The following is a 57,170-nucleotide window of genomic DNA, read 5'->3' on the forward strand; positions in this document are numbered from 1 at the left end:
CTCTTTGGATACTAACCTTAGACCATCATAAACTTCTTTCAATTCATCCGAAGAGATATCGGCAACCCAACACCCTTTTTGTGGTTCTAGATTAACGTAGTTAATCCAAGAAAGCTTTACCAGTGCTTCTCGGATTGGAGATGCGCCGACTTGATATTTTGTTTTTAAGTCCGCGACGACGAGTTTGCTTCCTGGTTCTAACTTTCCAGTAAGGATGTCTTTTTCAATAAGTTGTGAGACTTTGTCTGTTAAGGTTGGCGTTGACACTATACGTTCCTCTGCGTGTTCGGAAGGAAAGACTGAAACCGCACAATAAGTCCTTCAGCATAAGTGACTTTATAATATGGCGTACCAAAAGTTTGGGCAAGAAGAAAAATATGAAAATGGAGGCATATCGCCTCCATTTGCTATTAAGTGATGTTAATTGAGAATGATGTCTTACAAAACATGAACTGATGCAGTGTTTGTAGTACCAGAAGCGACCAAGGCACCAGAAACCATGATAACAATATCACCATGTTGACCTAAACCAGATTGGAGCGCTAATTCTTTACCAGCGACAAAAAAGGCATCGGTATTGTCCATAGTATTGACAAGCATAGGTGTGACGCCTTTAGTCAGAACAAGCTGGGCTGCCGTCTTCTCATTTGTTGTAAGCGCGAGAATGTTCGCTGTTGGGAAGTATTTGCGCACTGAACGCGCTGACTTACCACCTTCAGTGGCGACAACAATAAGAGGTGCTGCGAGTTTTTCAGCAGTATCCACAGCGCCCTTACATACGGCTTCTGTGATGCGTAAGCGAGGGCTATCAAGGCGTGACCCAAGCTCTGCTTTGAGTGCGGCATCGGTACGATTCGCAATTTGTGCCATTATAGTAACAGCTTCTACAGGATATTTGCCTTTTGCTGTTTCACCAGAAAGCATAACTGCATCCGTGCCATCCATGACGGCATTAGCAACATCACCAGCTTCTGCTCTTGTTGGTCTGGGGTTATGAATCATTGAATCGAGCATCTGAGTTGCAGTGATGACCATCTTACGAGCACGATTACACTTTTCAATCATCATTTTTTGCGCAAAAATAACTTCTTCAGCAGGAATTTCTACGCCTAAGTCACCTCGAGCAACCATGATTCCATCGGACAGTTCGAGAATGTCATCAAAGTTGTCAACCCCTTCTTGGTTTTCAATTTTTGATATGATGTGAATGTTTTCACCACCAAAAGCGGTCAGAACTTCACGTATCTCTTGTACATCGGATGCTTTGCGAATGAAAGAAGCCGCAACAAAGTCAACGCCTTGCTCACAGCCAAATTTAAGGTCATTTTTGTCTTTTTCTGACAGGGCTGGCAGATTAACAGAGACTCCGGGTAAGTTGACGCCTTTATTCTCACCAAGAGCACCGTTATTTAGAACTCGACATTTGACTTCTGTTGCTGACGTCTCGGTCACTTCCATTTCAATCAAGCCATCGTCGACTAAGATGGTGTTTCCTGGTTGTAGATCTGAAGCAAAGCCGGGGTAGGTAACAGCAACTTTTTGTGCATTACCGATGACGTCAGTATTCGTCGTGAAGGTAAAGTCTTGGCCAGCAACTAAATCTACATCTTGACCACCGTCAAGCTTAATGGTTCGAATTTCTGGCCCTTTAGTATCAAGCAGTATAGCAAGTTGTTTACCTGACTCTTGCATGACCTTGCGGAAGTTATTGATGCGTGTTCCATGTTCGACGTAGTCACCGTGAGAAAAATTTAGGCGCATAACATTCATGCCTGCAGCGACTAGCTCTGTCAGTTTTTCAATAGACTCAGTTTTAGGGCCAATCGTACATACGATTTTGGTCTTTTTCATGGAAAGTACTCTCCGGTCAATCTAGTTACAATGTGAAAGTCGTTTATCAAGCGAAAATTGAGTCGGCTTTACGTCAATCATCAGCTCAGTATTTGTCATTATACCGAGCGTTATTGGTTCATCTGATCTGAAAGTCTTTCACACTTTTTAGTTATAAAATAACTAATTTAGCGGCGACTTAGTGCAGAAATGTCCCATACTGCATGGAGAAAATGACGAATTCGTAAAGAAGTTACACTATTTTCTGTAATTTTTTTTCTTTTCGGTTGTAAATTCTATCACTGAATCCAACCAATATCACGGTCTAAAAGTGGTAGAAATGGTCGGTTTTACCTTTCTTATTTATTTTTTATATCAAAATAAATAGTGTTTAATCTTTCGTTTTGGTTATAATTGGTTTCATTGCGAAACTTTATTTATTTGGTTATATGTCAAAAAGGAACACACAGCTTAGACGTCATGCTATTTCGACCATGGTCAATGAGCAGGGTGAAGTGAGTGTTGAAGCGCTTTCTGCACAGTTTGAAACATCAGAAGTCACTATTCGCAAAGACTTAGCTTCATTAGAAGAAAATGGTCAGTTACTGAGACGCTATGGTGGTGCAATTGCTTTACCTAAAGAAGTCGTCAATGATGCAATGAACACAAAGGTTTCACTTCGAAAGAACCAACTTGCAAAAGAAGCCGCCAAGCTAATCCGTGATCATAACCGAATAGTGATCGATAGTGGCGGCACGACAGGTGCGCTTATCGAACAACTTAATATGCTACGGGGCTTGGTTGTCATGACCAATTCTTTGAGTGTGGCAAATAAGCTCAGTGAACTAGAAAATGAACCGACGATATTGATGACGGGGGGAACTTGGGATGCCCGCTCGGAATCTTTTCAAGGACAAGTGGCTGAGTCAGCCCTGCGCTCCTACGATTTTGACCAACTATTTATTGGCGCTGATGGCGTTGATTTAGATCGAGGAACAACAACGTTCAACGAATTGATCGGTCTAAGTAAGGTGATGGCTGAGGTGTCTCGTGAGGTCATTGTTATGGTTGAATCAGAAAAGATTGGTCGAAAAATCCCTAACTTAGAGCTAGCTTGGCAAGCCATTGATGTGCTAGTGACCAATAAAGATGTAGAGCCTGAGCTTAAAAACTGCATTGAGGCTCGGGGTGTAAAAGTGCTCTGTGCTTAAGTCTATTCTGTATTTCGAGATAGCTGGGTTGTACGCAGAGATTTCCTTAATTCAATGAGTATGCAGTGGCATACTTTTTTAAAGTTTAATTTGGAGTTAAAACATGTGTGGAATTGTTGGAGCCGTAGCTCAGCGTGATGTTGCTGAAATTTTGGTTGAGGGGCTGCGTCGTTTAGAGTACCGAGGCTATGATTCTGCGGGACTGGCGATTGTGGATGAAAATGAGAATTTCAACTGTCTACGTCGCTTAGGTAAGGTTCAACAATTGGCTGATGCGCTAGAAGAGCACGAGGCCAAAGGAGGGACTGGGATTGCCCACACTCGTTGGGCGACTCATGGTGAACCTTCCGAAATCAATGCCCACCCACATATGTCTGGTGATATTGCTGTGGTCCACAATGGTATTATTGAGAACCACGAGGTTTTACGAGAGTTATTGGTATCACGAGGTTATGTATTTGAATCTCAGACTGATACTGAGGTGATCGCCCACTTAGTAGATTGGGAAAGCCGCCAATGTGATTCACTTCGTGAAGCACTACAAAATACGGTGAAGCAACTTGATGGTGCCTATGGAACGGTTCTTTTTGATCGTAAAGACCCAACGAGAATTGTTGTTGCCCGTTCAGGAAGTCCAATAGTAATCGGGCTTGGTATTGGTGAAAACTTTTTGGCATCTGACCAACTAGCTTTACTTAATGTCACGCGTCGTTTTATGTTTTTAGAAGAAGGCGATGTCGCTGAAATTACCCGACGTGAAGTATCTGTTTTTGATGTAAATGGTCATTCGGTAGAACGCGAAGTTAAAGAGAGTAATGTTTCTCATGATGCTGGTGATAAAGGCGAATACCGCCACTATATGATGAAGGAAATTCATGAACAGCCTCTGGCATTACAACGCTCACTGGAAGGACGCCTTATTAACGGGCAGGTAAATGCAGCCGCATTTGGTGAAAATGCTGCGGAATTACTCAGCCAAGTCAAACATGTGCAGATTATTGCCTGCGGGACAAGTTATCACGCAGGTTTAGTGGCTCGTTATTGGCTAGAGGAATGGGCAGGTGTTTCTTGTAATGTAGAAATAGCCTCGGAGTTTCGTTACAGGAAGTCTCATGTATTTGAAAATTCTCTCTTGGTAACTATCTCGCAATCAGGGGAAACCGCTGATACTCTGGCAGCATTGCGTTTGGCTAAAGAAATGGGCTATATGGCGAGTCTGACGATTTGTAACGTACCGGGTTCATCTTTGGTCCGTGAGTCGGATATGGCATATATGATGAAAGCTGGAGCAGAGATCGGTGTTGCTTCGACCAAGGCATTTACAGTGCAGCTTGCTGGATTGTTAATGCTGGCTGGCGCTATCGGTCATTATAATGCATTGACCGAGGAGCAAGAAGCTCAATTAGTGACGGCTCTACAATCTTTACCGACCAAGATTGAACAGACGCTGTCTATGGCGGATGCTATCGAAGCATTGGCAGAAGACTTTGCTGATAAGCATCACTCACTCTTTCTCGGTAGGGGAGAGCAGTCTGCTATTGCGATGGAAGGTGCATTAAAACTTAAAGAAATTTCCTATATTCATGCCGAAGCATACGCTGCGGGTGAACTTAAGCATGGTCCATTAGCCCTAATTGATGCTGAGATGCCCGTGATAGTGGTAGCTCCAAACAATGAATTGCTTGAGAAGCTTAAGTCTAATGTTGAAGAAGTGCGAGCTCGTGGTGGACTTATGTATGTCTTTGCTGATGTGAACGCGGCATTTGCGAGTGACGAAACTATGAAGGTGCTTAGTGTTCCTCATTGTGATGATTTCATTGCACCGATTATATACACAGTACCATTGCAATTGCTGTCTTACTATGTCGCACTTATCAAAGGCACGGACGTTGACCAGCCGCGTAACCTTGCTAAATCAGTGACGGTGGAGTAACTAGGGCTTTTTGACCCTTCGAGACTGTGAAAGACAATAGAGGTTAGACCAAACAATAACCTTTAAATATTCTGAGCCCGGTTAAGCGAGCAAACGTTAACCGGGTTTTTATTGCGGTAAAGTTAAAGTAGGTTTGATCTGAAAAGCAATTAATGAAGGGGGAGGTGAAGGAAGGCTTTTTTTGCCAATATACCCTGTTTTTACGCATCCAGATGAGGCTAAGAGCTAACCTCTACTGGAAAATGTTCTGAACCATACGGGCGCCCAAACTTGCAGAAAGTGCGAATATTGCCGCCTTTATAGAATCTTTGATACTCATCCATGAGTGAATTGTACAAAGGTGGCCTATTTGGGGCTCTCGGGCTATTACAGGTACCCGAAAACTTGTTGTTGGTTTACAGAGTAAAAGCTAGCAAATGCAGTGTTATCTTTTGATTGATCTTACCAGAACAACAGCTAGCAAGGATGACACTGCATAGATAACAATCTCAGGATCATTAACCCATAATAATCTGATTATTTTTCGGTGATGAGTAAGCGTTCTGCTCGTAGAACTGTAAAGTTGATGTGTAGGCTTTTTCTATTGAATCAGCGACACCTGCTTTATTATCTTGCTCGGCAAGGGCAATAATATCCTCATAATTAATATGATAATTATTGAGTGCTTTTACTCTCTCATCACCCTCAGCTTGAAGCGCGGTATAAACAGACATGCTTTCATTAAGAGAATGACCACCATCAAAAGTCAGGAAAGCCAGCGTATTTAATTGACTCTGCTTTGTTGAAAAATTGTCATTTTCTTTGGCTAAATATTTTGCCATATGGGTCATGATATTGGTTGAGCCAGATGCACCAGTAACAACTGCAGCACTATTCTCAAAAGCATTTTTATCGTGTTGGCTTAATTCTTGCCCAAGTATTTTTGTGTCAGGAACACTTCTACCACTGATAAAGTCATCGTATACAGCTCCTTTAGGTTGATAAGCTAAACCTGTTCCATAATGATTGGTTTGTGGTGTTTGAGCTGGTTTGATGGTTTGATCTGAAGGTGAACGAGCTTTAGTTATTGCTTGGCCGTAAAATTTATCCCCATCCATCTTGTAAGACTTTGTATCGAACCCCATAGTGCCATCGGTGTGTAATTTAACCGCGAGAAACGGAATTTTAATCATACCAAAGCCGTCATCGACTTGGCGCATCATCTTATCAAAGTTTTCCATTGTGGGTGAGGCAATGAATGTGGTGACTTCGGGTACTCTGCTAAACCATGGACGAACATCCGTACTTATCATGTTTGCAAAAGAGTTTAATTTCTGATCTATTGATGACTTTTCTCTATCTACCATTCTTCTCGAGAAATCATTAGCCAAATATTCTCCAATTTGCTTAGCATTATCTAGTGCATTTTTTGATGGATTTTTGACCATGTTGTGAGCAATTTCTGAATCAAAACGGCGGTTAAAAAGAGCATCCATATATTGGTTATTATGCTTTTCTTTTTTTACATCTGAAATTTGCTTGCTCACAACACTCTGTAATGGGTCATCATTTGCAAGCTTATCTTTTGCTTTTTCTAATAGGTTCGTTAATGAGTCTTTATTCACTCCTCCTGACATCCATAATGACTTAGCCTCATTCGCCAGCTCTTGTACTTCTGGATCGCTACTTTGAGAAAATTTAAAAGCAAATTCTATGATGCTTTCACTCTCTGTTTTAGGTGCAGTTCTTTCTGCCATTGAGTTCAATTCAGTCAATGGTGTTGTGGTACTGTTCTTAAGGATATCAATTTTGGCCTGAGATATTTGACCTAGCCCTTGAACTCTACCAAATTGGTCTAAAGTCACTGACGAGCTATGAAACAAGTCCGCTTTTTGGGGATCAATAGAAAGCTTCAACACTCCAGCATCTTCAGCTCTGTTGGCTTGAATTTTGCTCGTTAAGCCTTTAATTTCTGATTGTAATTCGCGGACTCTCTCCCCCCTATTCTCAGCTTCTTTAGGTTTTTTTTCTTGCCATACTGTCAGTGCATTCTCTAACTTGGAAAGATTATTTTCAGATGGCGTATTTTGAACGGTTTTGAGCAGGGTAACGACATTTTTTAATTCTTTGCTCTGGTAATGTGTTATGCCTCTTGTCACTGATGTCTCAAACCTATTATCTCCTCCCTTCAACAATTGAAAAGAAAACCCTCTCGTATCTTTTTCTTTGTTAAATTGAGACTCATTAAAGAGTACTTTTAAATCTTTCTTTGGGGTATTAGAGATAGGGTCATGGGTTCGTGCCAAATTACTTGCTTCAACAGAAGTTGCTGTCGCTGAGATGCTTTTTTCCCCTAACTTTCCTGAGATTTGCTGGCTGCCTTGATTATGCTGAATGTTAATCTCTGGGGACTGAGTTGATACAGTTGATATTGCCATTATAAGATCCTTTAAATTTTATACTATTAGATATTTATCTGAGTCTGATATCTGTATGCCATCAAATGTCGTGGACTCTTTCAGCCATATTTGATCAAGAGTTTCAATGATAGATGTCAACTGTTCTTCTAATGAAATAGCATCTGCGTGATTGATATCTGATCTGCTCCATAACACCCAGCTTTGTGTTTTTTCGTCTTTGCCTAACACAGGTTTCGTGGCACTTTGGCTAAACATATTTTGTTGGCTAAAAACTTCTGCAGTCGGAGAAAATTCTTTCGGCAAATTAGCAAACATTAATAGTTTGCCTACAGGGTACTCAGTAATATTGATTTCTTGCCCATCAAGTAAAAAGCTAACAACTTCGTCGACTTTTAATGGTTGATTGATAGATAAGAGAAGGTGTAAGTTTTCGATAGCACTTACAAATTCTTTATTTGGTTGCATAATTTATCTTAAGAACAGTTATTTGGTTTAATGATGATAGTACCAATTAAGGGGCTGAAATTTTGTATCAATTGGACGTATTTTTTTATATCGGTGAATTTTTATTTCCCTGACTGGCGTAGCGATAATCATTGATCTGAAAATTTCTAAGTAAAGCCACTAAGAGGGTCATGTGTGCAGAGTCCTTCCATCATAAATCTCCCATGGCATAACGCCTGTGCGGTTAAGAAATGTCAGTTTGAAAATATCAGCCCCCATTTTGCTGTTCTATATCTACTTATCCTAATCAGGTCATCTGTTTTTTGGTTGAGGCAAGGAAAAGGCTAGTTACTTATTCTATAAACCGTGACGTAACTGTATGAAGACCCAAGCAGTGAATAAGGACCGATATCGAGAAGCGTTTGTTCGATGACTGCCAAAGTTTGGAGCCGCTCATCATGGTACCGATGTTATCAACGGCCTTTTAATGCCTGTTTTTTAACAATACTGCTAGGTTATTTAGATTGGCGATTAGTGCTTATTGCACTATTGCCGCTGCCTGTAGCACTCGTTGTTCAGATCACCATGATGCGTGGATTCCGACATCGTCAAGAAAAATACATGCAGATTGTCGCTAACATGCATCAAGCTCAGATGGAGTTTTGCGCAGTATTGGTGTGATGAAATTGTTCTCAGTTGACGCAGACTCCTAATGTCAAAGCAACTACCCATGGACGATTATCCGCTCATGGCTCAAGACCATGACGGTTTAAACATTATTTTTGAGTCGTTTTAAAACTTTAATATCGATATTTAACTTAGATTATTTGATTTTGAACTTTGGCTTTATCTGCAAGATATTGTTTTCTAGAAGCGAAAAAGTTTAGGTTCAAAACACACGATTAAAAACCAATTAACCTTAGTACTGTCACAATGAGGTACAATGGGAAGTTAATAGATAATTGGCTGAGACGGGTTGGTGAAGGTCACTTTCTCCTCTGAATAAAGGATAAAAAACGACAATGAGCTTTTCATTAAAAGAAAAATTGGCGGACGCAATCATGGATACTCGCGGACTGATGAAAATAGCCATAGGTTTGGTGGTGGTAACCCTCTTTTGGTTAGGTAGTGTCTATATAGTGCAAGAGCCAGACAAGCTGGATGTTGGCATTATACAAAAAGAGAGTAATGGTTTACTGGGTTATACCACGACTCGAACAATGGAAGAGATCATTGATACTTTACTCGAACAGCCTTTAGGTTATGTAAGCAATGATATTGCTCCTCCTTTTATCTTTTTAGATAATCGTCCCTCATGGGAGTTGGGTGTAGTAAAACAGTTACAGTTTATGGCTCTCGCTATGCAGGATGAATTTTCTCGGTCCAATGCTCAGAGCACCGAAGACCCCAACCTTCAGGCTGCTCAGAGTTTGCTACGTAATGACCATGAAAAGTGGATAATGGTGGATTATCAGGATCGTTTGAAGAATGCTAAACAAGAATTAGAAACGTATCGTCGTCGACTGATGAATGATAACCCACGTGATGGCCAATTCGTTAGTCACTCAACAGCGCTCTCTTACTGGTTGAAAATGGTGAATAAAAGCATGGGCTCTTTGTCTCAGAAACTGTCGGCCAGTCGAGGAGAGTTACAGGTAAATACTGATCTCGTCGGAGAGGCTGGTGGCAAAGTGGCCTGGGCAGACAGCTACTTAATTGAGTCTCATACACCTTGGTTAGAAGTGGATAATGTCTTTTATGAAGCACGAGGTCAGGCTTGGGCAATGTTATCATTTTTTAAAGCGATTCGTGTTGATTTCGATACAACATTATCCGATAAACAAGCGACTGCCATCGTTGATCAAATCATCAAAGAGTTAGAATACGCACTGCAGCCCATTTATAGCCCCTACGTCTTTAATGGTAGTCGGTATGGTTATGGTTTTACCCCTAACTATTCATTGCGCTTAAGTAGTGATATTACCCGTGCTACCAATGGTATTCGGGACCTTATTAACCTGCTGAGTAATGGTTAAAAAGCGTACCAACAGGCTTCCTAATCATTGTGCTGTTAGGATGTAATAAAGTTCGTTGACATAGAACTAAGCCCGGTTTATGTAATTTAACATCGCCGGGTTTTTTATTGTTGTGGAACTCGACAAACAATGTTTTGAAGACTGAATCTTGAACTAATATAGATATATTTTTCTATGACGCCGTGGACCAATGGTAACTTCAACTAATTGTATTTATTAAATATATCCTCTATTTCTATTATATTGCACTTGAGTGCATATTAATTGTTCTGTAATCTGAATTATTGTTTTAAAACAGTGAGTAAAGTGATTATGGATATAAATATACGCGCTGCTATTGTTGAAGATGCGAAGGCACTGACGGAGCTTTATTGTGAGACAAAAGTTCAAAGAGAAACTCTGCATCTCCCCAACATGCAGCCGTCGATTTGGCTTGAAAGATTGTCAAACGTATCAGCTGGAACTTATCACTTTGTTGCTGAAGTGGAGAGTCATGTAGCAGGGCACCTTTTTTTTCATCATAACCAACGTCCTAGGGTCTCTCATACCGCGACGTTTGGTGTTGGAGTTTCAGAGCGTTTTCATGGTTTAGGTATTGGTAGTCAGCTACTGGCCAACGCCATCGATCTTAGTGATAATTGGCTAAATGTGCATCGGATCTATATAGGTGTACATGTGGACAACCAACCAGCAATCGGCCTTTATAAAAAGTTTGGCTTTCACGTTGAGGGAGAATCTATTGACGGTTCATTTAGAGACGGGCAGTACGTAAATATTTATAACATGGCGCGTATTCGACCACTAGAAACTTGATTGGAATGCTCCCAGAGTTTTGGGAGCGTTTTTACAGTCGATACGATTATGTGTCTTGTAAAGTCGATATACTGTGAATCTGATGGTACTTTTCAGCTTGACGGACGCCCATATATCGAGCCAATGTCTTTATTGAAATATCCCTCAGATCAACAATGATCAACCCATCCAGTGCATTATGAAAGCTAGGATCAATATTAAAACTGACCAGCTTTCCGTTTAACGCTAGATATTGACGAAGCAATACTGGCACACTTTTACCTTCATCAATGCGAGCAATAACTTTAGAAAGTAATTGTGGATCGGATAATGTCGTCAACATACTAGTATCCCAGCCATGACAGTCTCTTTTAAGCGGATAAGATGGTGACACATACTCAGCTTTGTCAGCATCATAGTGATGAAGAGTCATTGTCTCAGCAAGAAGTTGTCGACTTTGCGAGTTGTATTCGTTGCTGATACTCACAGGACCGAACAAGTGCGTATACTGCGGGTGTTTAGCAACGAAGCTACCAATGCCTTTCCACAGCAACATCAGTGGTAGCATCGATTTTTGATAGCTTAGATTAATAAAAGATCGTCCCATCTCTATCGACTTACCCATTCTATCAATGAAGGGAACATCAAAATTGAACAAGGTACGACAATACAACCCTGTTATTCCGTGTTTCTGAATTATCTCATCGACTAGGCCGAGCCTATAAGCTCCAACCAAACAACGTGCTTTTCTATCCCAAATAAATAAGTGAAGGTAATCACGATCAAATTCATCAAGATCGGTCATTAGGCCAGTACCTTCACCCACTTTTCTGAAGCAGACCTCTCTTAGTCGTCCAATCTCCTGCATGATGAAAGGTATTTGATCGTACTTCGTACAGTAGACATCAAAATCTTGATGAGTCAGCATCAAATGTTCAGTAGATAGGTTATTGAGATCTTGTTCAATGTGCTCGACGGGAATTGGCGGGGTAATTGGAATAGAGGGTTGTAAGGATATCTGATTGTTTGCCTCTAAAGGCTCCCTATTTTGTAGAAGATAAGTATTTAGGCGTAAGTAGTTCACGATTTGTCGGTCGGTTAACCCAGTTATTTCCTTGTAATGAATCGCACTACCTATGGATATTGAAATACTCTGCGATGATTTATTGAGCAGTTCTCTGCCTAACATTAGCGTTCGCAACAGCGGATGTATTTTACCAGCGAAATAAAAACGCCTAGAGTTTTGACCTGCGATAAAGCAAGGAATCGTTACTGGGTTAGCTTTTCTAATCAAACTAGCGACGGAGCGGCTCCATTCCTTGTCGGCTAATTCTTGTGTTTTACTGTCTAACTGGGAAACTTCACCGGCAGGGAACAAAAGTAAGAGTCCGCCTTTACTTAAGTGGTTATGGGCGAGCCTAAGCGCTTTCAGGTTTGATTTTTGTGCATTTTGGCCATCAAAAACATCAACACCAATAAATAATTCATCTAGTTCTCTAACTGTTTTTAGATATTGATTTGCCAAGATTTGTACGTCGCTGCGTATTTGCAGAAGCAGCTCCGCAAGTATTATTCCTTCAACACCACCAAGCGGATGATTCGCGACGATAACCGTAGCACCTTGCTCTGGTACATAAGCTAATGAGCCTTTTGTTATCTGATAATCAATCCCTAACACTTCTAAAGTAAAACGTAGGAAACTTCGGGTATCACAATTTAATGGGCGTTGTGAATAGAATTTATCCAGTTTATCTAAGCCGGTGGCCCATTCAGTCAATTTTTCAACCAGGCGAAAGGGCGTCTTGTGAGGTAAACGAAAAGGGCTAATAGTATCCATAACTTTTCACTGTGCGAAATTTGAACACGATCAAATTAGTGAAAAGTTATGACAAAGAGACTGCAAAACAATGAGACATCCATGAACAAAAGGTAACAGTTTTGTTAAGGATGCATTTATTGTTATATTTTGGCTTCTACGCTTTACGATTTACCGACATATGTGCAAGGGTAATTAGCGCTTGCTTATAATCTGATTCAGGTATGCAATTGAGCTCTGAGATTGCTTTGTCAGCTTCCTGATATGCTTTCTGTCTTGCATAATCCAAAGATCCGGTTTGCTTCATTATGTCGAGTATTTCTTGCAAATGATCCATTCCATTGGCATTTTCTATCGCTTGCTTGATAAGTTGGGATTGTTCAGGAGAGCTGGTTTGCATCGCGTGTATCAAAGGGAGGGTGGGCTTGCCTTCAGCGAGGTCATCACCAACATTCTTTCCCATCTCTTTCCCGGTCGAAGTGTAATCCATGACATCATCAATAAGCTGAAATGCTGTACCTAGGTAGCGCCCATAGTTTTTCAATGCGATCTCTATTTCAGAAGGTGCTTCACTAAGAACTGCACCAACTTGGGTGGCCACTTCGAACAAACGAGCGGTTTTTGAATAGATGACCTGCATGTAACTTTCCTCACTAACATTTGGATCGTTACAGTTCATGAGCTGTTGTACTTCTCCTTCAGCGATGACATTCACAGCGTCACTCATTAATTTCAGTATTTTCATTGAACCGAGTTCGGTCATCATTTGAAATGAACGAGTGTAAATATAATCACCAACCAACACACTGGCTGCATTACCAAAAGCAGAATTTGCCGTGGCTTTTCCTCGACGCATATCAGATTCATCTACAACATCATCATGTAGCAGCGTTGCTGTATGTATAAATTCGATAAAAGCTGCGGATAAAGTATGTCCTTGCCCCTTATACCCAAGTGCTTTGGCAGAAATTATTGCAAGTAATGGCCTTACACGTTTACCGCCACCGCTTACGATATAAAACCCCAATTGATTGATCAAAGTAACATCGGAGTTTAATTGTGCATGAATAGTTTCGTTTACTTTTGCCATGTCATCGGCAGTAAGAGCTTGGATAGTTGTAAAATCCATTATAAATCCGGCTGAAGTTAGAACCAGTAAGGTATTTAGATCTGTTCAATAACGCCATAATACACCAAAAAACGTTGATAAATACACGCTTAAAAGGCATGATCGATGGACTTTTCTTTGGCGATTAGCTTTTCGCCAATTTTTTAAAAATATGGCTTGTCATAGAGGCGACCTTTCTGTAGAATCTGCGCCCTATTGATGATTAGTTTAGCGCACACCCTATATGCTAGAAATGCATACGGCTGTGCGGAAAAAGCGGAGTAAGATATGTACGCTGTTTTCCAATCTGGTGGTAAACAACACCGTGTAAGCGAAGGTCAAACTCTTCGTTTAGAGAAATTAGACGTTGAAACTGGTGCAAAAGTTGAATTTGATAAAGTTCTACTTGTAGCTAACGGTGAAGACATTAAAGTTGGTGCTCCTCTTGTAGAGGGCGGAAAAGTAGTTGCTGAAGTTGTACAACACGGTCGTGGCGATAAAGTTAAAATCGTTAAGTTCCGTCGTCGTAAGCACTCTCGTAAGCAACAAGGTCACCGTCAGTGGTTCACGGAAGTGAAAATCACTGGTATCAATGCTTAATCGATTAGGAGAGTTTAACAATGGCACACAAAAAAGCTGGTGGTTCTACTCGTAACGGCCGCGATTCAGAAAGCAAACGTCTAGGTGTTAAGCGTTTTGGTGGTGAGTCTGTTCTAGCAGGTAACATCATCGTACGTCAACGTGGTACTAAGTTCCACGCAGGCAACAACGTTGGTATCGGTAAAGACCACACTCTTTTCGCTCTTACTGAAGGTAAAGTGAAATTCGAAGTTAAAGGTCCTAAAAACCGTAAATTCGTTAGCATCGAAGCTGAATAATTGGTTCATTCCAATTATCTTTCAGCCTAGAAACTGAATTCAAAAGCCCTGCCGAACTGGCGGGGTTTTTTATTTATGCGAGCATGTATAACTAAGTGACTTCAAAGCTTTTTAGCTGAAGTGCATGCCTTGAGGTTACTTTGTTATATATGCAGACACTCGAGCCAGTGTCGTACAATATATTCCTGATGACAGAGATACCCCAGACCGAGGGTGTTTCATACATGAAGTCTGCTAAAATTGATATCAATACCCCTGATTAAAGGGTAAAAATGATATTTGCAACGCAGCTATGATAAGTAGCATGAGAGCGGAGTAAAAAATGAAGTTCGTTGATGAAGCGGTAGTAAAAGTTCAAGCTGGTGATGGTGGCAATGGAGTTGTAAGCTTCTGGCGCGAAAAGTTTGTGGCCAAAGGTGGTCCTGATGGTGGTGATGGTGGTGATGGTGGTGATATATATATTCAGGCCGATGAAAACCTAAATACATTAATTGACTACCGATTTCAGCGTTTCTATGAAGCTGAGCGTGGTGAAAATGGGCGCGGTGGTAATTGTACGGGCAAGAGAGGAAAAGACAAAGTACTGAGGGTCCCTGTAGGCACTCGCGCTGTCGATATTCACACCAACGAAATTGTCGCAGAAGTTGCTGAGCACAATAAAAAAGTCATGATTGCGAAAGGTGGATGGCATGGACTTGGTAATACTCGCTTTAAGTCTTCTGTCAATCGAGCTCCTCGTCAGAAGACATTAGGAACAAAAGGTGAAGTTCGAGAAATTAGGTTAGAGCTACTTTTACTTGCAGATGTAGGGATGCTTGGTTTGCCTAATGCTGGTAAATCGACATTTATTCGCGCAGTCTCTGCTGCCAAACCTAAAGTTGCAGACTACCCATTTACAACCCTTATTCCTAGTTTGGGCGTAGTGAGTGTTGTTCCCGAAAAAAGTTTTGTCGTTGCTGATATTCCTGGTTTGATAGAGGGGGCAGCAGACGGTGCCGGGTTGGGCATTCGCTTTTTGAAACACCTAGAGCGTTGTCGAGTATTGCTGCATATGATCGATATCATGCCTATTGATCAAAGCGACCCCATCAGTAATGCATTGACCATTATTGATGAACTTGAGCAATACAGTGAGAAACTTGCTTCTAAGCCTCGTTGGTTGATCTTTAATAAGGCAGATCTAATGCCAGAGGAAGAAGCGAATGAGATTATTCAAAATATCCTTGATGCACTTGGCTGGGAAGATCAATATTTCAAAATATCGGCAGTCAATCGTGATGGCACTAAAGAGCTTTGCTATAAGCTTGCTGACTTTATGGAAAGTTTACCAAAAGAAGAGCAACAAGTGGCCGAAGGTGAGAAAGTCGACTTTATGTGGGATGATTACCACAAAGATGCGATGTCAGGTAAAGATGTTATTACAGAAGATGATGACGATTGGGACGATTGGGATGATGATGAAGATGATGGTCATGTCATTTACGTTCGCGATTAATTAGTCCTTTGAATTGAAAGCCACGATATTTAATCGTGGCTTTTTTATTTATTCGAGAATTTGAGATAGTACAGTTTTACATGCTCGTGTAAAGTATCTGCACCTAAGTCTCTTGAGGTCGCTTGGGGGTAAATTGATAATAATATAAGGTTTTAGATCAATTATGATTATAAGTATGATCGCAGCTATGGCACATGATCGTGTCATTGGAAAGGACAACACAATGCCTTGGCATCTTCCTGCTGATTTTGTTTGGTTTAAGCAATCAACGATGGGAAAGCCCGTTATAATGGGCAGGAAAACTTACGATTCAATCGGGCGCTTATTACCAGGAAGATCTAATATTATTATCAGCCGGAATGTCAACATGAAGGTTGAGGGAGCGATCGTAGTTGCGTCTATTGATGAAGCATTGAAAGCGGCTGCTTCTGCTGAGGAAGTGATGGTGATTGGGGGAGGATCTATTTACCAAAATCTCTTAGCACGTTCCAACAAGCTGTATCTTACTTATATCGATGCTGTGTTAGATGGGGACACCCAATTTCCCGAGTGGGGCGATGATTTTGTTGAGACATATTCACAAAGTTATCTAGCAGACGATAAGAATGCCTATAATATGCGTTTTGTTATTTTGGAAAAGTCATGATCCTGTGAATGAGTGAATCGCTCATTCTTTGTATGCGTTTTGGGTAAAGTACTGTTGATCTTCCCAGCGAAGCATAGTGAGTTGTCCACCCCATACACATCCTGTGTCTAAGCCAATGACGTCTTTATTCTGATAGCCGTTGAGTGCTGCCCAGTGGCCGAATAGGATGGTTTTTTCTATAGCGTGTCTCTCGTTTACTTTAAACCATGGAGTGAGGTTTACGTGCTTTGCCTCTTTAGGAGGGAGTTTGCAATGCATATCCAGTCGACCATCGAAGTGACAAAAGCGCATGCGGGTAAATGCATTAATAATGTAGCGGTAGCGTTCAATACCATGCAAGTTCTCATCCCATTGCTCAGGTGCGTCACTGTACATATTTTCTATAAGCCATGTCCACTTGTCGCTTTGAAGTACAGCTTCTACCTCTTTAGATGCTTGAAGAGCCTGATCTAATGTCCATTGTGGTGATAGGCCTGCGTGACACATAACAAAGTCATCGTGCTCTAAAATAAGAGGCTGATGTCTCAGCCAATTGAGTAGGATCTCTTTGTCGTGTGCTTCAAAAATAGGTGCTGTTCTGTCTTTATTTTTGACTTTGAACAATCCCAATGAAACCGCGAGCAAGTGTAAATCATGGTTACCGAGTACTATTTTTGCACTGTCACCGAGAGAATGTGCAAAGCGGAGAACTTCTAAGGATTTAGGACCACGAGCGACCAGATCGCCAGCAAACCATAATGAATCAGAATCTGGGTTAAATTTTACTTGAGCCAGAAGAGCATGTAATTCATCAAAACAGCCTTGTATGTCACCAACAATATACGTTGCCACGCTTTGTTCCTAATTCAAAATATTTGGGATTGCGAGTCGAAAAGGCTCTATCTCAGTAATGAATTCAACGCCTTTGTCATCCTGCATAATGTATTGCCCCTGCATAACACCAACTGGGGTTTCAATGACTGTACCACTGTTGTAAGTATACTCATCGCTCGCGCATATATAGGGCTGTTGACCAACAACTCCTTCACCCTCGACGGTCATTTGTTTGCCATTCGAGTCTGTAATTAGCCAGCGTCGACTTACCAGTTGCACTGTCTGTTGGCTTAGATTTTTGATGGTGATGATGTAGGCAAAAACAAAGCGTTTTGCATCCGGCTGTGATTGGTCGGGAATATATTTACTGTGAACTTGGATTTTAATACAAGGCGTAGTTTCCATATAAACTCCTATCCAAAGTCTCAAGGGTGATAAACCTGAGCCCATCACCCTTATTATATAGTGTTTACTTGGTCTTTGCGTCTAGCCAATTGGCCATACTGACAAATTGCTCGAGTGTGAGATTTTCTGGGCGCATACTTGGGTTTATTCCGAGCTCTTCTAGGACATCGGTATCAAGTAGGCCCTTGTAGCAGTTGCGCACCGTTTTTCTACGTTGGTTGAAGCCCTCCCGACAGACACGGTCTAACCATTTTAAATCAGCTACCGGATGAGGTAAGTCTTCATATGGAGTGAGCCGAACTACAGCGGAGTCCACTTTTGGAGGTGGTACAAATGCGCTTGGTGGAACCTCCAGTACAGGCATGACTTTACAAAAGTATTGTGCCATCACAGTTAGTCGTCCATAGGCTTTTGTACCCGGACCCGCAGCAAGGCGGTTAACGACTTCCTTTTGCAGCATAAAGTGCATATCTTGAATGTCTTTATGAAACTCAAAAAGATGGAACATTAAAGGGGTAGAGATGTTATATGGAAGATTACCGAAAATACGCAGCTTATTATTAGGTTTTACCAGTTGCGTAAAATCAAAGCGCATTGCATCGCCTTCATGAATGGTTAACTTTTCACCAAGGTCGGGATGATTGCGTAGCCTTTCAGCCAGATCTCTGTCTAGCTCAATAACAGTAAACTTATCAACTTCTTTTCCCACAGGCTCTGTAATTGCACCAAGGCCTGGGCCAATTTCGACGAGGTTTTGACCCGGTTTGGGGTTTATTGCGGAGACGATACCATCAATGATATAAGGATCGTTGAGGAAGTTTTGACCAAAGCGTTTCCGCGCTTTGTGCCCTAAATGGACATCATTTCTCATAGTAATCTCAAATTTGTTTAATGTTTTTCAGCCATCTCTATTGCATAGGAAAGAGCAGTCTTTAAGCTCCCTTGGTCGGCTTTACCCGTACCTGCAAGATCGAGTGCCGTACCGTGATCAACGGAGGTTCTGATAAACGGGAGGCCCAGCGTTATATTTACCGAGCGCCCAAAGCCTTTATATTTTAATACAGGCAATACTTGGTCATGATACATACCAAGGATAGCATCTGCATCATCTAAATATTTCGAATTAAAAATTGTATCGGCTGGAAGTGGGCCAATAATATCCATATCATCAACCGAGCGCAGCTTATCAAGGGCAGGAGTAATTATGTTTATTTCCTCCATACCAAGACATCCATCTTCACCTGCGTGAGGGTTTAGACCACAGACATATATTTTGGGTGATACGATAGCAAATTTTTCTATTAAATCTTTGTGCAGTATTTTGACAACTTTTTCGATCTTGGCTTCAGTCACTGCATCAGAGACTTGAACAAGAGGAATGTGTGTTGTGACGAGCGCCACGCGCAGTCCCTCTGTTGCAAGCATCATCACAACAGTTGGTGTATTAGATTGTTCAGCAAAAAACTCGGTGTGACCACTAAAATCCACACCTGACTTATTGATAATTCCCTTATGAACAGGACCGGTAACAATAGCATCAAACTCACCACTCATACAGCCTTTCGCTGCTCTTTCGAGAGTTTTTAATACATATTGACTATTCTTTTCGTCAAGACAGCCGGGAACTACTTTAGTCTGTACGGAAATGTGGTCGACAACCAGCGTTCTAGCTTCTGTGTGATGAGGTGGAAGTGTGTTGTCGTAATCGATAAACGATATTGTTAATCCCAATAATTGAGCACGTTCCTTGAGGACACTTTTATCTCCACAGACGATTATTTGGTGTGACCAACTTTGTTGTGCGAGTGCCAAAACAAGATCGGGACCGATCCCTGAAGGCTCACCCGCAGTAATAACAATCCGTTTAATGGACATATTAAACGTCATCTCCGATCATCTCTACAAACGCTCCTGCTCTTATTTCTTGTAACCAGGCACCGGCTTCTTCATTGAACTTACGATTGAAAATAATGCGGTAGGCTTTATTTTTAAGAGAAGCGTCCGTTCTGTCAACTTGCTTTCTGCCAGTTACTTCGACGATGTGCCAGCCATGTACAGTTTTAAAGGGAGCGCTTATTTGTCCTATCGGAAGTGTGTCTAGCTGGTGTTTAAACTCTGGTACATAAATGTCTGAGGTATGAAAACCAAGCTCTCCACCTTGCGTTCCTGAGCCAGTATCTTGACTGTATTGTTTTGCCATTTGACTAAAGGTGACTTCACCACTTTTGATACGTTTAGTGATTTCTATCAACTCCTTTTTTACGCCCTCATCACTTAAAATAATGCTGGGTTTTATCAGAATATGACGAGCGTTCACCTCAGTAACAGCGACTGTTTGAAGGCCTTTAACATCTTCAATTTTTAGAATGTGGAAGCCACTACCACTCATAAATGGGCCAATAATACTGCCTTTATTTTGCATTTTAATCTCGTCAGCAAAAATAGTCGGCATTTCTTCTTTACGCATCCAACCCCAATCGCCTCCTTTGAGTGCTTTGGGTCCTTTTGAAAAGGTATAGGCCATTGTTTTGAAATCAGCACCTTTCTCCAGCTCGGAAACTATATCCATGGCCTGTTGCTTGATTTGTGCCTTATCATCTCCATCTTCTACTCGAAGTTGTATATGTCCAATTTTGTATTGGACAGTCGCACTGCTTTCTTGAGACAAGAGAGAGGCTAAATGGTCTACTTCTGATGGTAGTATATTGATGCGGCGTCTTACAATCGCATTTCTTGCTTCGCTAACTGAAATCTCTTTTCGAACTTGGTCTCTAAAGAGAGCATAGTTGAGCCCTTCCTTTTGGAGTTCTTCTTTTAGCTCTGCGATGGTTTGCTGATTGTTTTTGGCAATTTCTTCAATGGCTTCGTTGAGCCTACCGTCATCTACTTTCACACCTATTCTATCAGCTTGCTGCTGTTGTATCGTATCAAGTATCAACTTTTCGGTAACTTGTTCTTCTAATACTGAGTTAGAAGGCAATGTTTGTCCTTCTTTTTTTGCATTGATTTTGAGCGTTTTCATCGCGGTTTTAATATCACTTTGCAGTATCACGCCGTCGTTGACAATGACCGCAACTTGATCAAGTGCAACTTCCTGCTGAGCTACTGCATGATTTATGTTCAGTGATAAAAAGGCCAAAATAATGTAGTTCCACAATTTCATGTAAAGCCCTATTAATTATTTTATCTATGGTGTGATTCACCGAGGTGTTAGTTATTCAATAAAAATGGTCTACCGTACCCTAGAGACATTCCTGCGGCGCTATCACTTCCAGCTGCTGTCCCTACTTCTGAGGAACTTGTCCCTATGCGAGTACCAAATCCGATAATTCCAAAATTAAAACCAAAGTTATTTTCATAAGTCGGTTGAGAATTTGGGTAACTTACAAAGTTGGGTTCCCATGAGACCAGTTTGTTGCTGTAAGTGAAACCAATGTACCAACAATCAGAGGTGTAAGTGAGACCACCCAGCCACTCGATGGCCTGATCTGTGGTTAAGTCATAAAAATATTGTGCGTTAGAACTCCATTTCCTTGTCAGTTGGTAGCCAGCGAGCAGTCCTAGTTGCGAGATACCATCCTCAGTAATATAATTTAGATTACTGCTGCTTTCTCCGAGCGTACTTTCAATATATTTACGGGTAACGTAACGATAATTTGCTTGTGCGAACCCCTTACTAAATCGATATTCAAGCGTACTGTTTCCCAATTGTAACTCGCTGGAGTCAATATCGTATTGAACTCCACCATGATAAAACAGGTAGTCATCGTAGTTGAAGTCCATCTCTATTGCCCATGCTGAGTAATTGGACGCTTCTTCATTAGTTTGATCCAATAAAGATTGAGTTTTCGTCGCCTTATCGAGGTAGATTATCTGACCAAATGAAATGTTGAGTCTTTCTTTAAATTGATCGTCATAGAAACGTGTCGTTGCTCCGTAGCTAAATTGGTTAGCCCCCGCTATTTTGTCGACACCGCTGTACTTACGGCTGCGGAATAGCCCATAGTAATCGGTTTCTAAAAGCGTAGTGTCGTAATCAGCAATACTACTCTGATCTCTAGTGGGTACGTACAGGTATTGTACCTGTGGTTCAATGGTCTGAGTGTAGTTATCCAAAATAACGCTATCTCTTTCTAATACTATTCCAGCTAGAGATCGAAATTCAGGTATCGTTCTGGACACTTCTTTTTTAAGACCATATAAGGGTTGGCCTGGCGTTTCGGTATCAACACCTTCTAGATCCTGTTGGTAATAAGTTGAAAGCAAACGTACTTCAGTGGTCCAGTTTCCCCAGGTATTACCAATAGGAACCGTCAGGCCAGGCTCAATATGCAGCCGTGTTGCAGAGGGCTTACCCTTTGCATCGGTATCAAAGCGTGAAATGTGACTAATCACATCGAAATCAAGATATTTCATCAATTCAGGACTGTAATAATTAAAGCTCAATTGCGGCAGCAAACGATAGGGTTGGCTACCTTGCGATAGAACCTGAAAATCTCGACTAAGTATGGATGTATCCCAATTATGGGTGCGGTAGGATGCCCTAAATTCTTGTATTAGCTGCCCATCTTCTTGTTTACCAATCTTAGAGTCAACGTCGGTAAAATAGCGTATGTCGCTTACTTTTGAATAGTCGGTTTCAAACTTCCAGTTTTCCTGAAAAATACCAGTATGTACCCATTGGAATCCCCAACGGTGCTCGTACTCTGGGAATTTTTTATCTTCGATTAAGTACTCGGTTTTAATTGTACTAAAACCTGCATCAGATAAATAACGAAACTCACTATCAAGACGATTTCCACGTTTTTGCTTGTTTTTAAATGTGGTTTTTAAGTCATAGTCTGGTGCCAGGTTCCAGTAGATCGGAATTTCCGTACCGAGACCATCCTTTGTGCCATAGGATACTGTGGGATACAGAAATCCTGTTTTACGGGTATCACCGATCGGTACCGTTAAGAAAGGCAAGTAAAATACGGGGACATTAGCAATTTCGAATCTGGGATTGTAAAAGGTTGCTTCCTCTTCATCCTGATCGATATCAATGCTTGATGCACGCATTCGCCAAGACTTATCTCCCTCTGGGCAAGAGGTAATCGTTCCATCTTCAATTTCGTAAACGGCCTTGCCTGTCTTTGATACATATACGGCTTCGCCGCGTCCCGGCTCACAGAGAAAGTTATACCGGGTATTTTCTAGGGTAACTAGATCACTATTGAGTTTATTGGTTGCTTTGTCCGATATTGTCTTAATTTGACCATCACTAAAGGTGACATTTCCTTCAGCAACAACAATCTCTTCTTTTTGGTGATAAACCATATTATCGGCCAGCATGCGCTTTTGGCCTTGGATAGCGACGACATTGCCTTTGTATGTGGCTTTTTCACCATTAATTGCTTCAAGATGATCGGCATCAACCACTACAGGCTCTTGTTTAGACGAGTCAGGCTGGTCTATTAAGCATTGATCAATCAATGGCACCTCTTCAATGGTTTGTGGTTTTGAATCCTCTGATAAAGGTGTCGTTTGACTTTTGAATTTTATTGAAACTTGGTTATCAATTGCGGGCGATTCTTGCCTCTTATTCTCAGAAAAGGATTCTGCTTGAGCAAAAGGTACCATCAGGGCTGCACTGATTGAAGCAGCTAACACAGTTCGAGAAAAACGCAACATCGAGTATTACTTTCCTGTTTAACTTGATATGTCCGGTAATTAACAGACCGAAACTAAAAATGATTCGGCCTATATGATAAAGTAATTTGTCGCTAACAGCACTATAAGACCGCTTAGTAGAGAAAAAATTCAGAGATTGAGAGCAAATAATGCATATTTTCGGAAAAATTCTTGGCCTATTTTTTGGTTTTTCATTCGGGGGCCCCATCGGAGCTATGTTCGGTTTATTCATCGGTCATCAGTTCGACAAAGCAAGAAAGTTACGTGATGCTGGCTTCGACAGTAGCTTTGGAAATGGCCCTAATCAACAAGAAAGGCAAAGTGAGTTCTTTAAATCGGCCTTCGCCGTTATGGGACATGTTTCCAAAGCAAAAGGGCAGGTAACGAGAGAAGAAATTGAACTTGCCAGCACCATGATGGAAAGGATGAATCTGCATGGTGAGCAGAGAAGGGCAGCTCAAGAAGCGTTTAGGGAGGGAAAGCAGAGTGGCTTTCCTTTAGAAACGGTTCTTGAACGTGTGCGTATCTCCTCGGGAGGACGTCACGATTTGTTGCAGTTTTTTCTCGAGTTACAAATATCCGCAGCATTTGCAGATGGGGAACTTGACCCAAGTGAACGAGAAATACTGCATATTATCGCACGTGGATTAGGTTTTTCGTCTGCGCAATTGGATCAGCGTCTACGCATGCAAGAAGCCGCTTTTCGTTTTCAGCAAGGTGGTTTTGGTGGACAGCAAGGCCGTGAGCATACTGGCCAATCTGGTTGGCAGCAAAAATCCTCTCATAATCAGTTGAGTGACGCATATAAGCTATTAGGTGTAGAGAGTGATGCTGATGCAAAAACAGTGAAGCGAGCCTACCGCAAGTTAATGAATGAACATCATCCAGATAAACTGATAGCGAAAGGTTTACCGCCGGAGATGATGAATGTAGCGAAAGAAAAAGCGCAAGAAATTCAAAATGCTTATGACATGATAAAGAAAACCAAGGGCTTTTAGGTTTTAGCTTAGTATTCTTCAAAAGAAAAGCCTGACGAGTTTCCTCATCAGGCTTTTTTATGTTTGGTGGCCCCTCGCAGATTTGAACTGCGGACCAATCGATTATGAGTCGACTGCTCTAACCACTGAGCTAAGGGGCCGTTAGGTGGATGATTATAGGGGAAGCTGATCGGTGTGTCTAGTGGCTATATAGGGTAAATGCGCTTACATTTTATCCACTTAAACCAAAAATAATAAAAAAGGTGAGCATTTGCTCACCTTTTGTTCATTTAAGTCAATTCTAATCTTTAAATTACTCGTCTAAGAAACTACGTAGCGTTTCTGAACGACTTGGGTGACGAAGCTTACGCAATGCTTTAGCTTCAATCTGACGAATACGCTCACGAGTAACATCAAATTGTTTACCTACTTCCTCGAGTGTATGGTCAGTATTCATATCAATACCAAATCGCATACGAAGTACTTTCGCTTCTCTCGGAGTTAGTCCGGCAAGTACGTCTTTTGTCGCGACTTTGAGACTGCCCGCAGTGGCGGAGTCAAGTGGAAGCTCAAGTGTTGTATCTTCGATAAAATCTCCTAAGTGCGAATCTTCATCATCACCGATAGGAGTTTCCATTGAAATAGGCTCTTTAGCAATTTTCAAGACCTTGCGAATCTTATCTTCTGGCATCTGCATACGTTCTGCCAATTCTTCAGGTAAAGGCTCGCGTCCCATTTCTTGAAGCATTTGACGTGAAATACGATTAAGTTTATTAATCGTTTCAATCATATGCACCGGGATACGAATTGTACGTGCTTGGTCGGCAATAGAGCGAGTAATTGCTTGTCGTATCCACCAGGTTGCGTACGTTGAAAACTTATAGCCGCGGCGGTATTCAAACTTATCGACAGCCTTCATCAGACCGATATTACCCTCTTGAATAAGATCCAAGAACTGTAAACCTCGGTTGGTGTATTTTTTCGCGATAGAAATAACAAGACGAAGGTTTGCCTCTACCATTTCTTTTTTCGCGCGACGAGCTTTGGCTTCACCGATCGACATACGACGACTGATATCTTTAATGCTCTGTACCGTTAGAGAGGTTTCTTCTTCTATCGTTTTGAGCTTCGCGATGGAGCGTCGAATATCGTCTTCACTACGGCGAATCTTTTCAGCGTAAGGTTTGTCTGAAGCAAGTATTTCATCCAACCATGCGTCACTTGATTCATTGCCAGTAAAGAGTGTTATAAAAGACTTCTTAGGCATTTTGCCGTATTCAACGGACGCTTTCATAATTAAGCGTTCTTGAGTACGAACTCGTTCCATTGAAGTTCGAAGTTCTTCGACAAGGTAGTCAAATTGTTTCGGTGTTAGGCGGAACTCCCTAAATACATCCAAAACTAATTCGTGGGCAATTTGTGCCTTAGGGCTCTCACTGCCGTATTCGTTGCAAGCCAGCTGGAAATTTTGGAACGTGTTACGTAGTGAGGTGAACTTCTCTAACGCAAGCTCAGGGTCAATACCTGATTCTTCCTCATCATCTGTACCTTCGCCGTCTTCCTCGTCTTCATCATCAACATCATCTTCATCATCGAGTTCACTCTCGGTGAGTTCGGAGCCAATGTGTGTTGCTGTTGGAGCTGTCGTCTCATCAGCGTTTGGATCAACAAATCCAGTGATAAGATCAGTGAGGCGAAGTTCTTCAGCTTGAACCTTATCGAACTGCTCGAGGATATATGGAATCGTACCTGGGTACTCAGCTACCGCATTTTGGACTTGATTAATCCCGTCTTCAATGCGTTTCGCAATATCGATCTCACCCTCGCGGGTCAGAAGCTCAACGGTTCCCATTTCTCGCATATACATACGAACAGGGTCTGTTGTGCGGCCGATTTCATTCTCAACGCTTGACAGCGCAGCAGCTGCAGCTTCTGCTGCATCTTCGTCGGTGATTGTGTCATCATCATTTAACGCCAAGTCATCAGCATCTGGAGCAGTTTCCACTACCCGAATGCCCATGTCGTTGATCATCTGAATGATATCTTCCACTTGTTCTGAGTCAACAATTTCTGCTGGCAAGTGGTCATTTACTTCTGCGTAGGTCAGATAGCCTTGTTCCTTGCCTTTGATGACAAGTTGTTTCAGCTGTGACTGCGGATTTTGATCCATAGACGGTATCCAACTTAGTGTTTGGTGAAGGAATTAGTATGCGAGTTGCAAACCACACATTGTAACAAATTTATTACGTGCTGACTATTCGAACAGGGTTACGCTTTTAAATCTAGCATTAATGCTAGTAGCTCCCTTCTTTCCTCGGTTGATAAACCGATACTTCTCTCTTTGGCCTGCAAATCTTCAATTTGTTTTTCAACACATTGGGCAAGTATTTTGTCCAATGAGTCTAAAAATATATCTTGTTCGTTATCATCCTCTACGGGAATACTCCATCCTGCAAGTCGCGATAACAGCGCCTCATGGCGAGTGTCTCTCCAGCATTCCAATAACTGGCCTGAGCTGATATTGGGGCGCTTATGACAATATTCAAGTACCTCGATAAATAAACTTAAACCCGGAACGGGAAGACCAGCGACACTTGATAAATTTGGTACCATTTCAGCATAGCTTGGATTTTGAATAAGCAAAGCTATTACCTCGCGCATTGGTGTGCGCTTCAGAGCGGTATGAGGTTGCGTTGCAACATCAACACTCTTCTTACGTGGTTTACGCAGGTTATTATCAAAGCCTGTACGCTCATCGAGTAATTTATCGAGAAGTTCTTGAAAAAATGGGTCTGGAATTTTTTCAATCATGGCACTCGCATGAGCGCGCAGTGCTGATTTACCTTCATTACTCCCCAAGTTCAATTGGTGGATGTCGATTAAGTTATCGAACAAGTAACGCGATAAAGGTATTGACTCTGCTATTTTTCGTTCAAATGCCTCTTTACCATGCTGACGAATGAAGCTATCGGGATCTTCACCGTCAGGTAAAAAGAGAAATTTAAGTGTGTTGCCTGTCTTAAGGAATTGAAGTGCATTTTCGAGAGCTCGCCAAGCAGCATCTTTACCCGCTCTGTCTCCATCGTAGCAACAAACAACGGTATTAGTTTGTCTAAATAAGAGTTGAATATGGTCACCGGTCGTCGAAGTCCCCAATGATGCGACTGAGTAATCAATGCCGTATTGAGCTAAAGCGACAACATCCATATACCCCTCGACAACCAGTATATTCGATGGCTCTCTGTGTGCTTGCATCACTTCATAAAGGCCGTAGAGTTCTTTGCCCTTATGGAAAATAGGTGTTTCAGGCGAATTTAGATATTTCGGTGTCCCTTCACCTAAAACCCGACCGCCAAAGCCAATGACTCTCCCTCTTCTGTCTCGAATTGGAAACATAATACGGCCGCGAAACCGGTCATAGCGATTACCTTTCTCGTTCTCAATCAACATACCACCGGAGACTAACATATCTTGTAACTGTGGGGTTTGACCAAAATTTTTACGAATACTATCCCACTCGTCTGCGATATAACCGATGCCAAATTTTTGTACAATTGGACCAGATAAACCTCGCTCTTTTAGGTAGTCGATGGCTGCTTTACTTTGTTTTAGTTGATCTCGATAGTAATGGCTTATACTTGCCATTAAGTCATAGAGGTTACGCTTTTGTTCGGAGTTTGCCTGCGGTTGCTTGGATGGGAAAGAGGTGCCAGCGCGTTGCTCTCTCGGGACGTCAAGACCTAACGTGTTCGCCAGCTCTTCAATTGCTTCAACAAAATCAAGCCGTTCATACTCCATCATAAAGTCAATGGCATTGCCATGAACCCCACAACCAAAACAGTGATAGAACTGTTTGTCTTGTGAAACACTAAAGGAGGGGGTTTTTTCGTTGTGGAAAGGACAGCAAGCGCTGTAGTTTTTGCCTTTTTTCTTAAGTTTTACGCGCGCATCAATGATGTCGACAATATCTAGCCGAGCAATAAGATCATCAATAAAACTACGAGGGATATGTCCTGCCATAAAACCTTAGAAAACTACAAAAAATGAACAGACCGGATACAAACAAGCCGTGCATCCCATAGAATAGCACGGCTTGTTGCAGTTGGATAAAGGTTAAGAGAGCTTTGAACGAACTAAACCACTTACCTTACCCATATCTGCGCGCCCTTGAATCTGCGGTTTGAGAATACCCATGACCTGACCCATATCTTGCATATTTGCAGCATTTGTTTCTGCAATTGCTTTTTCAATAAGGGTAATCACTTCCTGCTCGGTCAACGGTTGAGGCATAAATTCCTCGAGTACCGTGATTTCAGCTTTCTCAACATCGGCTAAATCTTGTCGACTTGCTGATTCATATTGTGCGACAGAATCGCGACGTTGTTTGACCATTTTGGTCAGGATTGCAACAATGTCGTCATCGTTCAGAGTGATCTGTTCGTCAACTTCACGTTGCTTTATCGCAGACAAAGCCAAACGTATTGTGCCAAGGCGTGGTTTATCCTTGGCTTTCATCGCTATTTTTTGCTCTTCTTTGAGTCTTTCAATCAGAGCCATAACTATAATCCTTGGGACTTAGCTATTAGTACAGGCGAACGCGACGAGCGTTTTCGCGAGCAAGCTTTTTAGCGTGACGCTTTTGAGCTGCTGCTTTTGCGCGTTTGCGAACTGTAGTTGGTTTTTCGTAGTGCTCACGACGACGCACTTCAGAAAGGATACCTGCTTTTTCGCAAGAGCGTTTGAAACGACGTAGAGCAACGTCGAACGGTTCGTTTTCACGTACTTTAACTACTGGCATATGCCTTTCACCTCAGGGGTTAATTCGTTAATGCTGATTTCACAGTGCCTTGCTTTTTGCTCGGACCCCAATCAGCTTGATCAAAAATGGTGCGGAATTTTAATCTGATCGTACTATCTTTGTAAAGTATTTTGTTGGGTAGAGTTTGCACAAAATTTGTTTGCTAAGCAAAGGCACGGTAAGATTGCGCCAAATTTTAATTATAGACAGAGTTGTTCAAGGTAAACCATGCGCATTATCGGTATTGAAACATCATGTGATGAAACAGGCATTGCCATTTATGATGATGAGAAAGGTTTGCTCTCTCACCAATTGTATAGCCAAGTAAAACTCCATGCAGACTATGGAGGGGTAGTACCTGAATTGGCTTCTCGAGATCATGTTAAAAAAACAATCCCTTTAATCAAGGCTGCGATGCATGAGGCTGGACTGCAACCCCGCGACATAGATGGTATTGCCTACACAGCAGGCCCCGGGCTAGTTGGTGCTCTATTGGTTGGTGCAACTATTGGGCGGAGTCTCGCTTACGCTTGGGGAGTCCCCGCAGTTCCAGTTCATCATATGGAAGGGCACTTGCTTGCTCCGATGCTAGAGGATAATCCTCCTCCCTTTCCTTTTGTCGCTGTGCTGGTATCCGGCGGACATAGTATGATGGTAGAAGTACGTGGTATCGGTCGATACACGATTTTGGGCGAGTCGATTGATGATGCTGCAGGTGAGGCATTCGATAAAACCGCCAAGCTTATGGGATTAGACTACCCAGGGGGGCCATTGCTATCAAAACTCGCTGAGAAAGGAACACCGGGGCGATTTAAATTTCCAAGACCAATGACTGATAGACCGGGTCTTGATATGAGTTTTTCGGGTTTAAAAACTTTTACAGCTAACACTATTGCGGCTAATGGAGACGATGAACAAACGCGTGCTGATATTGCATTAGCTTTTGAAGAAGCGGTTTGCGCGACATTAGCGATTAAATGCAAACGAGCATTAGAACAAACTGGATTTAAAAGAATTGTTATTGCTGGTGGGGTCAGTGCGAACGGCCGCCTTCGCTCCGAGCTAGCTAAGCTTGCTGAGAAAGTTGGTGGGGAAGTTTATTATCCTAGAACCGAGTTTTGTACTGATAATGGCGCAATGATAGCGTTTGCTGGTATGCAGCGTCTTAGAAATGGTGAGTCAACGGATCTATCTGTTCAAGCAACGCCTCGATGGCCTATTGATCAGTTATCTCCAATAGACTGATTCGTTGTTAAATTTATTTAATCTTCTGATCCTCCAAAAGCAATACATCATTATTGGGTAAATTGTTGGTCGTTTCTGGGGACTATTTGTCCCCTTTATTGTTCGAAACGAGTTTTTCTTTTAAAACCCATTTAGCGCGGAACATGGCAACACGATAGTGAAGGTTACGATATAGCATTCAAGGGTAACGAATGAAAAAGTTTGAAATCGATGGGTACGAAATGGCCTATCTTGATGTTGGTCAAGGGCCTGTAATAATTTTTGGGCATGCCTACCTCATGGATAGCAGTATGTGGGTTCATCAAGTAGGGATATTAAAAGAAAATTATCGTTGTATTATTCCTGACTTTTGGGGGCATGGTGCGTCAGACAGCGTTCCGAAGTCGGTTAACACTTTAAAAGACTACGCTAAACAAGTGAACGGTTTGCTAGATTCTTTGGGTATTTATGAGTTTTCAGTCGTTGGGTTGTCCATGGGCGGGGTTTGGGGAGCAGAGCTGGCGAGCTTGATTCCTCAAAGGGTCAAAAGCCTCGTCTTGATGGATACATTTGTCGGTTTAGAGCCCGAAGTTAGCCACAAGAAATTTTTTGCCATGCTTGAGCTTATCGAAGCTAGGCAAGCGATAACGAGTGATATTAGTGAAGATATAGTCTATTTATACTTTTCAAACAGCACTGCCGAAAGCAGTAGGCTTGGCGAAAAACTGCGCAAGAAGTTAACAAATTTAGAGGCGGTCTCTGTCATTAACTTAGCTAAAGTGGGCCGGATGTTTTTTGGGCGCAGAGATCAAACTGCCGAGCTCGAGAAGTTATCTATGCCTGCGTTAATCGCAGTCGGTCAGCAAGATAAATTACATAGAGTTTTAGAGTCTTATTTAATGCAAGATTGTTTGAATAATTCTGAGCTTGTAGAGATCTCACATGCAGGACACCTGAGTAATCTTGAGCAGCCAGATTTTGTTACCGATATGCTGGCATGTTTTCTGACACGTCCGTAAATAAGTAATAGTTAAAAGCCTGTTTTGTCTCGTTGCCCAATACGTGGTTCAGTACCATTCCACAGGCGTTTAATATTTCTGTGATGGCGAAAGATAATTAAGCAACAGAGCATGGAGACAGGTAGCGTGTAACTTGGTTTGATAAGCCAAGTATAAAACGGTGTCAGTACGACAGTTACGATAGCAGCAACAGAAGAATATCGGCTAACCAATACACTGATTAACCAAGTCGCAATGACCATACAGGTTAGGTCTAACCCAATAGGAGCTATTGCACCGAGGGCCGTTGCGACTCCTTTTCCTCCGTTAAATTGAAAGAAAACGGGGTACATGTGTCCTAGACAGGCAGAAATAGCAACAATTCCAAGCATAACTGGCCCCAGCCCGAGGTAGTATCCCCCCCATACAGGAAGCATCCCTTTTAAAACGTCACAGATCAAAACAGCAATTGCAGCTTTTTTCCCCCCTAAACGAAGAACATTGGTTGCTCCTGGGTTTTGTGAGCCTACTTCTCTCGGATCTGGAAGTGTTAATATGGCGCAGATAATAATAGCACTGGAAATGGATCCCAGGAGGTAGGCTGTAGGAATTAAAATTAGTGCTATTATGTCCATCTTTATTCAACTAGTTTGAAACAGGTGTTAGCCAAGCGAGTTACTGATATGATATCTCGCTTAGTATCATCGAGCCACAAAATGTGTGTATTTGTGGCTACTATTAGGCATTTTTGCAATTCGTGTTTATCTGAATTCTAAGGGGAACAACATATGGATAGAGTTTTTATTGAGCAGTTGGAAGTGATTACTACCATAGGTGTCTACGATTGGGAGCAGCAGATTAAACAGAAACTTCTACTTGATATTGAAATGGCGCATGATAATCGCCTTGCAGGGAAGAGTGATAATGTTGCGGATGCGCTGGATTATTCAGAAGTGTCCAGTTTGGTTGTTAAACATATTGAAAATAATAGATTTTTATTAGTAGAGCGAGTTGCTGAAGAAGTCACAGAGTTGATTATGCGTCGATTTAATGTTCCATGGATAAAAGTACGTTTGGCCAAACCTGGTGCTGTAGTACAGGCTCGCTCTGTAGGTGTTGTGATTGAACGAGGGACATTATGATCACGACTTATATTGGGGTAGGTTCCAATATTGAACGTCACCGCCATATTGAGGAGGCGGTGAGAGAGTTGTCCAAGTTAGGTGGTGATCTGCGTTTATCGACGATATATGAGTGTGATGCGGTCGGGTTTGAAAGCGAGCCTTTTTATAATTTAGTCGTTGAGATGAAGACTTCGATTGATTTACTCAGCTTTTCCGAACGCTTGCGTGAAATTGAAATTCGTTGGGGACGTGCGATTGATGCTGGCAAGTATGAGCCTAGAACCCTAGATTTGGATATTATATTCTTCGGAAGAGAAGTTTCTGAATCACATCCTGAGTTACCTCGCAGTGATATTTACAAGTATGCGTTTGTATTACAACCATTATTGGAACTTTGTCCCAACTATGTTGTTCCAAAAGATGGACGGACGGTTAAACAAATTTGGCAACAACTAAATTTAGACACTTTGATGTTGCCTGTTCCTTCTTGGTTTTATTTAAATTTTTGAGACTATAATGAATTTTTTTGAAGCGTTTTTTCTAGCCTTAATTCAGGGGTTAACCGAGTTTTTACCTATATCTAGCTCCGCTCACCTTATCCTTCCTTCTGCCATCTTGGGCTGGGCTGATCAAGGTCTTGCGTTTGATGTCGCAGTACATGTTGGGACATTGGCCGCCGTTGTATTGTATTTCCGTAAGGAAGTGGTTGAACTCTTGACTGCATTTTTTGCTTCTATTTTTCGTCGAGACAGAAGCAAAGAGGCCAAATTAGCTTGGATGATTGTTATAGCAACCATACCTGCCTGTATTTTGGGCTTCTTGATGAAAGATATTATTGAACTTTATTTGCGCAGTGCGTGGGTGATTGCAACAACAACGATAGTATTTGGGCTATTGCTATGGTTTGTTGATCATCATGCCCAGCAGAAAGATGACGAATATCAGATGGATTTCAAAAAGGCGCTTTTTATCGGTATTAGTCAAGCATTAGCCTTGGTGCCGGGGACTTCTCGTTCAGGAGCTACGATTACCGCTGCTTTATATCTGGGCTTTACCAGAGAAGCGGCCGCTCGTTTTTCATTTTTGATGTCGATACCTATTATACTTTTAGCAGGTGGTTACCTTGGTTTAAAGTTGGTAGTAAGTGGAGAAACCGTTGATGTCGGTTTTCTTTTAACAGGCATAATAACATCGTTTATTAGTGCCTTTATTTGTATTCACTTCTTTTTAAAAATTATAACTCGGATGGGTATGATGCCATTTGTAGTTTATCGACTTTTACTTGGCTTTGGATTGCTTACGTTTCTTATGTTGCAGTAGCGTCAAGTATAAGCTCGTATGCGACTGATATAGATATACCTAACCCGGATTTTTCTATTTTTTGTTGATTGGTGTTATGAGACTTTTCGTTTTTGGTTTATTGATAATACTAGCTTGGCTCCAATTTGAATTGTGGGCTGGTAAGAATGGGATTCAAGATTTTTGGGCTGTTGATGCAGATATTGAGGTTCAAAATCTAGCTAATTCGAACCTAAAATCAAGAAACAATGAAATGTTTGCTGAGATTGATGATTTACGCCAAGGGCTTGATGCGATCGAAGAGCGCGCAAGAAATGAACTTGGTATGATCAAGGAAGGAGAAACCTTCTATCGCATAGTCGGTGAGGATAATTAGATGCTTTCAAATCAACAGCCGCAACTTATAGCGGTTGTTCCTGCCGCTGGGGTTGGTTCGCGAATGCGCTCAGACCGCCCCAAGCAATACTTAAAAATTCACGGTATTACAGTTTTAGAGCACACAGTGAACAAGCTTCTTAGCCATAAACTTATTGGCAAGGTTATTATCGCTATTAGTGAAAACGATGAGTATTTTCCTAAGCTAGATTTAGCACGAAACCCAGATGTAATTCGTGTCGTCGGAGGCGGTGAGCGTGCTGACTCTGTCATGTCAGCGTTGAGGTATGTTGTCAATCACTTCAGTACAGAGTGGGTACTTGTTCATGATGCTGCGCGTCCATGTTTTCAATTAAGTGATGTTGACACCCTAATAGATGCATCTTTTAAAAATCATATTGGTGGAATTCTAGCCTCTCCGGTTACAGATACGATGAAGCGTGGTGACACATCAGGCCGGATAGAACATACTATTGATCGTAGAGACATGTGGCATGCATTCACGCCTCAAATGTTTAAAGTTAAATTACTGTTCAATGCACTATCGGGTGCTTTGGATTCTGGAGTATCGATCACGGACGAAGCCTCTGCTTTGGAGTGGTCTGGTACAAAGCCCGAGTTGGTCAAAGGGCAGACAAGTAATATCAAGATAACACAGCCTGAAGATTTAGCTTTGGCTGCTTTCTATATAAGTAGAGATAAAGGATAACCCATGATTAGAATTGGTCACGGTTTTGATGTACACAAGTTTGGTGGGAGTGGTCCCGTGATCATTGGCGGTGTAAAGGTACCCTACGAGCAAGGATTACTTGCTCACTCTGATGGTGATGTTGCTTTGCATGCACTGTGTGATGCGCTACTTGGTGCAATCGCTGCAGGTGATATAGGGCGGCATTTTCCTGATACTGATGATAAATGGAAAGGTGCTGATAGCCGAGAGTTATTACGCGATGTCTATTCCCGAGTACGTCAATCGGGGCATGTTATTGGTAATGCTGATATTACTATTATGGCCCAGGCTCCCAAAATGGCACCACATATCGATGCTATGTGTAGGGTGATTGCCGCAGATTTACAAACGGATGTGACTAACATCAATGTTAAAGCGACCACAACAGAGCAGCTTGGTTTTACGGGTCGCAAGGAAGGTATCGCGGCTGAAGCTGTGGTGGTTGTTTTAAAGCAATGAGTCGTTGATGCTACCTCATAAAAATGCAGTCGATACTTGGAATGTTATTATGTCCGATCATTTGTCGTCTTTAGCTTATCTTAATGGTAAGCCTAAAGCACAAGGTAAACTAAAAATGAAGCATGAAGATTTTTGTGTTTCAGAGAATTTAAGCTTTGAGCCGAGTGGACATGGAGAACACTTGATGCTGCGTATTCGAAAAATGGGTGAGAATACGAGTTTTGTCGCCAATGAGTTAGCGAAAGCCTGTGGAGTAAAATCTAGAGATGTGAGCTGGGCCGGCCTTAAAGATCGCCATGCTGTGACAGAACAGTGGTTTAGTATCTATCTGCCCAAAAGTGAATCGCCCGACTTTAGCTTATTTCTAACCCGTTATCCTCAGGTTGAGATCCTCAAAACAACACGTCACCATAAAAAGATTCGCCCAGGTGATTTGGATGGCAATGAATTTAAGATTGTTATTTCGGAAGTAACAAACGTTGAAGATGTGTTGCAACGTTTGGAAAAGGTTTCACGGGGTGGAGTACCTAATTATTTTGGCAATCAGCGTTTTGGTCACGGGGGTAATAACCTCGTAGAGGCTAGGCGTTGGGGACGTGAAAATGTGAGGACTCGGAATGCACAAAAGCGAAGCTTGTATTTGTCAGCAGCTCGGTCATGGATATTTAATACGATAGTTTCTGCTAGGGTAAAAAAGGAGATACTCAACCTTGCTTTGTTGGGGGATATTGTAGAGCGAAACCAAGAGCTAGTATTGGTCACCAAAGAAAATATAGAAATCGTGAATCATGATCTTGTTCGAGGATTTGGCAGAGTAACGGCGGCAATGGCTGGTGATAATTCTCTGCCTACAGAGTCGGACGCATTAAATCTTGAACAGCCTTTTTTAGATGCTGAAACTGATTTGATGTCATTAATTCGTGGCAATCGAATGCAACATGATCGACGCTCTTGCATTTTGATACCGCAAGATATGCAATGGTCTACCGATAAAGATTCAGTGACTTTGCAGTTTTCATTGACGTCGGGCAGTTTTGCAACGTCTGTTGTTCGAGAATTGGTTAACGAAATTGAAGTAGAGCGTACATACAAATGAATAAGCTGAAAATACTGCTAAGCAACGATGATGGCGTTTATGCTGAGGGCATCGATGCCCTAAGACAAGAGCTCAGCGATATCGCAGAAATTACGGTTGTTGCTCCTGATAGGAATCGTTCGGGAGCCTCAAATTCTTTGACTTTGGAGCACCCTTTGAGAGTCAATAAAGTGGCTTCAAATATCTATTCAGTTCAAGGAACACCAACAGATTGCGTTCACTTTGCACTCAATGAGTTGATGAAGGATGACTTACCGGATTTAGTACTGACAGGGATTAACCATGGTGCAAACCTCGGTGATGATGTGTTGTATTCGGGTACGGTAGCGGCAGCAATGGAAGGGCATTTCCTTGGTGTACAGTCGATAGCCTTTTCTCTTGTTGGTATGCGATGTTTTTCTACAGCAGCAAAATTTGCAAAGCATATTGTACTTAGGCACATAGCTAACCCCATACCGACCAATCGATTATTAAATATCAATATTCCAGATGTTACTTTTGAACATCTTAAAGGTGAGCGGGTCACGAGGTTAGGCGCTAGACATCACTCGGAAGCTATGATCAAACAAACTGATCCAAGAGGGCAAGAAATTTATTGGTTAGGCCCTCCAGGTAAGGAGCAGGATGCTGGCGAGGGGACGGACTTTTGGGCCATTGAACATGGGTATGTTTCTATTACCCCTTTGCAAGTAGATTTAACTGCCCATGAATCACTTACCAGTGTGGATAATTGGTTGAAGGAAGAGTAGAGATGGCAAATCCACATGCTGACAGACTTATCGACTTTCTTGTCGCTAGTGGTATTAAAGATCCACAAGTTCTTGAAATTATAAGAGCTATACCACGAGAAAATTTTGTCTCTCAGGCAATGGAGCATCAAGCTTACGATAATAATGCTCTTCCTATCGGTCAGGGACAAACGATTTCTCAACCCTATATTGTTGCCAAAATGACAGAAAGTCTGTCTTTGCGCAAAGAGAGTAAGGTTCTTGAGGTCGGTACTGGTTCAGGTTATCAGACCGCGATACTTTCACAGATGGTGAATCATGTTTTTTCGGTAGAGCGGATAAAAGCTTTGCAATGGGAGGCTAAAAGGCGCCTCAAGCTCCTAGATATTTATAACGTATCGACAAAGCATGGAGATGGATGGCAAGGTTGGAGCGTGCATGCTCCTTTTGATGCCATTATTGTAACTGCGGCCGCTGACTGTGTTCCAGATGCTCTGCTTACACAACTTGCTGATGGAGGAGTAATGGTCATTCCTGTTGGTTTTGAAGAACAAAAGCTATTAAAAATTACGCGAAATGGTGAGGAATATCTTTCTGAGTTGATAGAAATGGTGCGTTTTGTACCTTTAATTGCGGGTGATTTAGCATAGTGATATTAGGCAAGCCACAATTCGTATTTTTGTTAGTGATTAGTGGGTTTCTTTCGGGATGTGCGACACATACACCGGCTCCAGTTAGTGGCTTAAATAAGGATTATGGCAGCCTTTCAAGAGGAAGTTATCGAGGTAGCTACTACGAAGTCAAGAAAGGCGACACTCTGTATTTTATCGCTTATGTCACAGACAAGGATGTAAGCGAATTGGTCGCCTACAATGATTTAGACTCTTCTTATACCATCTATCCTGGGCAAAAACTTAAACTTTGGCAGCCCGCCTATAAGCCCCCCGTACTCGGATTTCAGTCTAAAAATGCTACGGTTGCAGCATCAAATGTATCAACGGTTGCACCAATAGCTAGTGCAGTGGTAGCAACCTCTTCTGCTAATGCCAGCAGTAGTAGTGCATCGAATTCCAGTGCAAGTATGAAAAAAGAACGAGAAAATAAGGTTGAACAATCGAAACCAAAGGAGTATGTTCAAACTGTAAGTAAAAAAAATGTTAACAAAGAAGTCATCAATGCGAAAAAAGATAACAATAAAATTTCGCAGTGGCTTTGGCCAACCAAAGGGAGGTTGATTAAAAGTTTTTCTGCCGGCGATCAAGGAAATAAAGGAATCGACATTGCTGGGCAGAGGGGTCAATCGATATTATCAACAGCGAGAGGTACCGTCGTATATTCAGGCAATGCGCTGCGCGGGTACGGTAACCTTGTAATAATTAAACATAACGATAATTACCTCAGTGCTTATGCACACAATGATCGGTTGCTAGTACACGAAGGACAAAGTGTTAAAGCAGGTCAAAAAATTGCAACAATGGGCAGCTCAGGAACAAGCAGCGTCCGATTGCACTTTGAAATTCGCTATCAAGGTAAGTCAGTGAACCCAAAACGCTACTTACCGTAAAATTTACTGTTAGGTAAAATAGCGACATTAGACGTAGTAATGTCTTGCTAGCTCGCCAAGGGGAGGCGTTATGAGTATCAGCAATACAGCAACGAAAGTCGAAGAGTTTGAAGTTAGTGACGAAACAATGGATGGTTTTCAAGCTGACGATATCAAATCTACACAAGCCGAAGAAGCAAAAGAGGAGTTTGATGCATCAACTAAAAGTCTTGATGCGACACAACTTTACCTTGGTGAAATTGGTTTTTCACCCTTGTTAACTGCTGAAGAAGAAGTTCTGTATGCTCGCAGAGCTTTACGTGGCGATGAAGCGGCACGTAAGCGTATGATTGAGAGTAACTTAAGATTAGTCGTTAAGATTTCTCGACGTTATAGCAATCGTGGCTTAGCACTTCTTGATTTAATCGAAGAAGGCAACCTCGGTCTTATAAGAGCCGTAGAGAAGTTTGATCCTGAACGAGGATTTAGGTTTTCAACTTATGCGACATGGTGGATAAGACAGACCATAGAGCGTGCGCTTATGAATCAAACACGCACTATTCGGCTACCCATTCATGTAGTGAAAGAGCTCAACATCTATCTGCGTACCGCCAGAGAGTTATCACAAAAGCTTGATCATGAGCCTACGGCTGAAGAGATTGCGTTGCAACTTGACAAGCCTGTGGATGATGTCAGCAAAATGCTTCGTTTGAACGAACGTATCAGCTCTGTTGATACGCCAATTGGCGGAGACGGCGAAAAAGCGCTTCTAGATATTATTCCTGATGTCAATAATTCAGATCCTGAGGTTTCGACTCAAGATGACGATATCAAAAGTTCTCTTATCGACTGGTTAGACGAGCTTAACCCAAAACAAAAAGAGGTACTTGCTCGTCGCTTTGGCCTTCTTGGGTATGAGCCATCTACTTTAGAAGAAGTTGGACGTGAAATTAATCTAACTCGAGAACGTGTTCGTCAGATACAAGTTGAAGGTCTTCGTAGACTGAGAGAAATTCTGGTGAAACAAGGTCTGAACATGGAGAGTCTTTTCAGCGTTGCTGAAGAGTAGAAGAGTGAAAAAAGCCTTGCTTACCGCAAGGCTTTTTTAAATCATATTGATTCAATTTTTTGAAATACTCTTACCAATTTAATGCGGTTTTCCTCAAGCTCTACAATCTCCATTGGGTGTCCTGAAACTTGCACGCTCAGATGACTCTCTGGTATGTCCTCTAGGTGTTCCAAGATGAGCCCATTAAGTGTTCTCGGACCGTCAGTGGGCAAAGACCATTTCAAGCTCTTGTTGATATCCCTTATATTGGCACTTCCTTCGATAAGATAACTGCCGTCATTTTGTGGAGTGATTTCATCAGAGAGACTTGGTGTTATAGACGTTGTGAATTCGCCAACAATCTCTTCTAATATATCTTCGAGAGTGACTAAACCAATGATATCTCCATATTCATCAACGACCAGTCCAATTCGCTGCTTATTTCTTTGAAACTTCAGTAGTTGAACATTCAGCGGAGTACTTTCTGGAATAAAGTAAACTTCATCAGATGCTCTTAATAATGTTTCTTTAGTAAACTCATTTTTTTCTAACATTAAGCGATAGGACTCGCGTAAGCGCAGCATACCTACCACCTCATCAATCTGATCGCGGTACAGCACCACTCTGCCGTGGGGGGAATGAGTTAACTGTCGTACGATTGACTTCCAATCATCATTGATATCAATACCTGTAATCTCATTTCGCGGGATCATAATATCATTGACGGTCACGTGCTCTAAATCAAGAATAGAAACAAGCATCTCCTGGTGGCGTATTGGAATTAAGCTTCCAGCCTCGTTAACGACGGTACGTAACTCTTCTGAGCTAAGGTGATCTTCTCCTGTATGATCAGCCTTGATCCCCAATAGTCTAATAAAACCGTTAGTGATGAAGTTAACCAACACCACAAGTGGAGATAAAACTTTCATTAAGACGGTCAAAAGAATGCTACTGGTGTATGAGACCTTCTCTGGATAGAGTGCTGCGAGAGTTTTAGGCGTTACCTCGGAAAAAACAAGGATAACTAAGGTTAGTGCACCTGTTGCGATGGCAACTCCTACATCACCATAAAGTCTCATTCCTATAATTGTTGCAATAGCTGATGCAAGTATGTTGACAAGGTTGTTCCCGATTAATATCAGGCCAATAAGACGGTCAGGACGATTCAGTAATCTCTCGACTCTTTTGGCACCTTTGTGACCTGAGTTGGCTAAATGTTTAAGTCTATATCGATTGAGAGACATCATGCCCGTCTCTGAACCAGAAAAATATCCTGAAATTACTATAAGACATGCAAGTATAGCGAACAAAATGCCCGTTGATATGTCATCCAAAGCTTATCTTTTCCTTGTTAAGTGTTGCTTGATTTATGAACCAATCGCGTTTTTAAGTCAATGACAATGTGTCGAACTCTCCATTTTAAGGGAAAGGTTTAATTTATGCATCATTTAGTCAATTATCTGAGTATTATTTCTTGAACGAAGCGGCTTCCAAAGTAAGCTAAGGTGAGTAAAGATGCCCCTATTACTGTAAACCATGTTACCTTGCGTCCGCGCCATCCCTTTTGGTAATGCCCCCATAAAAGTATTGAAAAAACCACCCATGCAATAAATGATAAAATACCTTTGTGGGCTTTACCCTCTGCAAACATATCTTGCACGAAAATGAAGCCAGTGAGTAAAGTACAAGTGAGTAAAATATTGCCAATCAGAATGATATTGAAAAGCTGCCTTTCAACCATCATGAGAGGAGGAAGGTTTGGGTTAATGACTAGGGCTACCTTTGCTTTTAGTTTGTAGTCTAGCAAAGCCAATTGGATCGCATACAATGCACCAATGGTTAACGTTGAGTAGGCAAAAAGAGCAAACAATATATGGACAAGTAATTTGGGGTCTTGTTCAAGGTGTGTAATGAATGTGCTTGGCAAGTAAGCAGCAGCAAGCAGGTTTATGGCGGAAAAGCCATAGACAACTGGCAAGATAAACCATAATCGAGTTCGGAGCATAGCTCCACTCACGGCAACAGATATGATAAAACTCACCAACGACGCAACATTAAGAATACTGAGATTCTGTCCGGAGTTTCCCAGAATAAGATCGCTTAGGAGCCAAGCATGAAATGCTAATGCAAGTACAGCACTTGCGAATACAGCCTTGACGCGAATTCCCGTTTGATGAACCAGGCCAGGCACTATAGTGGCGAGCGCGACTAAATAAAGTAAAGCAGCAACAACGGCGATTAAGTTGTCCATTTTTCTCTTTACGCTGGTGAAAAAGTTAACAAATTATAACCTGCATCAACCGCTTGAGCCATGATTTATCGCTTCTTTAAGTCAGTTATGAGAGTAAAAATAATCCAAATAGTGTCCAGCGAGGTTCGGCTAAGGTATACTCGTGGTAATTTTTCGCCAAATTCGCAAGGGCGAGTTTCCCTGCAAACCGTCTAGGTAAAGAGACTAAGATGTTTGAGAATTTAACGGATCGACTATCCAAAACGCTAAAAAATATTAGTGGCAAAGGCCGCTTAACCGAAGAAAATATTAAAGAGACGCTTCGCGAAGTGCGTATGGCGCTCTTAGAAGCTGATGTTGCACTCCCTGTTGTAAGAGATTTCATCAAGCGTATCAAAGAGAAAGCTGTTGGAGTCGAGGTTTCAAAGTCACTTACTCCTGGTCAAGAGTTTATCAAGATAGTTCAATCAGAACTTGAATCTGTCATGGGAGACACCAACGAGGTATTGAACTTAGCGGCTCAACCTCCAGCAGTTATTTTAATGGCTGGCTTACAGGGGGCGGGTAAAACTACCTCTGTGGGTAAACTGTCTAAATTACTCAGTGAAAGAGAAAAGAAAAAAGTTTTGGTGGTATCTGCCGATGTATACAGGCCTGCAGCAATCAAACAGCTTGAAACACTTGCTGCGGATGTAGGAGTGGACTTTTTTCCTTCAACGGCGGAGCAGAAGCCAATTGATATCGCGAATGCAGCGATTGATCACGCAAAGCGGAAGTTTTATGACGTTCTCTTAGTTGATACCGCTGGTCGATTAGCGATTGATGAGCAAATGATGGCAGAAATTCAAGAGCTACATACTGCTATCAATCCTGTAGAAACATTGTTTGTTGTTGATGCAATGACAGGTCAAGATGCTGCAAACACAGCAAAGGCATTTGGTGACGCACTGCCTTTAACTGGGGTCATCCTCACTAAAGTTGATGGTGACGCTCGGGGTGGTGCTGCATTATCGGTGAGGCACATAACAGGGAAGCCTATCAAGTTTTTGGGCGTTGGTGAAAAAACCGATGCGCTTGAACCTTTCCATCCAGAGCGCGTAGCATCACGTATTCTGGGTATGGGTGATATGCTTTCACTCATTGAAGATCTGCAACGCAATGTTGATACTGAAAAAGCGGAAAAGCTGGCGAAGAAATTTAAAGAAAAGAAAGGGTTTGACCTTGAAGATTTTAGAGAGCAGCTTGGTCAGATGCAAAATATGGGCGGTATGATGGGAATGATGGACAAATTGCCCGGTATGAGTAACCTGCCCGACAATGTTAAAGATAAAGTTGATGACAAACTTTTCAAACAAATGGAAGCGATTATAAATTCCATGACAATGAAAGAACGTCAGCGTCCAGAGTTAATCAAAGGCTCTCGTAAAAAACGTATTGCTGCAGGTTCAGGCACCCAGGTTCAAGATGTTAACCGTCTTCTTAAACAGTTCACTCAGATGCAAAAAATGATGAAGAAGATGCAAAAAGGTGGCATGAAAGGAATGATGCGAAACATGCAAGGCATGATGGGGGGAGGCATGGGAGGAGGCTTCAACCCATTCGGACGTTAAGTCACAGTGTAATTCAAGGTGTTAGCTTATTCATATTAACCCCATATTCCCTCAAGTGGTGAATAATTAGCTAAATACCTTGCATTGCTCGGGAATAAGAGTAAAATTCCGGAGCTTTATTTTGGCACGAGCCCCAGGCTGTTTTGTTTTAGACGGTTTTTGGGGTTAATTTTATTTTTGAGAAAGCAAAGAGGACGACATGGTAACCATTCGTTTGGCACGTCACGGCGCGAAAAAGCGTCCATTTTATCAAATCGTAGTAGCGGACAGCCGCAATGCAGCAACTGGCCGTTTCATCGAAAAAGTTGGTTTCTTCAATCCAACTGCTAAAGGTCAAGAAGAAGGTCTACGCCTTGATCTAGACCGCGTTAATCACTGGGTTGGCCAAGGCGCGTCTCTTTCTGACCGCGTTGCTAAGCTAGTTAAAGACGCTCAAAAAGCGGCTTAATTTTTAAGAAAAGAAATTAGCTTATGTCGATGAAAGGTAAAGAAACAATGGTTAACGATAAGATAGTCGTAGGTAAGTTTGGAGCTTCTTATGGCATTCGTGGTTGGCTCAAAGTTTTTTCCTACACAGACAATACTGAAAGTATTTTTGATTACAGCCCTTGGTTTGTAAACCAGAATGGCTCGTGGGTTGAATATAAAGTTGAGAGTTGGAAACGTCATAACAAAAGTATGGTAGTGAAACTCGAGGGATTAGAGGTGCGTGAAGAGGCACAACTAATGACCAACTTTGAAATATGCATTGACCCTGCTGTATTACCAAAATTGCCAGAAGATCAGTTCTACTGGCGTGAATTAATTGGAATGAGCGTAGTCACCGAAGGTGGTTATGACTTAGGCGTTGTTTCAGATATGCTCGAGACAGGCTCCAATGATGTTTTGGTCATAAAAGCAAATCTAAAAGATGCTTTTGGACAAAAGGAACGATTAATTCCGTTTCTTGAAGAGCAAGTGATCAAAAATATTGATCGCACGGCTCAACGGATCGAAGTTGACTGGGATCCTGGATTTTAACTCCAAGTAACGGAGCGTTTGAACAATGTGGGTTGGCATTATTAGCCTCTTTCCTGAGATGTTCCGCAGCGTTACTGATTATGGAGTAACAGGTCAGGCGGTTAAAAAAGGTCTTTTGTCGGTTAACACTTGGAATCCTAGAGATTTCACTTACGATAAACATCGTACTGTTGATGACAGACCTTATGGTGGTGGTCCTGGTATGCTCATGATGGTTCAGCCTTTGCGCGATGCTATTCATGCAGCCAAGAAATCATCACCAGGAAAGACGAAGGTTATCTACCTCTCCCCTCAGGGTCGTAAGCTCGATCAGCAAGGGGTGGAAGAGTTAGCCACGAACGAGAATATACTTCTTATTTGTGGTCGATACGAAGGTGTAGATGAGCGTATTATTGAGTCTGAAGTTGACGAAGAATGGTCAATTGGAGACTTTGTAATGACGGGTGGAGAGATACCAGCCATGACATTAATCGACTCAGTATCACGGTTCATTCCGGGAGTACTTGGTGATTTCTCGTCAGCAGAAGAAGACTCTTTTGCCAATGGCTTGTTGGATTGTCCGCACTATACGCGACCTGAGGTGTTAGACGGTAAAGAAGTTCCTTCTGTACTTAAATCTGGCAACCACAGGCACATTCGTCTTTGGCGATTAAAACAATCGCTGGGCCGAACCTGGCTTAGAAGACCAGAGCTCCTGGAAAACCTAGCTCTGACTGACGAACAGGAACAATTACTGGCAGAGTTCATAAAAGAACATAACGCCCAGTAACCTATTAAATTTAGTATCAGTTTATTCTAGGAATAGTAAAATGAGTAACATCATCAAGGCTCTTGAAGAAGAGCAAATGAAAAAAGATCTACCTAACTTTGCACCTGGTGACACAGTTGTTGTTCAAGTTAAGGTTAAGGAAGGCGAACGTGAGCGTTTACAGGCTTTTGAAGGCGTTGTAATCGGTATCCGTAACCGTGGTTTACACTCTGCATTCACTGTACGTAAGATTTCAAACGGTGAAGGTGTAGAGCGTACGTTCCAAACTCACTCTCCAATGGTTGATAGCATTGAAGTTAAACGCCGTGGTGCAGTACGTCGTGCCAAGTTGTACTACCTACGTGAGCGTTCTGGTAAGTCAGCTCGTATCAAAGAGAAACTTGCTAAGAAGTGATGCTATATCTAGCGTTCTCATAGAAACGGAGCCCAAGGGCTCCGTTTTTTTATAGCGATTTAATTTTGATGTTCTGACCAAGCGTCTCCATCAGACATATCGGGAGCGCCAGCTATGCTGTGCTCTTCATCAGCCCAATCTCCAAAATCTATCATTTGGCATTGTTTGCTACAAAAAGGTCTATAAGGGCTCTGCTCGCCCCAAATTACATCCTTATTACATTGAGGGCACGGTACGAGTGTCATTTTTGACATTTTAGTCTCAACTGATTTAATAGAGTATTACCCTATTATACCTGTTTAAAACGTTGCCAACTAGCTACAGATGGCTAGTTCAAATTCGAATTCACTGCACGATGCTTGTCCTGACTCAAACTCAATAAATTTGATGGCAAAGCGATTCTTGTGGCCTGAGATCATAGGGTAGACTCCGGCACCCAAGGGTAAATTAAGGCGAAGTATATTGGCTTCATCAGCGTCACTTTGATAAAAGCCAGACTTTGCCCAAACAGCATGAAAAGCTCCGGTTTCTCTAGTTAACCTTAGCCAAAGTTTTAACGAATGAACTAAAGGCTGTAAGCTCGTGAGCCAATTTTTCGCATCATTCTGTTTTTGTGCCAAAGGTAAATGTAGCCAGTGATGCAGTGCGGGTAGGTCGAAACAACAGCAGCCACCGGGAAGATTAAAGCGCTGCCTAATTGTACTCAAAAATCGGTCATCTTTGAGACTTTGACCAAACCTTTCTGCCGTCATTAAGTCACTATGAGCCATATCGATTTCATCGAGGACTTCATTTAACATGTCTTGATCAACACCTTCGACATCCAGCCAAGAACGATAGGTCAGGCGCTGTTTTTCTATGTCTTTTGCTAGTTCACTCTTAAGTTGTATTTGTTCAAATATTTCAACCAGATCAAATAATGAACGATAAAATATTAAATACTTCATATCATCATCAAAGTGAGCGGCAGTATCGAGTTGAGTCAGTAACGCTTCGACACGCAGGTAGATACGTGTTTTTTCATTCAGTGGATGTTCAAAGTAATGCGCGTTCATTTATAAGCAGCTCTGGTTTATTTTCTATTCATTTTTGCCGATCTTTTTTGCATATTTCCATAAATATTTGGTGTAATTCTGCGATTTGAGGCAAAATCTTATGGTTTCTAGTATTATTTTTAATCACATAGTCTGCAATTGCCAGTCTTTCTTGCCTATTTGCCTGTGACTTAATGATTGCTTTTACCTGTTCTGTGCTTACTTTGTCTCGCAGTAAAGTCCTTTCGATTTGTATTTCTTCGTCAACATCAACCACTATCACTTTATCGACCAATGATTGAAGATTATTTTCAGCCATTAATGGAATAACCAACAAGGCATATTCAGATTTGACTTGTGCTATTTGTCGTTGCATCTCAGAGCGTATCAAAGGGTGCATCAAATTGTCTAACCACAGTTTTTTTTCAGGGTACTGAAAAATTAATGCTCTGAGCTTTACGCGGTCTAGTGCCTTATTGGGGGAGAGTATCTCTTCACCAAAGTGCTCAATAATCGCTTTTAACCCCTCACTTCCTGTTTCGACTACTTGTCTTGCAATGATATCTGCATCAACAACATCAATATTATATTCAGATTGAAAGAGGTTACTTATGGTCGTTTTACCACTTGCAATACCACCTGTTAATCCAACGACTAAAGCCATCTAAAGCCCCCAAAATTGCGCTATGTACCAATTCAGAATTTCGTCTCCCCATGTAAATGCTATCCAACCAGAAATAGCTAAATAGGGACCGAATGGAAAAGCCTGATTTAAGGCTTTTCCTTTTAAAGCAAGTTGTATAATAGCCATAAATACCCCCACTATAGAGGAGCAGAGGATAATCATAGGTAGGTATTGCCACCCCAACCAAGCACCTAAGGCAGCAAGTAGCTTGAAATCACCATACCCCATTCCTTCTTTCCCAGTAGCGAGTTTAAACATCCAATATACAGACCATAATGAGAGGTAGCCAAAGATTGCGCCTAGGACTGAGTCTTGCAAAGAAGTGGGACTTATTTCCATCAATGATAAGGCAATGCCCAACCACATAAGAGGCAGTGTGATTTGATCGGGAAGGAGCATTGTATCTAGGTCAATAAACAGCAGAGTAATAAGGGCATATAAAAAAATGAGTGCCGCAAAGCAGTAGAGATTTGGCCCAAATTGGATAGCTGTAAATAAGCTCAATAATGCGGTAATGAGTTCTACAAATGGGTAACGCCAACTGATTGAAGCTAGGCAACTTCTGCAGCGTCCTTTGAGCAATAACCAGCTTACGATGGGGATATTATCTATTATCTTGATACTTTTTTTGCATTGTGTGCAATGAGAGCAAGGCTGGCTAAGATTAAACTCTCCTTCTGGTTTTGCTAAACCACTTTCGGGAAAAGTGTCAGCACAGTCCAAACGCCATTGCCTCTCCATCATAATAGGAAGGCGATGAATAACCACATTTAGGAAACTGCCTATAATCAGACCAAAAAGTGCACTGCCCAGTGGGAATAGCCACAGATATTGTTCGAAGATTGCCATATTTTCGTAGTAAAGAGAGCTTTGGCTTATCTTATCCTAATACTGTCATCAAGTTAAAGATCGGTAGATACATAGATATCACGATAAGTGCAACTATTCCTCCCAAGATTAGAATGATGGCCGGCTCGAGAACTTTTTCCATCGATAAAACTGTATCACTGACTTCTTGTTCATAAATCTCGGTAATGTTTGAAAAGACTTCATCCAGTTTGCCCGTTTGTTCGCCGATCATTGCCATTTGCTCAACGATTATTGGAAAGGCTTTGGTTTTTCGAATCGCGATATAGATCGGCGTTCCAGCTGTTATATCCGTCGTCATCGCTTTGATTATCCCTTTGTAATAGTAATTATTGGTCGTTGATGCCGAGATAGTTAGACAATTTATAATGGATATATCAGCCTGAAGAGTGAGAGAGAAAGTGCGGCTAAACCTCGCTATCGATGATTTTCTGATAAGGTCACCGATAAGAGGAAGGCAAAGTAAAAGTCGACTAATTCTGAATCTAAAAGAGGTTGATTGTGTACTGAGCAGGTATCCTAATCCAATGGTAAAAAAGGTGAAAATAAATAGGGGCAATAGATAAGAATTGAGTGCTTCTGTGATAGATATTACCTGCTGAGTTAATCGTGGCATAGGAGCGCTGAAACCATTGAGCATGCTTTTAAACTGAGGTAGTACATGGCTAGTTAAAGTTTGAATGACAAGCGCAGATGCGAACAACACGGAGATTGGATAAATAAGCGCGTTAAAGACTTTTTCAGTATTTTTTTTGAACGTGATACGGTAGTGATAAATACGCTCAAAAATAGTGGCTAAGTCTCCAACCATTTCTCCGCATAGAACTAATTCAATGTCTACTTTATCGAAATGTTTACTCGATAGTTTTAATGATGATGATAAAGGGTTGCCATTCTCTAAATTCTCGATAATTTTGGATAAAATGGCTTTCATTCCGTATTTTTTTTGACTCTTTTCGATCATTTTTAAAACGTCAAGGATAGGCAGCCCAGCTCTCAATAATGTTCCGATTTGTCGGGTAAGAAGGGTGATATCAGCTCGTTTTTCTCTGTGGAATAAGTGCCAAAATAGGCTGCGATCTTTCCTTTCAATTCTTATGATTTGGATAGACTTTTGTTTCAGTGTAAATTTTACGCTCACTTTGGATGGTGAAAGCATAAAGCCTTTCACCTTATGAGCTTTTTTATCAAGGCCTTGCCAAAAAAATACACACTGCTTTGATTCTGACATTGTTGCACTATCCTCCGCTCAAAAATCGAATAATCGAGTTAGCTCGCTATAACTTGTTTGACCACATCGTAATTTTGCTAGTGCAGATTCTTTCAGTGATGGCATCCTACTGTTTCTCACGCACAGTTCTAACTCGCTTAGTGAGGCGTTTTGAATAATCGCATCGCGCATTGCTTGATTAATATAAATGAATTCGTAGATGGCGGTGCGCCCCGAATATCCAAGGTGGCAATTCTGACAACCTGAATCACTGGCTGTATAAAGAGTCGTATTGCCTTCCAATGTGCTTTCTCGTGGTAGCTCAGTGACATCGTCTTTTATGACTTTGCAGTGATGACAGAGTTTTCTCACTAACCTTTGTGCAATGATTAAGCTGATTGAATAAGCGATATCGAAAGGTTTAACTCCCAGAGACTGAAGCCTCTGTATTGATTCTAAGGCCGAGTTTGTGTGTAATGTTGATAACACCAAGTGACCAGTCTGTGAAGCTTGAGCAACGAGTGTGGCTGTTTCTTCGTCCCGAACTTCACCTATCATCATGACGTCGGGGTCTTGTCTTAATAGGGCTCTGAGAGAATGTGAGAAACTCATTCCTATCTGAGGACTAACCGATACTTGGTTGATTCCTGGAATATTGATTTCAACGGGCTCTTCGATTGTTGATATATTTAGAGAGTTTGTATTGATTTGGTTCAGGCCTGCATAAAGGGTTGTTGTCTTTCCACTTCCCGTAGGGCCGGTAACGAGGATGAGACCTTGTGTTTTACCCAAAGCTTGTTTGAACAGTTTTTCTTGTTCGGCATTAAGCCCTAAAATTTGGACGCTGGATTCTTTTGCTTGGGTTGGAAATATTCTCAGCACCACTTTTTCTCCACACATTGTGGGTAACGTTGATATACGTATGTTGACAGTCTCACTGGGTTCCAACTGAAACTGAATTTTTCCATCTTGTGGAAGCCTACGTTCTGCGATATCAAGTTTGGCGAGAATTTTTAGTCGAGATGTAAGTCTGTTACAGAATTGCCGAGTGAGTTGATCAGTTTCAATAAGTACTCCGTCACAACGAATCCTCACGCGATACCGATGCTTATAAGGTTCAACATGAATATCAGAAGCACCTTTCTTTAGAGCACAAGTAATTAGATTTTGGATATATTGATTCAATGGTGTGTTTGTGTTGTCGGACCTTAGGTAGGGGGTTAGTGGGCCTTCTTTTTGCTCTTGGGTTAATGATAGGTCATGTAAAATGAATTCTGGTGGTTGTGTTATGGCTCTTGACTTTATTTGCCCCACATAGAGCTCATCGATTACGGTACTGATCTGCTCATGGCTTGCAATGACTAATTCAATATCTTTGCCGCTGGTAAAACGAAATTCTTTTTCTATCTCTGAATTGGATGGATCGCTGATTGCTAAACATATTTTTTGTTTTGACGTTTTTATAGGTAATGCGGAGTGCCTTATGATGAGAGTTGTTAAATTATCAACATCATACACGCTGGAACAGTTAAAATTGTGGATATTGACACAAGGAAGACCATAAATTTTAGCAATGTGGGAGGCTAAGCACTCCGATGTTAGTAATTCTAGTGCTGTAATCGCATCAATGAGCGACTCTTGATGTTGTTTGAGATGATCTTCAAGTTGCTCTGTCTGCTGCACGGTCAAAATTTGTGCCTGCTTTAATTTAGTCAATAGTGGGTTACGCATGACGTCTCAATCACACTCATATGTGTTAATAAATGAATCTAGGTCGCTGATACACTCCCAGTTCCCGTTAATGAGTCGAGTGAAAGTAATTTCTTTATTGATCAAGCGTGCGCTTACTTTTGATGAGTTAAACGTAAAGACGAGAGAGCCGTAGCTCTCAGGCGTATTTTGATAAGTTAGGGTACCGAGGCTTGAGTATGGCAAGTTGAGTTGAGAGCCTGAATAGGGAAACTGTCCCTCAGAAATTAAGTAAGCTTCAATATTCATCTTATGTGTAGCAAGTGAAGTCATTGCTGAGGATATCTGAGCCTTCTCTATGTACTGATGATATTGTGGCAAGGCTATGGAAGTTAAAACACCAATAATTGTAATAACAATCATCAGTTCTATTAAGGTAAATCCTTTGTAATAGTCTGCTGATGCCATTCGCATAATCAAGCCTCGGTAAGTCTATTATGATGAGCTTACAGGGTATTTTTATTGGATTGTGTAAGGAATTCAGAGGTGTGTAAAAATCGACTTATACTTATGAAAATAATACTTTATTGTATTGATGAAATATTACAGCGAGTGAAGCGCTGCGATAAATAGACAGTAATAGAGTTCATGTACCTAAGTATCTTGATGTCATCGAGGGACATGAACTCTATTAACTGGAATTTTTGAAAATTAGTCGTCAAATCGCATCGAAAGATCCATGGCTCGTAAATTCTTAGTTAATGCGCCGACAGAAATATAATCAATACCAGTTTCTGCGTATTGCCTGATAGTTTCTGAGGTGATGTTGCCCGAGTTTTCAAGAGCAGCCCTGCCAGCGTTTATCTTGACGGCTTCTGTCATCATGTCAGTAGTAAAATTATCCAACATGATAATATCAGCTCCGGCATTGATTGCTTCTTCTAATTCCTGCAAGCTCTCGGTTTCAACTTCAACAGGTTTGCCGGGATGTAAGGTTTTTGCTGTTTTTATGGTTTGGGTAATGCCCCCATTAGCAATAATGTGATTTTCTTTGATAAGAAAAGCATCGAAAACACCGATACGATGATTGAAGCCTCCACCACATGCTACTGCGTATTTGAGTGCATTACGTAGGCCAGGAATAGTTTTTCTTGTGTCTAGAAGTTTGCAATCCGTTCCTTCTATCAATTTGGCATATTCGGCCACTGTTGTTGCACAACCTGATAGGGTTTGAATAAAGTTCATTGCATTTCTTTCACCAGTTAGTAGAGCTCTTGAAGGGCCGTTCAACTCACATAATTCCTGGTTAGGGGAGACCTTATCACCATCTTTGACAAACCAAGTGATGGTCACCTGTCCCCCAAGTTGTTTGAACACTTCATCAGCCCATGCCTGGCCACAAAACACTCCTTGCTCTCGGGTTATGATTTTTGCTGTACTTTGTTTATCTTCGGCAATGAGACTAGCAGTGATATCTGCATTAGGATCAAGTGTGCCACCAAGATCTTCTTTTAATGTCTCTTCAACTGAACGAGTGATATCCTGTGGTAATTGTTTGGTTAAGTAATTTAGGCGCTCTTGGCTGTTGTGTGTGTCTTTCATTGCGGCTTCACTGGCAGTTTGATCAATTGAGCCAATGATACGATGACTCTAATGGAAATTCAGCCATTAATCTCGCTTTTCGTCATCAAAAAGATAAAATCAAAGCATATAACTCAAACAATGAAACGCACTATGATTGATGAAAATGGTTGGTATAAAGACGCAAAGCATGTGCCTTCGCCTTTTTTTGATAAAAGAGCGAGTAAAAAAGATATCTCTTTGCTTGTTATTCATAACATCAGTTTACCCCCAAGAGAGTATGGAGGGCCTTATATTGAACAGTTGTTTATGGGAAAACTAAATCCAAAAGAGCATCCTTTCTTTAAATCTATTCATAAGTTGAAGGTTTCGGCACACTGCTTGATAAAACGTGGTGGAGACATAGTTCAATTTGTTTCATTTTACGACCGAGCATGGCACGCTGGTGAATCTTGTTTTGCTAAACGTGAAAAGTGTAACGATTATTCTATTGGTATAGAATTAGAGGGGGATGATGCCACGGCTTATACAGAAGAGCAGTACCGATCATTAATCTCTCTTTCCCGTTCGATCATGATTCGTTACCCTGAGATAACGCCATTTCGAATCACAGGGCATCAATATATTGCACCATTACGGAAAACGGATCCTGGCCTGTCTTTCGACTGGCCTCGTTTTCGGAGTGAGTTAACTGGTACTTAGTTGCCAGATATAATCATGCCCTACAAGCTTTCTTGGTATTCGATTAATATTTGTTCGACCCAATTAGCAATTCTGGCGTCACTCATTTCGTATTGAGAGTCTTCATCGAGGGCTAATCCGACAAAATGTGTTTTGTCTGCAGTGAGCGCTTTGGAAGCATCAAATTGGTAACTTTCATCATTAGGCCAATAGCCGACAAAATGTGTACCGGTTTTTTTAAGTTCATCATGGAGCATTCCCATGGCATCCAGATACCACTCTCCGTAACCTTCTTGATCTCCTAGCCCAAAGAGGGCAACGGTCTTCCCTGTCAAAACTGTTGATCCTATTTGATCCCAAAGTTCATTCCAATCTTCTTGAATTTCTCCAAAGTCCCACGTTGAAATACCAAGTATCAGTAGGTCATAATCTGTCATTAGAGAGAGAGGGGAGTCTTTTACATTATAAATATCGACAAGATCTTCACCCAAAATAGAACGTATTTTTTCTGCCGCCATTTCGGTATAGCAGGTTGTTGAGCCATAAAAGAGACCAATTTTCATAATGCTGTTTGTCTTTATCAATAAGGATTGGGGAATTTTAACCTCAAAAGGGCGAGGTTTGCAGCGAATATTGTTACTCGGGGCGGATTTTTGTGGCTTTCTGAGCATTAGGGATTTACATTGATGCCCATATTGATAGTCCGGAGTTCATTTTGTCCCAGCAAATATTGCCAGATCAACCCGTTGTTGAACAATTTTTAGATGCCATGTGGATGGAGAGGGGGTTATCTGAAAATACGTTGTCCTCATATCGTAATGATCTATTTAAACTTTTAAAATGGATGTTCGAAAATAATTATCGACTTAACTTTATCAGTATTTCAGGTTTGCAGGACTTTCAATCATGGCTTGTAGATGAAGGTTATAAACAGACATCTCGCGCTAGAATGTTGTCTGCTTTGCGGCGTTTGTTTCAGTACATGCATCGTGAAAGACTGAGAAGCGATGACCCTAGCGCACTATTGGTTAGCCCTAAGTTACCGAAGCGTTTACCGAAAGATCTCTCCGAGCAGCAGGTTGATGCTTTACTCTCTGCCCCTGACGCAAATAATCCGATTGAATTACGTGATAAGGCGATGTTGGAGCTTCTATACGCGACAGGTTTACGTGTCACTGAACTCGTCAGCTTGACGATGGAAAATATGAGCCTGAGACAGGGTGTTGTACGGGTAACCGGTAAAGGTGGAAAAGAGCGATTGGTTCCAATGGGTGAGGATGCCATTGAATGGATTGAAACTTTTTTGCACCAAGGTCGGTCTGAGTTGTTAGGAGAAAAAACGTCGGATGTTGTTTTTCCTAGCAAAAGAGCAAAGCAAATGACAAGGCAAACTTTTTGGCATCGGATTAAATATTATGCAATGCTGGCTGGAATTGATTCTGAATTGCTGTCGCCGCATGTTTTACGCCATGCATTTGCTACTCATTTGCTTAACCATGGTGCTGATTTGAGGGTGGTTCAAATGCTATTAGGTCATAGTGATTTGTCCACGACACAAATTTATACTCACGTTGCGACAGAAAGGTTAAAACAATTACATAGTGAACATCATCCAAGAGCCTAGTTTCTTGGGTATGCAATTACATAACTCTAAGGTGAACTCAATGAGCGTCTTACGCCGAATAACATTATTAACACTACCGTTTGTGTTAGCAACGACTACAGTCATGGCTAACGATTTTGATAAAGAAAAATTAGAGAAGCGCTTTGCTAAACTTGGTCTAGAAATCAAAGATATAAAACAGTCGGATGTAAAAGGACTATTGGAAGTTCATACTACTGGTGGCGTTTTATTGGCTTCGCCATCAGGAGAGTATTTCATTGCAGGAACGCTTTATAAAGTAGACGAAAATGGTAAGTATGAAGACGTGATGGCTAAACGCCAAGCTCCTATCAATGCGAAGAAAATTGAATCATTTAAAGATAGTATGATTGAGTTTAAAGCAAAGAAAGAAAAATATGTAGTGACGGTATTTACCGATATTACTTGCGGCTATTGTGTGCGTCTACACAATCAAATACCAGCCTACAATGATCTAGGCATTACGGTTCGTTACATGGCTTACCCTCGTCAAGGTGGAAGCGGCTCTGTGGCCGATCAAATGGCCGCTATCTGGGGAGCAAAAGATCCTCAATCTGCGATGCACGAAGGTAAGGTTGAGCGTAAATTCCCAGAAAAAACACAAGATTTAAGCAAATTCCAAAAGGTCATCAAAGAACATTATCAGCTTGGACGCGAATTAGGAATTAATGGTACTCCCGCCATTTTCCTACCCACTGGTGAGATGGTAGGTGGCTATTTACCGCCAGATCAATTAATCAAGCGTTTGCAACAGACTCAATAGATTATGTTTTAAACACTCATGATTGAAATTCAACGTAGAGAAATACAGGAAGAGAGCTCGCTACCCGAGTCTCTTCATCCACTACTCAGGCGAATATATAGCTCTCGAGGCGTGTTAAGTGAACAGCAATTAAACACGACAGTACGTGCTTTGCACTCATATCAAGAGCTGTTTGGCATCGATACTGCGGTGAAGATGTTATTTGCGGCTATTGAAACCAAGAAAAGAATTATCGTCGTTGGTGATTTCGACGCAGATGGTGCGACAAGCTCGGCACTGTCGGTGCTTGCTCTTCGTATGCTAGGTTCTGACAATGTCGATTACCTAGTTCCAAATCGCTTTGAAGATGGTTACGGGTTAAGTCCAGAAGTCGTTGAACAGGCGATGGAGCTCGGTGCACAAATGATAATGACGGTTGATAACGGGGTTTCTTCAATCGAAGGTGTTAAATACGCCAAGCAATGCGGCATCGAAGTTATCGTGACTGATCATCACTTACCAGGCCATGAGCTACCGATGGCTGATGCTATGGTAAACCCAAACCTCCAGCAGTGTCAGTTTCCATCCAAAGCATTGGCGGGAGTTGGTGTTGCGTTTTACTTGATGATGGCTCTCTGTGTACACATGCGTAACGTCGGCTGGTTTTCTAGACAAAGTATGTCAGAGCCCAAGTTAATGGAATTGGTTGACTTGGTTGCACTGGGTACGGTAGCTGATGTTGTGCCCTTAGATAAGAATAACCGAATCCTTGTGCATCAGGGGCTGCAGCGTATTCGTGCGGGAAAAGCGAGACCAGGTATTCAAGCCTTAATAGAAGTCTCTAAACGTGATGCTAAGCGACTTATTGCCTCTGATTTTGGATTTGCTCTTGGACCGAGAATAAATGCAGCTGGTCGACTCGATGATATGTCATTCGGTGTTGAACTTTTGATGAGCAATAATATCCATGCTGCACGACGAATGGCTAGTGAACTGGATGGTTTAAACCAGTCCCGCAAAGAAATTGAAGAAGGAATGAAGCAAGAGGCAATGGCATTTTGTGAGCGTCTTCAATTCGGTGACAAGGATATGCCATATGGACTGGTGCTGTTTCAAAGAGACTGGCATCAGGGGGTCATTG

Annotated in this window: 59 protein-coding genes, 1 tRNA gene and 1 pseudogene (2 of these 61 only partly in view); 32 read left to right on the plus strand and 29 right to left on the minus strand. The window is 41.7% G+C overall.

Annotated features, from left to right (window positions below):
* A protein-coding gene (locus RH40_RS13220; protein WP_009602049.1) for a GntR family transcriptional regulator crosses the window boundary here: on the minus strand, positions 1-267 show its 5' portion. It extends 399 nt beyond the left edge of the window; only the first 267 of its 666 coding nucleotides appear in the window; it begins with the start codon at positions 265-267; the stop codon falls past the left edge of the window.
* Between the two features lie 171 nt (positions 268-438).
* Positions 439-1,851, minus strand: coding sequence for a pyruvate kinase PykF (gene pykF, locus RH40_RS13225; RefSeq protein ID WP_009602050.1), 1,413 nt, complete (start codon positions 1,849-1,851; stop codon positions 439-441).
* Between the two features lie 428 nt (positions 1,852-2,279).
* Here pykF and RH40_RS13230 point away from each other — a divergent pair, with 428 nt between their 5' ends.
* Together RH40_RS13230 and glmS are read left to right on the plus strand one after the other, a co-directional pair.
* The gene (locus tag RH40_RS13230; protein ID WP_009602051.1) at positions 2,280-3,041 is read left to right on the plus strand and encodes a DeoR/GlpR family DNA-binding transcription regulator; all 762 of its coding nucleotides are present in this window, start codon (positions 2,280-2,282) and stop codon (positions 3,039-3,041) included.
* Between the two features lie 103 nt (positions 3,042-3,144).
* Positions 3,145-4,974, plus strand: a complete 1,830-nt coding sequence (gene glmS, locus RH40_RS13235) for a glutamine--fructose-6-phosphate transaminase (isomerizing) (protein WP_009602052.1) — start codon at positions 3,145-3,147, stop codon at positions 4,972-4,974.
* Positions 4,975-5,471: 497 nt separating this feature from the next.
* Here glmS and RH40_RS13240 read toward each other — a convergent pair whose 3' ends face one another.
* Both RH40_RS13240 and RH40_RS13245 read right to left on the minus strand, forming a co-directional pair.
* Entirely contained in the window at positions 5,472-7,391 is a 1,920-nt protein-coding gene (locus RH40_RS13240; protein WP_009602053.1) for a hypothetical protein, read from the minus strand.
* Positions 7,392-7,409: 18 nt separating this feature from the next.
* The gene (locus RH40_RS13245) at positions 7,410-7,838 is read right to left on the minus strand and encodes a CesT family type III secretion system chaperone (RefSeq protein ID WP_009602054.1); all 429 of its coding nucleotides are present in this window, start codon (positions 7,836-7,838) and stop codon (positions 7,410-7,412) included.
* A 380-nt stretch (positions 7,839-8,218) separates the two neighbouring features.
* Between RH40_RS13245 and RH40_RS13250 the strand changes: the two are divergent.
* The 3 genes and pseudogenes from RH40_RS13250 to RH40_RS13260 form a co-directional block, all read left to right on the plus strand.
* A pseudogene (locus tag RH40_RS13250) lies at positions 8,219-8,527 on the plus strand (ABC transporter ATP-binding protein); the annotation flags it as partial.
* 312 nt (positions 8,528-8,839) lie between these two features.
* Positions 8,840-9,853: a DUF2333 family protein gene (locus tag RH40_RS13255; RefSeq protein WP_009602056.1), complete on the plus strand. Its 1,014-nt coding sequence runs from the start codon at positions 8,840-8,842 to the stop codon at positions 9,851-9,853.
* A gap of 312 nt (positions 9,854-10,165) precedes the next feature.
* Positions 10,166-10,666, plus strand: coding sequence for a GNAT family N-acetyltransferase (locus RH40_RS13260; RefSeq protein ID WP_009602057.1), 501 nt, complete (start codon positions 10,166-10,168; stop codon positions 10,664-10,666).
* Positions 10,667-10,712: 46 nt separating this feature from the next.
* On the opposite strand, the gene RH40_RS13265 is transcribed toward RH40_RS13260, so the two are convergent.
* Together RH40_RS13265 and ispB are read right to left on the minus strand one after the other, a co-directional pair.
* Entirely contained in the window at positions 10,713-12,482 is a 1,770-nt protein-coding gene (locus RH40_RS13265) for a bifunctional lysophospholipid acyltransferase family protein/GNAT family N-acetyltransferase (RefSeq protein WP_009602058.1), read from the minus strand.
* Positions 12,483-12,618: 136 nt separating this feature from the next.
* Positions 12,619-13,590: an octaprenyl diphosphate synthase gene (gene ispB / locus RH40_RS13270; protein WP_009602059.1), complete on the minus strand. Its 972-nt coding sequence runs from the start codon at positions 13,588-13,590 to the stop codon at positions 12,619-12,621.
* A gap of 267 nt (positions 13,591-13,857) precedes the next feature.
* Between ispB and rplU the strand changes: the two genes are divergently transcribed.
* The 4 genes from rplU (at position 13,858) to folA (ending at position 16,588) form a co-directional block, all read left to right on the plus strand.
* Positions 13,858-14,169: a 50S ribosomal protein L21 gene (rplU, locus tag RH40_RS13275; RefSeq protein WP_009602060.1), complete on the plus strand. Its 312-nt coding sequence runs from the start codon at positions 13,858-13,860 to the stop codon at positions 14,167-14,169.
* A gap of 20 nt (positions 14,170-14,189) precedes the next feature.
* A complete protein-coding gene (gene rpmA, locus RH40_RS13280; RefSeq protein ID WP_005383095.1) occupies positions 14,190-14,447 on the plus strand; it encodes a 50S ribosomal protein L27 in 258 nt (85 codons plus the stop codon).
* 322 nt (positions 14,448-14,769) lie between these two features.
* Positions 14,770-15,942 carry an Obg family GTPase CgtA gene (gene cgtA / locus RH40_RS13285; RefSeq protein WP_009602062.1) on the plus strand — a complete coding sequence of 391 codons (1,173 nt, stop codon included), beginning with the start codon at positions 14,770-14,772 and terminating at the stop codon, positions 15,940-15,942.
* Between the two features lie 163 nt (positions 15,943-16,105).
* Complete coding sequence (gene folA / locus RH40_RS13290; protein WP_009602063.1) at positions 16,106-16,588, plus strand: type 3 dihydrofolate reductase; 483 nt, start codon at positions 16,106-16,108, stop codon at positions 16,586-16,588.
* 21 nt (positions 16,589-16,609) lie between these two features.
* On the opposite strand, the gene apaH is transcribed toward folA, so the two are convergent.
* The 6 genes from apaH to lptD form a co-directional block, all read right to left on the minus strand.
* Complete coding sequence (gene apaH, locus RH40_RS13295) at positions 16,610-17,419, minus strand: bis(5'-nucleosyl)-tetraphosphatase (symmetrical) ApaH (protein WP_009602064.1); 810 nt, start codon at positions 17,417-17,419, stop codon at positions 16,610-16,612.
* 9 nt (positions 17,420-17,428) lie between these two features.
* Positions 17,429-17,806, minus strand: a complete 378-nt coding sequence (apaG, locus tag RH40_RS13300; protein ID WP_009602065.1) for a Co2+/Mg2+ efflux facilitator ApaG/CorD — start codon at positions 17,804-17,806, stop codon at positions 17,429-17,431.
* Between the two features lie 64 nt (positions 17,807-17,870).
* Entirely contained in the window at positions 17,871-18,683 is an 813-nt protein-coding gene (gene rsmA / locus RH40_RS13305) for a 16S rRNA (adenine(1518)-N(6)/adenine(1519)-N(6))-dimethyltransferase RsmA (RefSeq protein WP_086009809.1), read from the minus strand.
* Positions 18,684-18,694: 11 nt separating this feature from the next.
* A complete protein-coding gene (gene pdxA / locus RH40_RS13310) occupies positions 18,695-19,681 on the minus strand; it encodes a 4-hydroxythreonine-4-phosphate dehydrogenase PdxA (protein WP_039954711.1) in 987 nt (328 codons plus the stop codon).
* A gap of 1 nt (position 19,682) precedes the next feature.
* Positions 19,683-20,969, minus strand: a complete 1,287-nt coding sequence (gene surA / locus RH40_RS13315) for a peptidylprolyl isomerase SurA (RefSeq protein WP_009602068.1) — start codon at positions 20,967-20,969, stop codon at positions 19,683-19,685.
* A gap of 47 nt (positions 20,970-21,016) precedes the next feature.
* Positions 21,017-23,476: an LPS assembly protein LptD gene (gene lptD / locus RH40_RS13320; RefSeq protein WP_009602069.1), complete on the minus strand. Its 2,460-nt coding sequence runs from the start codon at positions 23,474-23,476 to the stop codon at positions 21,017-21,019.
* Positions 23,477-23,625: 149 nt separating this feature from the next.
* Here lptD and djlA point away from each other — a divergent pair, with 149 nt between their 5' ends.
* Positions 23,626-24,474, plus strand: a complete 849-nt coding sequence (gene djlA, locus RH40_RS13325; protein WP_009602070.1) for a co-chaperone DjlA — start codon at positions 23,626-23,628, stop codon at positions 24,472-24,474.
* Between the two features lie 64 nt (positions 24,475-24,538).
* On the opposite strand, the gene RH40_RS13330 is transcribed toward djlA, so the two are convergent.
* The 5 genes from RH40_RS13330 to rpsU form a co-directional block, all read right to left on the minus strand.
* A tRNA-Ile gene (locus tag RH40_RS13330) sits at positions 24,539-24,614 on the minus strand.
* A 152-nt stretch (positions 24,615-24,766) separates the two neighbouring features.
* Positions 24,767-26,623 (minus strand): RNA polymerase sigma factor RpoD, encoded by a 1,857-nt coding sequence (rpoD, locus tag RH40_RS13335; RefSeq protein WP_009602071.1) that lies wholly within the window; start codon positions 26,621-26,623, stop codon positions 24,767-24,769.
* Positions 26,624-26,721: 98 nt separating this feature from the next.
* Positions 26,722-28,473 (minus strand): DNA primase, encoded by a 1,752-nt coding sequence (gene dnaG, locus RH40_RS13340; RefSeq protein ID WP_009602072.1) that lies wholly within the window; start codon positions 28,471-28,473, stop codon positions 26,722-26,724.
* A gap of 93 nt (positions 28,474-28,566) precedes the next feature.
* Entirely contained in the window at positions 28,567-29,010 is a 444-nt protein-coding gene (locus RH40_RS13345) for a GatB/YqeY domain-containing protein (RefSeq protein ID WP_009602073.1), read from the minus strand.
* Positions 29,011-29,035: 25 nt separating this feature from the next.
* Positions 29,036-29,251, minus strand: a complete 216-nt coding sequence (gene rpsU, locus RH40_RS13350; RefSeq protein ID WP_001145625.1) for a 30S ribosomal protein S21 — start codon at positions 29,249-29,251, stop codon at positions 29,036-29,038.
* Between the two features lie 228 nt (positions 29,252-29,479).
* Between rpsU and tsaD the strand changes: the two genes are divergently transcribed.
* Complete coding sequence (gene tsaD, locus RH40_RS13355; protein WP_009602082.1) at positions 29,480-30,496, plus strand: tRNA (adenosine(37)-N6)-threonylcarbamoyltransferase complex transferase subunit TsaD; 1,017 nt, start codon at positions 29,480-29,482, stop codon at positions 30,494-30,496.
* A 191-nt stretch (positions 30,497-30,687) separates the two neighbouring features.
* A complete protein-coding gene (locus RH40_RS13360) occupies positions 30,688-31,494 on the plus strand; it encodes an alpha/beta fold hydrolase (RefSeq protein ID WP_009602083.1) in 807 nt (268 codons plus the stop codon).
* 11 nt (positions 31,495-31,505) lie between these two features.
* Here the strand turns inward: RH40_RS13360 and plsY are convergent, their stop codons facing one another.
* Positions 31,506-32,108 carry a glycerol-3-phosphate 1-O-acyltransferase PlsY gene (plsY, locus tag RH40_RS13365; RefSeq protein ID WP_009602084.1) on the minus strand — a complete coding sequence of 201 codons (603 nt, stop codon included), beginning with the start codon at positions 32,106-32,108 and terminating at the stop codon, positions 31,506-31,508.
* A 153-nt stretch (positions 32,109-32,261) separates the two neighbouring features.
* Between plsY and folB the strand changes: the two genes are divergently transcribed.
* The 11 genes from folB to rpoS all read left to right on the plus strand — a co-directional run bounded on the left by folB (position 32,262) and on the right by rpoS (position 39,896).
* Entirely contained in the window at positions 32,262-32,615 is a 354-nt protein-coding gene (gene folB / locus RH40_RS13370; RefSeq protein WP_009602085.1) for a bifunctional dihydroneopterin aldolase/7,8-dihydroneopterin epimerase, read from the plus strand.
* The gene (gene folK / locus RH40_RS13375) at positions 32,612-33,106 is read left to right on the plus strand and encodes a 2-amino-4-hydroxy-6-hydroxymethyldihydropteridine diphosphokinase (RefSeq protein WP_009602086.1); all 495 of its coding nucleotides are present in this window, start codon (positions 32,612-32,614) and stop codon (positions 33,104-33,106) included. Before folB ends, folK begins: the two co-directional genes overlap by 4 nt.
* A 7-nt stretch (positions 33,107-33,113) precedes the next feature.
* A complete protein-coding gene (locus RH40_RS13380) occupies positions 33,114-33,917 on the plus strand; it encodes an undecaprenyl-diphosphate phosphatase (RefSeq protein WP_009602088.1) in 804 nt (267 codons plus the stop codon).
* Positions 33,918-33,993: 76 nt separating this feature from the next.
* The gene (gene ftsB / locus RH40_RS13385) at positions 33,994-34,272 is read left to right on the plus strand and encodes a cell division protein FtsB (RefSeq protein WP_009602089.1); all 279 of its coding nucleotides are present in this window, start codon (positions 33,994-33,996) and stop codon (positions 34,270-34,272) included.
* Entirely contained in the window at positions 34,273-34,980 is a 708-nt protein-coding gene (ispD, locus tag RH40_RS13390; RefSeq protein ID WP_009602090.1) for a 2-C-methyl-D-erythritol 4-phosphate cytidylyltransferase, read from the plus strand. It abuts the gene before it with no gap.
* A gap of 3 nt (positions 34,981-34,983) precedes the next feature.
* Positions 34,984-35,460, plus strand: coding sequence for a 2-C-methyl-D-erythritol 2,4-cyclodiphosphate synthase (gene ispF / locus RH40_RS13395; RefSeq protein WP_009602091.1), 477 nt, complete (start codon positions 34,984-34,986; stop codon positions 35,458-35,460).
* A gap of 49 nt (positions 35,461-35,509) precedes the next feature.
* Entirely contained in the window at positions 35,510-36,556 is a 1,047-nt protein-coding gene (gene truD, locus RH40_RS13400) for a tRNA pseudouridine(13) synthase TruD (protein WP_009602092.1), read from the plus strand.
* Entirely contained in the window at positions 36,553-37,305 is a 753-nt protein-coding gene (surE, locus tag RH40_RS13405) for a 5'/3'-nucleotidase SurE (protein WP_009602093.1), read from the plus strand. Before truD ends, surE begins: the two co-directional genes overlap by 4 nt.
* 2 nt (positions 37,306-37,307) lie before the next feature.
* Positions 37,308-37,934, plus strand: a complete 627-nt coding sequence (locus RH40_RS13410) for a protein-L-isoaspartate(D-aspartate) O-methyltransferase (RefSeq protein ID WP_009602094.1) — start codon at positions 37,308-37,310, stop codon at positions 37,932-37,934.
* A complete protein-coding gene (nlpD, locus tag RH40_RS13415) occupies positions 37,934-38,848 on the plus strand; it encodes a murein hydrolase activator NlpD (RefSeq protein ID WP_009602096.1) in 915 nt (304 codons plus the stop codon). The genes RH40_RS13410 and nlpD overlap by 1 nt, the downstream gene beginning before the upstream one ends.
* Positions 38,849-38,918: 70 nt before the next feature.
* Positions 38,919-39,896: an RNA polymerase sigma factor RpoS gene (gene rpoS / locus RH40_RS13420; protein WP_009602097.1), complete on the plus strand. Its 978-nt coding sequence runs from the start codon at positions 38,919-38,921 to the stop codon at positions 39,894-39,896.
* 41 nt (positions 39,897-39,937) lie between these two features.
* Here the strand turns inward: rpoS and RH40_RS13425 are convergent, their stop codons facing one another.
* Complete coding sequence (locus RH40_RS13425) at positions 39,938-41,209, minus strand: HlyC/CorC family transporter (RefSeq protein WP_009602098.1); 1,272 nt, start codon at positions 41,207-41,209, stop codon at positions 39,938-39,940.
* Positions 41,210-41,331: 122 nt separating this feature from the next.
* Positions 41,332-42,126, minus strand: coding sequence for a cytochrome C assembly family protein (locus RH40_RS13430; protein ID WP_009602099.1), 795 nt, complete (start codon positions 42,124-42,126; stop codon positions 41,332-41,334).
* A gap of 209 nt (positions 42,127-42,335) precedes the next feature.
* Here RH40_RS13430 and ffh point away from each other — a divergent pair, with 209 nt between their 5' ends.
* The 5 genes from ffh (at position 42,336) to rplS (ending at position 45,898) form a co-directional block, all read left to right on the plus strand.
* The gene (gene ffh, locus RH40_RS13435) at positions 42,336-43,715 is read left to right on the plus strand and encodes a signal recognition particle protein (protein ID WP_009602100.1); all 1,380 of its coding nucleotides are present in this window, start codon (positions 42,336-42,338) and stop codon (positions 43,713-43,715) included.
* Positions 43,716-43,914: 199 nt separating this feature from the next.
* Positions 43,915-44,163: a 30S ribosomal protein S16 gene (gene rpsP / locus RH40_RS13440; protein ID WP_005438039.1), complete on the plus strand. Its 249-nt coding sequence runs from the start codon at positions 43,915-43,917 to the stop codon at positions 44,161-44,163.
* Positions 44,164-44,186: 23 nt separating this feature from the next.
* Positions 44,187-44,735 (plus strand): ribosome maturation factor RimM, encoded by a 549-nt coding sequence (rimM, locus tag RH40_RS13445; RefSeq protein ID WP_009602107.1) that lies wholly within the window; start codon positions 44,187-44,189, stop codon positions 44,733-44,735.
* A gap of 25 nt (positions 44,736-44,760) precedes the next feature.
* The gene (gene trmD, locus RH40_RS13450) at positions 44,761-45,504 is read left to right on the plus strand and encodes a tRNA (guanosine(37)-N1)-methyltransferase TrmD (protein ID WP_009602109.1); all 744 of its coding nucleotides are present in this window, start codon (positions 44,761-44,763) and stop codon (positions 45,502-45,504) included.
* 40 nt (positions 45,505-45,544) lie between these two features.
* The gene (gene rplS / locus RH40_RS13455; protein WP_009602110.1) at positions 45,545-45,898 is read left to right on the plus strand and encodes a 50S ribosomal protein L19; all 354 of its coding nucleotides are present in this window, start codon (positions 45,545-45,547) and stop codon (positions 45,896-45,898) included.
* Positions 45,899-45,957: 59 nt separating this feature from the next.
* Here the strand turns inward: rplS and yacG are convergent, their stop codons facing one another.
* From yacG to nadC, 8 genes are all read right to left on the minus strand, one after another.
* Positions 45,958-46,152, minus strand: a complete 195-nt coding sequence (gene yacG, locus RH40_RS13460) for a DNA gyrase inhibitor YacG (RefSeq protein ID WP_009602111.1) — start codon at positions 46,150-46,152, stop codon at positions 45,958-45,960.
* A gap of 60 nt (positions 46,153-46,212) precedes the next feature.
* A complete protein-coding gene (gene zapD, locus RH40_RS13465; protein ID WP_009602112.1) occupies positions 46,213-46,953 on the minus strand; it encodes a cell division protein ZapD in 741 nt (246 codons plus the stop codon).
* Positions 46,954-46,981: 28 nt separating this feature from the next.
* Entirely contained in the window at positions 46,982-47,596 is a 615-nt protein-coding gene (gene coaE / locus RH40_RS13470; RefSeq protein WP_009602113.1) for a dephospho-CoA kinase, read from the minus strand.
* Positions 47,597-48,466, minus strand: coding sequence for a prepilin peptidase (locus RH40_RS13475; protein WP_009602114.1), 870 nt, complete (start codon positions 48,464-48,466; stop codon positions 47,597-47,599).
* 31 nt (positions 48,467-48,497) lie between these two features.
* A complete protein-coding gene (locus RH40_RS13480; protein ID WP_009602115.1) occupies positions 48,498-49,715 on the minus strand; it encodes a type II secretion system F family protein in 1,218 nt (405 codons plus the stop codon).
* An 18-nt stretch (positions 49,716-49,733) separates the two neighbouring features.
* Positions 49,734-51,425, minus strand: coding sequence for a GspE/PulE family protein (locus RH40_RS13485; RefSeq protein WP_009602116.1), 1,692 nt, complete (start codon positions 51,423-51,425; stop codon positions 49,734-49,736).
* Between the two features lie 6 nt (positions 51,426-51,431).
* Positions 51,432-51,857 (minus strand): pilin, encoded by a 426-nt coding sequence (locus tag RH40_RS21190; RefSeq protein ID WP_009602117.1) that lies wholly within the window; start codon positions 51,855-51,857, stop codon positions 51,432-51,434.
* A gap of 237 nt (positions 51,858-52,094) precedes the next feature.
* A complete protein-coding gene (gene nadC, locus RH40_RS13495) occupies positions 52,095-52,985 on the minus strand; it encodes a carboxylating nicotinate-nucleotide diphosphorylase (RefSeq protein WP_009602118.1) in 891 nt (296 codons plus the stop codon).
* A 132-nt stretch (positions 52,986-53,117) separates the two neighbouring features.
* Between nadC and ampD the strand changes: the two genes are divergently transcribed.
* On the plus strand, positions 53,118-53,666 hold the full coding sequence (gene ampD / locus RH40_RS13500; RefSeq protein WP_039954728.1) for a 1,6-anhydro-N-acetylmuramyl-L-alanine amidase AmpD: 549 nt from the start codon (positions 53,118-53,120) through the stop codon (positions 53,664-53,666).
* Between the two features lie 20 nt (positions 53,667-53,686).
* On the opposite strand, the gene fldB is transcribed toward ampD, so the two are convergent.
* Entirely contained in the window at positions 53,687-54,208 is a 522-nt protein-coding gene (gene fldB, locus RH40_RS13505; protein WP_009602120.1) for a flavodoxin FldB, read from the minus strand.
* Positions 54,209-54,360: 152 nt separating this feature from the next.
* Between fldB and xerD the strand changes: the two genes are divergently transcribed.
* The 3 genes in view from xerD to recJ are tightly spaced (at most 40 nt apart) and all read left to right on the plus strand, a layout consistent with a single transcriptional unit that may run on beyond the window.
* Complete coding sequence (xerD, locus tag RH40_RS13510) at positions 54,361-55,269, plus strand: site-specific tyrosine recombinase XerD (protein WP_009602121.1); 909 nt, start codon at positions 54,361-54,363, stop codon at positions 55,267-55,269.
* Positions 55,270-55,309: 40 nt separating this feature from the next.
* On the plus strand, positions 55,310-56,050 hold the full coding sequence (locus RH40_RS13515; protein WP_009602122.1) for a thioredoxin fold domain-containing protein: 741 nt from the start codon (positions 55,310-55,312) through the stop codon (positions 56,048-56,050).
* Positions 56,051-56,068: 18 nt separating this feature from the next.
* Positions 56,069-57,170: the 5' portion of a single-stranded-DNA-specific exonuclease RecJ gene (gene recJ / locus RH40_RS13520; protein WP_009602123.1), read on the plus strand. The gene runs 635 nt beyond the window's last position; 1,102 of the gene's 1,737 nt are visible here — the first part of the coding sequence; it begins with the start codon at positions 56,069-56,071; its stop codon lies off the right edge, out of view.

This window comes from Vibrio caribbeanicus ATCC BAA-2122 (assembly GCF_000165125.1).
GTDB lineage: Bacteria > Pseudomonadota > Gammaproteobacteria > Enterobacterales > Vibrionaceae > Vibrio > Vibrio caribbeanicus.

Excerpts from the sequence above, each read along its gene's own strand:
- pykF (WP_009602050.1), bottom strand. The coding sequence starts at position 1,851 with ATGAAAAAGACCAAAATCGTATGTACGATTGGCCCTAAAACTGAGTCT.
- RH40_RS13230 (WP_009602051.1), top strand. The coding sequence starts at position 2,280 with ATGTCAAAAAGGAACACACAGCTTAGACGTCATGCTATTTCGACCATG.
- glmS (WP_009602052.1), top strand. The coding sequence starts at position 3,145 with ATGTGTGGAATTGTTGGAGCCGTAGCTCAGCGTGATGTTGCTGAAATT.
- RH40_RS13240 (WP_009602053.1), bottom strand. The coding sequence starts at position 7,391 with ATGGCAATATCAACTGTATCAACTCAGTCCCCAGAGATTAACATTCAG.
- RH40_RS13245 (WP_009602054.1), bottom strand. The coding sequence starts at position 7,838 with ATGCAACCAAATAAAGAATTTGTAAGTGCTATCGAAAACTTACACCTT.
- RH40_RS13255 (WP_009602056.1), top strand. The coding sequence starts at position 8,840 with ATGAGCTTTTCATTAAAAGAAAAATTGGCGGACGCAATCATGGATACT.
- RH40_RS13260 (WP_009602057.1), top strand. The coding sequence starts at position 10,166 with ATGGATATAAATATACGCGCTGCTATTGTTGAAGATGCGAAGGCACTG.
- RH40_RS13265 (WP_009602058.1), bottom strand. The coding sequence starts at position 12,482 with ATGGATACTATTAGCCCTTTTCGTTTACCTCACAAGACGCCCTTTCGC.
- ispB (WP_009602059.1), bottom strand. The coding sequence starts at position 13,590 with ATGGATTTTACAACTATCCAAGCTCTTACTGCCGATGACATGGCAAAA.
- rplU (WP_009602060.1), top strand. The coding sequence starts at position 13,858 with ATGTACGCTGTTTTCCAATCTGGTGGTAAACAACACCGTGTAAGCGAA.
- rpmA (WP_005383095.1), top strand. The coding sequence starts at position 14,190 with ATGGCACACAAAAAAGCTGGTGGTTCTACTCGTAACGGCCGCGATTCA.
- cgtA (WP_009602062.1), top strand. The coding sequence starts at position 14,770 with ATGAAGTTCGTTGATGAAGCGGTAGTAAAAGTTCAAGCTGGTGATGGT.
- folA (WP_009602063.1), top strand. The coding sequence starts at position 16,106 with ATGATTATAAGTATGATCGCAGCTATGGCACATGATCGTGTCATTGGA.
- apaG (WP_009602065.1), bottom strand. The coding sequence starts at position 17,806 with ATGGAAACTACGCCTTGTATTAAAATCCAAGTTCACAGTAAATATATT.
- pdxA (WP_039954711.1), bottom strand. The coding sequence starts at position 19,681 with ATGTCCATTAAACGGATTGTTATTACTGCGGGTGAGCCTTCAGGGATC.
- surA (WP_009602068.1), bottom strand. The coding sequence starts at position 20,969 with ATGAAATTGTGGAACTACATTATTTTGGCCTTTTTATCACTGAACATA.
- lptD (WP_009602069.1), bottom strand. The coding sequence starts at position 23,476 with ATGTTGCGTTTTTCTCGAACTGTGTTAGCTGCTTCAATCAGTGCAGCC.
- djlA (WP_009602070.1), top strand. The coding sequence starts at position 23,626 with ATGCATATTTTCGGAAAAATTCTTGGCCTATTTTTTGGTTTTTCATTC.
- rpoD (WP_009602071.1), bottom strand. The coding sequence starts at position 26,623 with ATGGATCAAAATCCGCAGTCACAGCTGAAACAACTTGTCATCAAAGGC.
- dnaG (WP_009602072.1), bottom strand. The coding sequence starts at position 28,473 with ATGGCAGGACATATCCCTCGTAGTTTTATTGATGATCTTATTGCTCGG.
- RH40_RS13345 (WP_009602073.1), bottom strand. The coding sequence starts at position 29,010 with ATGGCTCTGATTGAAAGACTCAAAGAAGAGCAAAAAATAGCGATGAAA.
- rpsU (WP_001145625.1), bottom strand. The coding sequence starts at position 29,251 with ATGCCAGTAGTTAAAGTACGTGAAAACGAACCGTTCGACGTTGCTCTA.
- tsaD (WP_009602082.1), top strand. The coding sequence starts at position 29,480 with ATGCGCATTATCGGTATTGAAACATCATGTGATGAAACAGGCATTGCC.
- RH40_RS13360 (WP_009602083.1), top strand. The coding sequence starts at position 30,688 with ATGAAAAAGTTTGAAATCGATGGGTACGAAATGGCCTATCTTGATGTT.
- plsY (WP_009602084.1), bottom strand. The coding sequence starts at position 32,108 with ATGGACATAATAGCACTAATTTTAATTCCTACAGCCTACCTCCTGGGA.
- folB (WP_009602085.1), top strand. The coding sequence starts at position 32,262 with ATGGATAGAGTTTTTATTGAGCAGTTGGAAGTGATTACTACCATAGGT.
- folK (WP_009602086.1), top strand. The coding sequence starts at position 32,612 with ATGATCACGACTTATATTGGGGTAGGTTCCAATATTGAACGTCACCGC.
- RH40_RS13380 (WP_009602088.1), top strand. The coding sequence starts at position 33,114 with ATGAATTTTTTTGAAGCGTTTTTTCTAGCCTTAATTCAGGGGTTAACC.
- ftsB (WP_009602089.1), top strand. The coding sequence starts at position 33,994 with ATGAGACTTTTCGTTTTTGGTTTATTGATAATACTAGCTTGGCTCCAA.
- ispD (WP_009602090.1), top strand. The coding sequence starts at position 34,273 with ATGCTTTCAAATCAACAGCCGCAACTTATAGCGGTTGTTCCTGCCGCT.
- ispF (WP_009602091.1), top strand. The coding sequence starts at position 34,984 with ATGATTAGAATTGGTCACGGTTTTGATGTACACAAGTTTGGTGGGAGT.
- truD (WP_009602092.1), top strand. The coding sequence starts at position 35,510 with ATGTCCGATCATTTGTCGTCTTTAGCTTATCTTAATGGTAAGCCTAAA.
- surE (WP_009602093.1), top strand. The coding sequence starts at position 36,553 with ATGAATAAGCTGAAAATACTGCTAAGCAACGATGATGGCGTTTATGCT.
- RH40_RS13410 (WP_009602094.1), top strand. The coding sequence starts at position 37,308 with ATGGCAAATCCACATGCTGACAGACTTATCGACTTTCTTGTCGCTAGT.
- rpoS (WP_009602097.1), top strand. The coding sequence starts at position 38,919 with ATGAGTATCAGCAATACAGCAACGAAAGTCGAAGAGTTTGAAGTTAGT.
- RH40_RS13430 (WP_009602099.1), bottom strand. The coding sequence starts at position 42,126 with ATGGACAACTTAATCGCCGTTGTTGCTGCTTTACTTTATTTAGTCGCG.
- ffh (WP_009602100.1), top strand. The coding sequence starts at position 42,336 with ATGTTTGAGAATTTAACGGATCGACTATCCAAAACGCTAAAAAATATT.
- rpsP (WP_005438039.1), top strand. The coding sequence starts at position 43,915 with ATGGTAACCATTCGTTTGGCACGTCACGGCGCGAAAAAGCGTCCATTT.
- rimM (WP_009602107.1), top strand. The coding sequence starts at position 44,187 with ATGTCGATGAAAGGTAAAGAAACAATGGTTAACGATAAGATAGTCGTA.
- trmD (WP_009602109.1), top strand. The coding sequence starts at position 44,761 with ATGTGGGTTGGCATTATTAGCCTCTTTCCTGAGATGTTCCGCAGCGTT.
- rplS (WP_009602110.1), top strand. The coding sequence starts at position 45,545 with ATGAGTAACATCATCAAGGCTCTTGAAGAAGAGCAAATGAAAAAAGAT.
- yacG (WP_009602111.1), bottom strand. The coding sequence starts at position 46,152 with ATGTCAAAAATGACACTCGTACCGTGCCCTCAATGTAATAAGGATGTA.
- zapD (WP_009602112.1), bottom strand. The coding sequence starts at position 46,953 with ATGAACGCGCATTACTTTGAACATCCACTGAATGAAAAAACACGTATC.
- coaE (WP_009602113.1), bottom strand. The coding sequence starts at position 47,596 with ATGGCTTTAGTCGTTGGATTAACAGGTGGTATTGCAAGTGGTAAAACG.
- RH40_RS13475 (WP_009602114.1), bottom strand. The coding sequence starts at position 48,466 with ATGGCAATCTTCGAACAATATCTGTGGCTATTCCCACTGGGCAGTGCA.
- RH40_RS13480 (WP_009602115.1), bottom strand. The coding sequence starts at position 49,715 with ATGTCAGAATCAAAGCAGTGTGTATTTTTTTGGCAAGGCCTTGATAAA.
- RH40_RS13485 (WP_009602116.1), bottom strand. The coding sequence starts at position 51,425 with ATGCGTAACCCACTATTGACTAAATTAAAGCAGGCACAAATTTTGACC.
- RH40_RS21190 (WP_009602117.1), bottom strand. The coding sequence starts at position 51,857 with ATGCGAATGGCATCAGCAGACTATTACAAAGGATTTACCTTAATAGAA.
- nadC (WP_009602118.1), bottom strand. The coding sequence starts at position 52,985 with ATGAAAGACACACACAACAGCCAAGAGCGCCTAAATTACTTAACCAAA.
- ampD (WP_039954728.1), top strand. The coding sequence starts at position 53,118 with ATGATTGATGAAAATGGTTGGTATAAAGACGCAAAGCATGTGCCTTCG.
- fldB (WP_009602120.1), bottom strand. The coding sequence starts at position 54,208 with ATGAAAATTGGTCTCTTTTATGGCTCAACAACCTGCTATACCGAAATG.
- RH40_RS13515 (WP_009602122.1), top strand. The coding sequence starts at position 55,310 with ATGAGCGTCTTACGCCGAATAACATTATTAACACTACCGTTTGTGTTA.